Annotated in this window: 52 protein-coding genes and 1 pseudogene (1 of these 53 running past the window's edge); 22 read left to right on the plus strand and 31 right to left on the minus strand. The window is 72.1% G+C overall.

The genetic code is table 11. The features are described from left to right. Positions 1-503: pseudogene (locus ACPXCS_RS11935) on the plus strand (DEAD/DEAH box helicase); the annotation flags it as partial. 102 nt (positions 504-605) lie between these two features. Continuing rightward, positions 606-1,487, plus strand: a complete 882-nt coding sequence (locus tag ACPXCS_RS11940; protein ID WP_425946515.1) for an alpha/beta fold hydrolase — start codon at positions 606-608, stop codon at positions 1,485-1,487. Between the two features lie 55 nt (positions 1,488-1,542). Here ACPXCS_RS11940 and ACPXCS_RS11945 read toward each other — a convergent pair whose 3' ends face one another. Then, positions 1,543-2,226: a TetR/AcrR family transcriptional regulator gene (locus ACPXCS_RS11945; protein WP_425946516.1), complete on the minus strand. Its 684-nt coding sequence runs from the start codon at positions 2,224-2,226 to the stop codon at positions 1,543-1,545. Positions 2,227-2,323: 97 nt separating this feature from the next. Between ACPXCS_RS11945 and ACPXCS_RS11950 the strand changes: the two genes are divergently transcribed. Further along, entirely contained in the window at positions 2,324-3,325 is a 1,002-nt protein-coding gene (locus ACPXCS_RS11950) for an NAD(P)-dependent alcohol dehydrogenase (protein ID WP_425946517.1), read from the plus strand. Between the two features lie 82 nt (positions 3,326-3,407). Here ACPXCS_RS11950 and ACPXCS_RS11955 read toward each other — a convergent pair whose 3' ends face one another. Beyond that, positions 3,408-4,301: an NYN domain-containing protein gene (locus ACPXCS_RS11955; protein WP_425946518.1), complete on the minus strand. Its 894-nt coding sequence runs from the start codon at positions 4,299-4,301 to the stop codon at positions 3,408-3,410. A gap of 227 nt (positions 4,302-4,528) precedes the next feature. Here ACPXCS_RS11955 and ACPXCS_RS11960 point away from each other — a divergent pair, with 227 nt between their 5' ends. Both ACPXCS_RS11960 and ACPXCS_RS11965 read left to right on the plus strand, forming a co-directional pair. Further along, positions 4,529-4,681, plus strand: coding sequence for a hypothetical protein (locus tag ACPXCS_RS11960; RefSeq protein WP_094057445.1), 153 nt, complete (start codon positions 4,529-4,531; stop codon positions 4,679-4,681). A gap of 135 nt (positions 4,682-4,816) precedes the next feature. Further along, a complete protein-coding gene (locus ACPXCS_RS11965) occupies positions 4,817-6,907 on the plus strand; it encodes a trypsin-like serine peptidase (protein ID WP_425946519.1) in 2,091 nt (696 codons plus the stop codon). Between the two features lie 2 nt (positions 6,908-6,909). Here ACPXCS_RS11965 and ACPXCS_RS11970 read toward each other — a convergent pair whose 3' ends face one another. From ACPXCS_RS11970 to ACPXCS_RS11980, 3 genes are all read right to left on the minus strand, one after another. Next, entirely contained in the window at positions 6,910-7,515 is a 606-nt protein-coding gene (locus tag ACPXCS_RS11970; RefSeq protein WP_425946520.1) for a MarC family protein, read from the minus strand. A gap of 144 nt (positions 7,516-7,659) precedes the next feature. Next, a complete protein-coding gene (locus ACPXCS_RS11975; protein ID WP_425946521.1) occupies positions 7,660-8,520 on the minus strand; it encodes a PHP domain-containing protein in 861 nt (286 codons plus the stop codon). A 111-nt stretch (positions 8,521-8,631) separates the two neighbouring features. Beyond that, on the minus strand, positions 8,632-9,273 hold the full coding sequence (locus ACPXCS_RS11980; RefSeq protein WP_425946522.1) for a DUF6758 family protein: 642 nt from the start codon (positions 9,271-9,273) through the stop codon (positions 8,632-8,634). Positions 9,274-9,433: 160 nt separating this feature from the next. Here ACPXCS_RS11980 and ACPXCS_RS11985 point away from each other — a divergent pair, with 160 nt between their 5' ends. Further along, positions 9,434-10,696, plus strand: coding sequence for an MFS transporter (locus tag ACPXCS_RS11985; RefSeq protein WP_425946523.1), 1,263 nt, complete (start codon positions 9,434-9,436; stop codon positions 10,694-10,696). A 30-nt stretch (positions 10,697-10,726) separates the two neighbouring features. Here the strand turns inward: ACPXCS_RS11985 and ACPXCS_RS11990 are convergent, their stop codons facing one another. Further along, positions 10,727-11,311, minus strand: coding sequence for a suppressor of fused domain protein (locus ACPXCS_RS11990; protein ID WP_344536398.1), 585 nt, complete (start codon positions 11,309-11,311; stop codon positions 10,727-10,729). A 460-nt stretch (positions 11,312-11,771) separates the two neighbouring features. Here ACPXCS_RS11990 and ACPXCS_RS11995 point away from each other — a divergent pair, with 460 nt between their 5' ends. Together ACPXCS_RS11995 and ACPXCS_RS12000 are read left to right on the plus strand one after the other, a co-directional pair. Then, a complete protein-coding gene (locus ACPXCS_RS11995) occupies positions 11,772-12,887 on the plus strand; it encodes a magnesium and cobalt transport protein CorA (RefSeq protein WP_425946524.1) in 1,116 nt (371 codons plus the stop codon). Positions 12,888-12,910: 23 nt separating this feature from the next. Continuing rightward, positions 12,911-13,423: a hypothetical protein gene (locus tag ACPXCS_RS12000; protein ID WP_425946525.1), complete on the plus strand. Its 513-nt coding sequence runs from the start codon at positions 12,911-12,913 to the stop codon at positions 13,421-13,423. Between the two features lie 4 nt (positions 13,424-13,427). On the opposite strand, the gene ACPXCS_RS12005 is transcribed toward ACPXCS_RS12000, so the two are convergent. Beyond that, complete coding sequence (locus tag ACPXCS_RS12005) at positions 13,428-14,180, minus strand: hypothetical protein (protein WP_425946526.1); 753 nt, start codon at positions 14,178-14,180, stop codon at positions 13,428-13,430. A gap of 237 nt (positions 14,181-14,417) precedes the next feature. On the opposite strand from ACPXCS_RS12005, the gene ACPXCS_RS12010 reads away from it, so the two are divergent. The 3 genes from ACPXCS_RS12010 to ACPXCS_RS12020 are packed head-to-tail and all read left to right on the plus strand — an operon-like array spanning position 14,418 to position 17,470. Next, on the plus strand, positions 14,418-15,704 hold the full coding sequence (locus ACPXCS_RS12010; RefSeq protein WP_425946527.1) for a magnesium transporter MgtE N-terminal domain-containing protein: 1,287 nt from the start codon (positions 14,418-14,420) through the stop codon (positions 15,702-15,704). Next, positions 15,694-16,293, plus strand: coding sequence for a DUF1003 domain-containing protein (locus tag ACPXCS_RS12015; RefSeq protein ID WP_425946528.1), 600 nt, complete (start codon positions 15,694-15,696; stop codon positions 16,291-16,293). Before ACPXCS_RS12010 ends, ACPXCS_RS12015 begins: the two co-directional genes overlap by 11 nt. 43 nt (positions 16,294-16,336) lie before the next feature. Further along, on the plus strand, positions 16,337-17,470 hold the full coding sequence (locus ACPXCS_RS12020) for an Mrp/NBP35 family ATP-binding protein (RefSeq protein ID WP_425946529.1): 1,134 nt from the start codon (positions 16,337-16,339) through the stop codon (positions 17,468-17,470). 177 nt (positions 17,471-17,647) lie between these two features. On the opposite strand, the gene ACPXCS_RS12025 is transcribed toward ACPXCS_RS12020, so the two are convergent. The 5 genes from ACPXCS_RS12025 to sigE form a co-directional block, all read right to left on the minus strand. Continuing rightward, positions 17,648-18,319 (minus strand): hypothetical protein, encoded by a 672-nt coding sequence (locus ACPXCS_RS12025; RefSeq protein WP_425946530.1) that lies wholly within the window; start codon positions 18,317-18,319, stop codon positions 17,648-17,650. 224 nt (positions 18,320-18,543) lie between these two features. Further along, complete coding sequence (locus ACPXCS_RS12030) at positions 18,544-18,987, minus strand: sec-independent translocase (protein ID WP_425946531.1); 444 nt, start codon at positions 18,985-18,987, stop codon at positions 18,544-18,546. Positions 18,988-19,209: 222 nt separating this feature from the next. Then, a complete protein-coding gene (locus tag ACPXCS_RS12035) occupies positions 19,210-20,907 on the minus strand; it encodes a trypsin-like peptidase domain-containing protein (RefSeq protein WP_425970956.1) in 1,698 nt (565 codons plus the stop codon). A 997-nt stretch (positions 20,908-21,904) separates the two neighbouring features. Then, positions 21,905-22,951, minus strand: a complete 1,047-nt coding sequence (locus ACPXCS_RS12040) for a zf-HC2 domain-containing protein (RefSeq protein ID WP_425946533.1) — start codon at positions 22,949-22,951, stop codon at positions 21,905-21,907. Further along, a complete protein-coding gene (sigE, locus tag ACPXCS_RS12045; protein ID WP_425946711.1) occupies positions 22,948-23,646 on the minus strand; it encodes an RNA polymerase sigma factor SigE in 699 nt (232 codons plus the stop codon). The genes ACPXCS_RS12040 and sigE overlap by 4 nt, the downstream gene beginning before the upstream one ends. A gap of 234 nt (positions 23,647-23,880) precedes the next feature. On the opposite strand from sigE, the gene ACPXCS_RS12050 reads away from it, so the two are divergent. After that, a complete protein-coding gene (locus ACPXCS_RS12050) occupies positions 23,881-24,579 on the plus strand; it encodes an O-methyltransferase (RefSeq protein WP_425946712.1) in 699 nt (232 codons plus the stop codon). Between the two features lie 117 nt (positions 24,580-24,696). Here ACPXCS_RS12050 and ACPXCS_RS12055 read toward each other — a convergent pair whose 3' ends face one another. Continuing rightward, entirely contained in the window at positions 24,697-24,864 is a 168-nt protein-coding gene (locus ACPXCS_RS12055; protein WP_003966491.1) for a DUF3117 domain-containing protein, read from the minus strand. Between the two features lie 383 nt (positions 24,865-25,247). On the opposite strand from ACPXCS_RS12055, the gene ACPXCS_RS12060 reads away from it, so the two are divergent. Next, on the plus strand, positions 25,248-26,051 hold the full coding sequence (locus ACPXCS_RS12060) for an enoyl-CoA hydratase/isomerase family protein (RefSeq protein ID WP_425946534.1): 804 nt from the start codon (positions 25,248-25,250) through the stop codon (positions 26,049-26,051). Positions 26,052-26,078: 27 nt separating this feature from the next. On the opposite strand, the gene ACPXCS_RS12065 is transcribed toward ACPXCS_RS12060, so the two are convergent. Together ACPXCS_RS12065 and ACPXCS_RS12070 are read right to left on the minus strand one after the other, a co-directional pair. Further along, positions 26,079-26,666, minus strand: a complete 588-nt coding sequence (locus tag ACPXCS_RS12065; RefSeq protein WP_425946535.1) for a DNA-3-methyladenine glycosylase I — start codon at positions 26,664-26,666, stop codon at positions 26,079-26,081. Then, complete coding sequence (locus ACPXCS_RS12070; RefSeq protein WP_425946713.1) at positions 26,663-27,046, minus strand: DivIVA domain-containing protein; 384 nt, start codon at positions 27,044-27,046, stop codon at positions 26,663-26,665. Before ACPXCS_RS12070 ends, ACPXCS_RS12065 begins: the two co-directional genes overlap by 4 nt. A gap of 148 nt (positions 27,047-27,194) precedes the next feature. On the opposite strand from ACPXCS_RS12070, the gene folP reads away from it, so the two are divergent. Then, positions 27,195-28,055, plus strand: a complete 861-nt coding sequence (gene folP, locus ACPXCS_RS12075) for a dihydropteroate synthase (protein ID WP_425946536.1) — start codon at positions 27,195-27,197, stop codon at positions 28,053-28,055. Positions 28,056-28,115: 60 nt separating this feature from the next. On the opposite strand, the gene ACPXCS_RS12080 is transcribed toward folP, so the two are convergent. After that, positions 28,116-28,874 carry a TIGR00730 family Rossman fold protein gene (locus ACPXCS_RS12080; RefSeq protein WP_425946537.1) on the minus strand — a complete coding sequence of 253 codons (759 nt, stop codon included), beginning with the start codon at positions 28,872-28,874 and terminating at the stop codon, positions 28,116-28,118. A gap of 119 nt (positions 28,875-28,993) precedes the next feature. Continuing rightward, positions 28,994-30,073: a succinyl-diaminopimelate desuccinylase gene (gene dapE / locus ACPXCS_RS12085; protein WP_425946538.1), complete on the minus strand. Its 1,080-nt coding sequence runs from the start codon at positions 30,071-30,073 to the stop codon at positions 28,994-28,996. A gap of 85 nt (positions 30,074-30,158) precedes the next feature. Between dapE and ACPXCS_RS12090 the strand changes: the two genes are divergently transcribed. Then, a complete protein-coding gene (locus ACPXCS_RS12090) occupies positions 30,159-31,139 on the plus strand; it encodes a heavy metal transporter (protein ID WP_425946539.1) in 981 nt (326 codons plus the stop codon). Positions 31,140-31,485: 346 nt separating this feature from the next. Then, positions 31,486-31,932: an ATP-binding protein gene (locus ACPXCS_RS12095; protein ID WP_425946540.1), complete on the plus strand. Its 447-nt coding sequence runs from the start codon at positions 31,486-31,488 to the stop codon at positions 31,930-31,932. Positions 31,933-32,004: 72 nt separating this feature from the next. On the opposite strand, the gene ACPXCS_RS12100 is transcribed toward ACPXCS_RS12095, so the two are convergent. Further along, positions 32,005-33,096 (minus strand): bifunctional succinyldiaminopimelate transaminase/glutamate-prephenate aminotransferase, encoded by a 1,092-nt coding sequence (locus tag ACPXCS_RS12100; protein ID WP_425946541.1) that lies wholly within the window; start codon positions 33,094-33,096, stop codon positions 32,005-32,007. A 121-nt stretch (positions 33,097-33,217) separates the two neighbouring features. Then, on the minus strand, positions 33,218-33,538 hold the full coding sequence (gene fdxA / locus ACPXCS_RS12105; RefSeq protein ID WP_003973842.1) for a ferredoxin: 321 nt from the start codon (positions 33,536-33,538) through the stop codon (positions 33,218-33,220). 140 nt (positions 33,539-33,678) lie between these two features. Here fdxA and ACPXCS_RS12110 point away from each other — a divergent pair, with 140 nt between their 5' ends. Next, a complete protein-coding gene (locus ACPXCS_RS12110; RefSeq protein ID WP_425946542.1) occupies positions 33,679-34,704 on the plus strand; it encodes a GNAT family N-acetyltransferase in 1,026 nt (341 codons plus the stop codon). 17 nt (positions 34,705-34,721) lie between these two features. Further along, positions 34,722-35,573: a tetratricopeptide repeat protein gene (locus ACPXCS_RS12115; protein WP_425946543.1), complete on the plus strand. Its 852-nt coding sequence runs from the start codon at positions 34,722-34,724 to the stop codon at positions 35,571-35,573. A 128-nt stretch (positions 35,574-35,701) separates the two neighbouring features. Here the strand turns inward: ACPXCS_RS12115 and ACPXCS_RS12120 are convergent, their stop codons facing one another. The 4 genes from ACPXCS_RS12120 to ACPXCS_RS12135 form a co-directional block, all read right to left on the minus strand. Then, complete coding sequence (locus ACPXCS_RS12120) at positions 35,702-38,200, minus strand: hypothetical protein (RefSeq protein ID WP_425946544.1); 2,499 nt, start codon at positions 38,198-38,200, stop codon at positions 35,702-35,704. A 156-nt stretch (positions 38,201-38,356) separates the two neighbouring features. Then, on the minus strand, positions 38,357-38,767 hold the full coding sequence (locus tag ACPXCS_RS12125; protein ID WP_425946545.1) for a DUF6113 family protein: 411 nt from the start codon (positions 38,765-38,767) through the stop codon (positions 38,357-38,359). After that, positions 38,764-39,624 carry an N-acetyl-1-D-myo-inositol-2-amino-2-deoxy-alpha-D-glucopyranoside deacetylase gene (gene mshB, locus ACPXCS_RS12130; protein WP_425946546.1) on the minus strand — a complete coding sequence of 287 codons (861 nt, stop codon included), beginning with the start codon at positions 39,622-39,624 and terminating at the stop codon, positions 38,764-38,766. The genes ACPXCS_RS12125 and mshB overlap by 4 nt, the downstream gene beginning before the upstream one ends. Positions 39,625-39,653: 29 nt before the next feature. Next, a complete protein-coding gene (locus ACPXCS_RS12135; RefSeq protein WP_425946547.1) occupies positions 39,654-39,848 on the minus strand; it encodes a hypothetical protein in 195 nt (64 codons plus the stop codon). A gap of 178 nt (positions 39,849-40,026) precedes the next feature. On the opposite strand from ACPXCS_RS12135, the gene ACPXCS_RS12140 reads away from it, so the two are divergent. Then, the gene (locus ACPXCS_RS12140; RefSeq protein WP_425946548.1) at positions 40,027-42,150 is read left to right on the plus strand and encodes a prolyl oligopeptidase family serine peptidase; all 2,124 of its coding nucleotides are present in this window, start codon (positions 40,027-40,029) and stop codon (positions 42,148-42,150) included. A 151-nt stretch (positions 42,151-42,301) separates the two neighbouring features. Here the strand turns inward: ACPXCS_RS12140 and ACPXCS_RS12145 are convergent, their stop codons facing one another. The 8 genes from ACPXCS_RS12145 to ACPXCS_RS12180 all read right to left on the minus strand — a co-directional run bounded on the left by ACPXCS_RS12145 (position 42,302) and on the right by ACPXCS_RS12180 (position 53,504). Beyond that, positions 42,302-42,691, minus strand: coding sequence for a VOC family protein (locus ACPXCS_RS12145; protein WP_425946549.1), 390 nt, complete (start codon positions 42,689-42,691; stop codon positions 42,302-42,304). Between the two features lie 73 nt (positions 42,692-42,764). Next, the gene (locus tag ACPXCS_RS12150; RefSeq protein ID WP_425946550.1) at positions 42,765-43,913 is read right to left on the minus strand and encodes an ABC transporter ATP-binding protein; all 1,149 of its coding nucleotides are present in this window, start codon (positions 43,911-43,913) and stop codon (positions 42,765-42,767) included. Continuing rightward, a complete protein-coding gene (locus tag ACPXCS_RS12155; protein WP_425946551.1) occupies positions 43,906-44,964 on the minus strand; it encodes an ABC transporter ATP-binding protein in 1,059 nt (352 codons plus the stop codon). The genes ACPXCS_RS12150 and ACPXCS_RS12155 overlap by 8 nt, the downstream gene beginning before the upstream one ends. Positions 44,965-44,975: 11 nt before the next feature. After that, positions 44,976-45,938 (minus strand): ABC transporter permease, encoded by a 963-nt coding sequence (locus ACPXCS_RS12160; RefSeq protein ID WP_425946552.1) that lies wholly within the window; start codon positions 45,936-45,938, stop codon positions 44,976-44,978. After that, complete coding sequence (locus ACPXCS_RS12165) at positions 45,931-46,860, minus strand: ABC transporter permease (RefSeq protein WP_425946553.1); 930 nt, start codon at positions 46,858-46,860, stop codon at positions 45,931-45,933. The genes ACPXCS_RS12160 and ACPXCS_RS12165 overlap by 8 nt, the downstream gene beginning before the upstream one ends. 132 nt (positions 46,861-46,992) lie before the next feature. Continuing rightward, on the minus strand, positions 46,993-48,606 hold the full coding sequence (locus ACPXCS_RS12170; protein ID WP_425946554.1) for a peptide ABC transporter substrate-binding protein: 1,614 nt from the start codon (positions 48,604-48,606) through the stop codon (positions 46,993-46,995). 619 nt (positions 48,607-49,225) lie between these two features. Next, positions 49,226-51,133, minus strand: a complete 1,908-nt coding sequence (typA, locus tag ACPXCS_RS12175) for a translational GTPase TypA (protein WP_425946555.1) — start codon at positions 51,131-51,133, stop codon at positions 49,226-49,228. A 205-nt stretch (positions 51,134-51,338) separates the two neighbouring features. Next, positions 51,339-53,504: an ABC transporter family substrate-binding protein gene (locus tag ACPXCS_RS12180; protein WP_425946556.1), complete on the minus strand. Its 2,166-nt coding sequence runs from the start codon at positions 53,502-53,504 to the stop codon at positions 51,339-51,341. A gap of 288 nt (positions 53,505-53,792) precedes the next feature. Here ACPXCS_RS12180 and ACPXCS_RS12185 point away from each other — a divergent pair, with 288 nt between their 5' ends. The 3 genes in view from ACPXCS_RS12185 to ACPXCS_RS12195 are tightly spaced (at most 54 nt apart) and all read left to right on the plus strand, a layout consistent with a single transcriptional unit that may run on beyond the window. Continuing rightward, on the plus strand, positions 53,793-54,083 hold the full coding sequence (locus ACPXCS_RS12185; protein WP_365094614.1) for a hypothetical protein: 291 nt from the start codon (positions 53,793-53,795) through the stop codon (positions 54,081-54,083). Between the two features lie 54 nt (positions 54,084-54,137). Further along, positions 54,138-54,974, plus strand: coding sequence for a hypothetical protein (locus ACPXCS_RS12190; RefSeq protein ID WP_425946557.1), 837 nt, complete (start codon positions 54,138-54,140; stop codon positions 54,972-54,974). Positions 54,975-54,990: 16 nt separating this feature from the next. Then, on the plus strand, positions 54,991-56,162 hold the 5' portion of the coding sequence (locus ACPXCS_RS12195) for a fumarate reductase/succinate dehydrogenase flavoprotein subunit (RefSeq protein WP_425946558.1). 769 nt of this gene lie beyond the right edge of the window; only the first 1,172 of its 1,941 coding nucleotides appear in the window; it begins with the start codon at positions 54,991-54,993; its stop codon lies off the right edge, out of view.

A 56,162-nucleotide genomic window follows, 5' to 3' on the forward strand; every position in this document is an offset into this window, starting at 1 on the left:
AGATCCCGGCCCAGACGGCTCAGGAGCCCGACGCCACGGCGACCAAGCCGCGCCGCACCCGCAAGACCGCGGCGTCCACGGCGGAGACCGCCGTCGACACGGCCGAAGCCACCGAGGCCAAGCCGCGCCGCACGCGCAAGACGGCCGCCGCCACCACGGACACGGACACCGGCACGGAGACCGCCGAGGCCAAGCCGCGACGGACGCGCAAGACCGCCGCCGCCGCAGCCGAGGCCGTCGACACCGCCGAAGGCACGGAGGCCAAGCCCAAGGCCCGCCGTACCCGCAAGGCCGCCGAGCCCACCGAGCCCGCCCGGGCCGCCGAGATCCCGGCCCAGACGGCTCAGGAGCCCGACGCCACGGCGACCAAGCCGCGCCGCACCCGCAAGACCGCGGCGTCCGCCAAGGCCGAGGCCACCGCCTCGGAGGACGTGGCGGAGGCCAAGCCCAGGGTCCGCCGTACCCGCAAGGCCACGGCCGCCGCGGAGTCCACGGAGGGCTGACGCAGCCTGTTCGACGGCCCGGTTCCCGCGCGGGAACCGGGCCGTCGGCGTTCTCCCGGGCGCCCGGCCGGTGCCCGCTCCCCCACCCGCTACCCTCACCCCGTGACCAGCCATCCCGCCTTCCCCCCGCCCCCGGGCGCCCGCGCGTACCGGCTGCGCACGGCCCGGGGCGAGTTCGCCGTCGTCGACTCGTCGCCGGAGGCGGGTGCGGAGGTCAGGGGGGTCGTCCTGATGCTGCCCGGCTTCACCGGGAGCAAGGAGGACTTCCGGCTGCTGCACGAGCCGCTCGCGGCGCGGGGGTACCGGGTCGTCGCCGTGGACGGGCGGGGCCAGCACGAGTCGGGCGGCCCGTCGGACGACGAATCCGCCTACGCCCGACCCGAACTGGCGCGGGACGTGCTCGCGCAGGCCGCCGCGCTGGGCGGGTCCGTGCACCTCGTGGGGCACTCGCTCGGCGGGCAGATCGCCCGGGCCGCCGTGCTGCTCGATTCCTCGCCCTTCCGCTCCTTCACCCTGGTCTCGTCCGGTCCGGCGGAGATCTCGATCTCCCAGCAGCAGCGGGTGAAGCTGCTCAGGGACGCGCTCGCCGTCATGTCGATGGCGGAGGTGTGGGAGGCCATCCAGGCGATGGGACCGCCGGAGGAGGTCGGCGGGCCGGCCCGCGGGCTCGGCGACCAGGACCAGCTGCGCCGCCGCTGGCTGGGTCACAGCCCCGCCCAACTGCTGGCGACCGGGCGTCAGTTGTGCACCGAGCCGGACCTCGTCGCGGAACTCGCCGCGTTGCCGCTGCCGTTCCACGTCCTGTCGGGTGAGCGCGACGACACCTGGCCGGTGCCGGTCCTCGACGACATGGCCGTCCGGCTGAACGCCCACCGCACGGTCGTCGCGGGGGCCGAGCACTCCCCCAACGCCGACCGTCCTGCGGAGACGGCCCGGGCCCTCGCCGACTTCTGGGACCGCCTCGGCGCGGCCTGCGGCTCCTGAGGGCCTGTTGCCGGACCGGTCCGCGCCCCGCGGCAGATACCGGGTACCGGTCCCCTCAGGCCCTGGAGGGCCGCTGTCTCCGGGGGTGGTCCGTCGCGATCGGCAGGCTGCGCAGGGTCAGCGCAGCCGGCGGAGGCAGCGGCCGGTGGGCCGTGTCGGCGCGGAACGACTGGAGCAGATAGGCCACCAGGCGCCGGGACGCCGCACCGTCGTCCGGCAGGGCTGTCACCAGAGCGCAGTGTGTCAGCAGGACCACGACGAGGTCGGACGGGTGGAAGTCGGCCCGCAGCGCGCCCGACGCCTGGGCCCTGCGCACCAGGGTGGTGAAGTCCCGCTCGGCTCGCTGCCGCGCCCGCGTGTGCTGGGACGCGCTGTCCGGGAAGGCCGCGAGGAACGCGGCCGGGAACCCGCGCTCCTGTCGTTGCAGGGCACAGACCGTCTCGACCAGCTGCTGGAAGCCCTGCCACGGATCGGATGCGGCCAGGGCCTCGGTGAGCGCCCGCGTGCAGGCCTCCATCTGCTGGGCGAACGCGCCTCTCACCAGGGCTTCCCGGGTCGGGAAATGCCGGTACAGCGTCGCCACGCCCACCCCGGCCCGCCGGGCCACGGTCGCCATCGGGGCGTCGATCCCGTGCTCGGCGAAGACCGCGCGGGCGGCGGCGAGGACGCGCTCCCGGTTGCGCCGGGCATCGGCCCGCACCCCGTCGCGGCCCGTGATCCGAGAGGATTCCGCTCTCACTGTCTCTCGCTTCCGTTCGAAACGGACGATCGCGTCCGCTTGGAGCTTACGGTCGACGCCAGATCCCCGTGGGCCCCCCGCAGGCAAAGGCGCGACGATGGACGACCGCATGATGAAGGCAGTGCTCCACGACCGCTACGGCGGTCCCGACGTGCTCTACACGGGCCGCGTGCCTCGCCCCGAGCCGGCCCGCGGCGAGGTCCTGGTGAAGGTGTACGCGTTCAGCGTCAACGGCGGCGAACTGGCGGCTCGCGCCGGCCGTGTCCGCCTCCTGGGCGGCCGGGGTTTCCCCAAGCGCGTCGGCTTGGACTTCACCGGCGAGGTCGCCGCACCGGGGGCCGGGGTCACGCGGTTCGCGGCCGGTGACCGTGTCTGGGGGGTCCTGGGCCGCACCTCCGGGTTCGGCAGCGCCGCCGAGTACGTGACCGTGCCCGCCGAGCGGGTCGGCCGGCTCCCCGACGGCCTTGATCCGGTGGCCGCCGCCGCGCTGCCGGTGGCCACCACGGCCATCACCGCGCTGCGGGACAAGGCCGGGCTGCGCCCCGGCGAACGACTCCTCGTCCGGGGCGCGGCGGGCGGTGTCGGCAACGCCGCCGTCCAGCTCGGACGGGCGTACGGCGCGCAGGTCACGGGCCTGGCCCGGGCGGCCAACCTCGACTTCGTCCGCGGGCTCGGCGCACACGAGGCCGTCGACCACCGGGCCGTGCGGCCGGCGGAGCTGGGCCGCTTCGACGTGGTTCTGGACACCGCGGGGACCGGCCTGCGGGCGTTCCGGCGCCTGCTGAGGCCCGGCGGGCGCATGGTCACCATCGCCTTCGACCTGGAGCGGCCCGTCGCGTCGCTCGGCTACCTCGCGGCCAGCACGGTCCACGGATCCGGCCGGGTGCGCTTCTTCAGCGGCAACCCCACGCGGGCGGACTTCGACGACCTCGCCCGCCATGTGGTCGAGGGCAGGCTGAGGCCCGCGGTGGACAGGGTCTACTCCCTGGAGGAGACGGCAGCGGCACACCGGGCGCTGGAGGCGGGCGGCGTCCGGGGCAAGTACGTGGTCAGAGTCGCACCGGGCCTGCGCGGAGACGCTGATCACGGCCACGCGTGAGGGCGGCGACGGGGATCGCGCGTCGGCCGGGGCTGGAGCCGGGCGCGTTCCCGGTGAGGTCCCGGCGTCTTCGCCGCACGGCCTAGTACTGCGTCTGCAGGTGCTCCCAGAAGCCGTCGCGCAGGGCCCGTCGCAGATCCGCCTGTCCGCGCAGCGAGTACTGCAGCAGCCCCTCCGCCTCCACGAGCAGGTCCTGGTCGACCGAGCCCGGCAGATAGGGGTGTCCGGGCAGCAGTTCCACCAGTGCGTCCCGGCCCCGCGCCGCCAGCCACTTCGCCGAGATCTGCGCGCCGACGAACCGCACGTCGTCGCGGGTGGGCCGGCCCGCGGTCGTCTCGTGGGCCGGGGCGGTGCGGCGGGAGACGTACGGCTTGAAGAAGTCGAGGTCGAGGGTGCGCTGGCTGTCGACCTCCCACAGCAGCGGCTCGGCCTGGTTGCGGCCCTCCGGTGCCTCGATGCCCCAGAGGTGGACGCGGGCGCCGTAGCCCTGGGCCGCCTCGACGGCCGACACCAGGTCCTCGTCGCCGCCGAGCAGGGCCGCGTCGCTGATGGCGCGGTGGCGGGCGAGGGACTCCAGGTCGGAGCGGATGAGGGAGTCGACGCCCTTCTGCTGGTTGTTGGCGTTGAGGTTGCCCAGCCGTACCTTCACGTCCGGCAGCTCCGCGATGGACTGCTGCTCCGCCGTGTGGATGCGGCGCCGGGCGCCGTCGTACCAGTAGACCCGCAGCAGCCGGCTGTCCGCGAAGATCGTGCGGGCCCGGTCGATGAGCGCGTCGATCAGGCCCTCGGCGTCCAGATCGAAGGCGCGCCGGTCCTCCGTCCCGGCCACCAGGCGCCCCGCGGCCGCGTACAGGTACCCCGCGTCGACGAAGATCGCGTGGGTCGAGGGCGTCTTCGCCACCTCGGCGAGCATGCGCAGGAGCAGCTCGTTGGTGCGGTCGATGCGGGCGCCGAGCGCCGCCAGGTCGTCGTTCATCGCCTCCATTGTCCCGGCGGTCACGCAACGAACACAACCGGTCCCGGTCGGTCTCGTAACGACACTCTTACGGCTCGGTAATTAGCCGTTCGAAAAATTTCCTTAGCGTAGGGAATGTTTGACCCAGGCATCTCTGTTGACCCATACGGAACACCGAGCACCGCAGCCGGTGGGCCGCCACACAAGTAGTTCTCCTCAGGAGGATGACCAGACGAAGGGAGAAGCCCTTGCGCTTCGAAATCATGCGACTCGACGACGTGGACGGCACGCCTGTGGACACCACCGTCGTGGACGCCGCCTCCGTCAACCGCATCGTGCAGCAGGCCGCCGCCATCGGGCAGCGCCTGTGGATCCGCCCGGCCGAGACCACGGCCTCATAACGCGCGCGGCTCTCCCACACCTCGCAGCCCCCGCTCGGCATCGGCCGGGCGGGGGCTCCGCTGTTGCGGGCCGCCCCGGCCGGGGGCGTACTGGCCGGAGGGGACGCCGAGAGCGAGAACGGGACGGTGGGCCGCATGGCGGTGACGGGCCGGTCGAACGAGCGACTGCACGACCAGGTGCTCGCCGAGGCCGCGCAACGGTACGAGGAGTCGTCCCCGGAGCGCGAGCGTGTGGAGAGCAGGATGGCGGCAGGGGTGCGTTTCCCGGACGCCCCGGACGCGCTCGCCGTCCGCGCGGACCGGATCCTGGGCCGGGGCGGTCTGTCGCCCACGGCGGTGGTGGCGGACATCCACGGGGAGGCGATGGACCTGCCCGGCGCCAACGAGCGCATCATCGACCTGTCCAACGAGCTGCAGGCCTGGAGCTTCCTGCCGCGCGGGGTCAGGGCCGGGGCCTCGGTCGCCCGGATCACCCTGCGCCGTGACGGCCGTGAGCTGCCGCACGGCACGGGCTTCCTGGTGTCGCCGCGGCTGATGATGACCAACCACCACGTGCTGCCGGACGAGGACTTCCCGCGCCACTGTTTCGCGGAGTTCAACGCGCAGGTCACGATCGACAACCAGCCCGACACCGTCGTCCGCATGGAGTTCGATCCCGGCACGTTCTTCGCGGCGGACCAGCGGCTCGACTTCGCCCTCGTGGCGGTCGCGCCCGCCCAGGACGGCCGCACGGCGGGTGAGATCTTCGGCTGGAACCGGCTGAGCGTGCAGATCGGCAAGCTGGTCCTCGGCGAGAAGGTCAACATCATCGGTCACCCGGACGGACGCCTGAAGGAGATCGTGCTGCGCGACAACGCCGTGCTCGTGCGGCTCGACGACTTCGTCCACTACCGGACCGACACCCGCCCCGGGAACTCGGGCTCCCCGGTCTTCAACGACCAGTGGGAGGTCGTGGCCCTGCACCACAGCGGGGTGCCGAAGAAGGACGACCAGGGACGTATCCTGCGCCGGGACGGCCGGCCCTGGGAGCACGGCGACGGCGACGACGCGATCGACTGGGTCGCCAACGAGGGCGTGCGGATCAGTTCGGTCCTGAAGCACCTGGCGGGGCTGGACCTCGATGCCGGGCGGCGCGCCCTGCTGGCCGAGATGGGCCCGGACTCCGGACTGGACCAGAGCACGGCCGTCGCACCCGGGGCATCGCTCGGTCCGGCGGTGGACGCGCGGCCGACGAGCCGCGCGGCGTCGGACGGCGGCGCCCACGCGGCCACGGCCTCGCGGGAGAGCGGGACGTCCCGCCCGGCGGACCGGACCGGACTGCGTGCCCGGAGCACCGCCTTCGGCGGCCGGAAGCACCTGGTCTTCCTGCACGGCAGGGACCAGCACGGCAAGAAACCCGTGGACCTCCGTCTGAACTGGACGGCCGGCCTCAACAGCGGTCTCACCCTCGCCTCACTGCCCGCGCTCGATCCGCAGGACGTGTGGTTCCCGTACTACGGCACCCGCCTGCACGACCTGGTGAGCGGCCGGGAGAGCACGAGCGAGTCCCTCGACCTCGACCGGCTCGGCGCCGCCGCTGCCGCCGAGGTCTTCGCGGCGCAGTCCCCCACCGGCTCCTACGAGCGGCTGATCCACGAGGCGGCCACCCGGGCCGGCATGCCCCAGAACGGGCCGGCCACCACGGAGGGCTTCGGATCGGGCCTGGTCGGGCCGCTGCGCCCGCTGAGCTGGCTCGCCGCCCGCTCCGACCTGGACGAGTGGACGATCGCCACGTTCCTGCGCGACGTCGACCTGTACCTCGGCGACAGCGCCGTGCGGCAGGCCGTGCTGGACAGCGTCCTGGAGACCATGCCCACGACCGGCGAACTCGTGCTGGTGACGCACAGCCTGGGCACGGTCGTCGGCATGGACCTGCTGACCCGCCTGCCCGAGGGCCTCGACCCCGTCCTGATGGTCACGGCGGGCAGCCCGCTGGGCCTGGACGGCGTCAACGAGCGGCTGCTGGCCCGCGGCCCGCACCGGCCGCCCCGGGTCCGCGACTGGGTCAACGTCTGGTGTCCCACCGACGGGGTGGCCATCGGCTGCCCCCTGGAGGACGAGCGCTGGGGCAAGGTCACGCAGCCGGCCGTCCCCAACGGCCGGGACCGGGCGCACCAGATGGAGGCGTACCTCTCCCACCCGGGAGCGGCCGGCCCGATCGGCTCGGCCCTCACGCGCCGGGACTGACGTCAGCTTCCCTGGATGACCTGCGTGACGCCGTTGATGATCTGCTGCACGGCGATCGCGGAGAGCATCATGCCCGCGAGCCGGGTCACCAGGACCACGCCGCCGTCCTTGATGATCCGGATGATCACCAGCGAGTAGCGCATCACCAGCCACAGCACGACGTGGATGGCGAGGATCGCCGTCCACACGGAGACCTGCGCGGTGACGGTGTGGGCCTTCTGCACGGCGAGGATGACGGACACGATGGCCCCCGGCCCGGCCAGCAGCGGCATGCCCAGCGGCACCAGCGCGACGTTGACGTCCTTGGTCTGCTGCGGCTCGTCGGTCTTCCCGGTGAGCAGGTCGAGCGCGATCAGCAGGAGCAGCAGTCCGCCCGCGATCATCAGCGCGGGCACCGAGACGTGCAGATAGTTCAGGATCTGGTGCCCGAGCAGCCCGAACACGGTGATGACGCCACCGGCGACGCAGACGGCCTGGAACGCCATCCGCTTCTGCACCTTCCCGGGCCGCCCGGCGGTCAGCGCGAGGAAGATCGGGGTGATCCCCGGGGGATCCATGATGACGAAGAGGGTGAGGAAGAGGGAGCCGAAGACGGCGAGGTCGAACATGACGGTGATGGCCTTGCGAGTGAGAGCGGAACGCGCGCGGGGCAGCGGTCGTCACCGCTGCGGGCGGGCGTTGCGCGGGGCGGAACGGGTGGGCACGCCCGGCGGCGCCGGGTGCCTGGGAAACGGATCTTCGGGAGAGGAACCTCAGACGGCTCCGCCGGCCCCCGGCACGGGGAAGGCCCCGAACGCCCGGCGCGTGATCTCCCCGTACACCTCGGGATCGGTCGTGTACTCCCCGAGCACGCAGCTCTTCCGGCTGCCGTGGTAGTCCGAGGACCCGGTCACGAGCAGTCCGAGCTCGGCGGCCAGCCCCCGCAGCCGCGCGCGCGTGTCGGTGTCGTGGTCCATGTGGTCGACCTCGATGCCGTCCAGCCCTGCGGCCGCCATCTCGGCGATCGCGGCCTCCGGCACGGTCCGCCCCCGCTTGCTGGCCGCGGGGTGCGCGAACACGGCGACCCCGCCCGCGCCCTTGACCAGCCGGATCGCCTCGAACGGATCGGTCTCGTGCTTCTCCACGAAGACCCGGCCGCCGTCGGCCAGCCAGTCCTGCGTGAAGGCGTCGTTCACGGTCGGCACGACACCCAGCTCCACGAGCGCGCTCGCCACGTGCGGCCGCCCGACGGACCCGTCACCGGCGATCCGCGCCACCTGCTCCCAGGTCACGGGCACGCCCAGCTCCTGGAGCTTGGCGATCATGCCCCGGGCCCGCGGCACGCGGTCGTCGCGCACCAGCTCCCGCTCGGCGAGCAGCGCGGGCTCCCGCGGGTCGAAGAGGTAGGCCAGCAGGTGCATGCTGATGCCGTCGAGGCGGCAGGAGAGCTCGGCCCCGGTGACCAGGGTCAGCCCGGGCGGCAACGCGGCGACCGCCTCGGCGTGCCCGCGCGTGGTGTCGTGATCGGTGAGCGCGACGACGTCCAGCCCGGCCGCGGCGGCCTTGCGCACCAGCTCGGCCGGCGTGTCCGTACCGTCGGACGCGGTGGAGTGGGTGTGCAGGTCGATGCGCACGACGCGGACTCCAGACACGGGACGGGGCGGACGGGGCTGCTCAAGGATAACCGCATGTACGGCACCCGCTGTCACACCTGAAAGGCCCCGGCGCCCCCTACAAGCCGGGCGCTAGGGTCCCAGCAGCCGCGGCGACAGGGCGCCGCAGGGCACCAGCTCGACCTCGGCCCCGGCCTCCCGCAGATCCGCCAGCACCAGCTCGTCGTACATCAGCAGCCCCGACTGCTCGGGCCACACCACGGCCCACAGCCACAGCCCCAGCGCCTCGCCGGCGAACACGGCCCGGTCCTCGGGCGCCCCGGCGACGTGCCAGAGCGGTGTCGGCCGCCCCGCGGCGAGCACCTTCGCCTGGGCCGGCTTCCCGACGTCCATGAAGGGTCCGGGATCGGGCCCGTCGATCCCGGCGTACCGCGCCCCGAGTCCGACACCCAGCTCCTCGGCGACGAGGATGAGCTCGCCCATGCCGCCGAGCGGTCCGGGACCCGTGCAGGCGACGGCCGTCGCGCGACCGCCCGTGCGGTCGTCCCCCGCGCAGGCCACGCCCGTGAACAACCAGCCCACCGGCAGCGGCCACGGCATCCACACCGGCACCTTGGTCCGGTGCACCACGACGTTGAGGGCGTCGACGCTGGGCGGTATCACGGGCTGCACCGGATGAACGGTGCCGTGCACATCGCACTGCCACGAGTCGGAGAAGAGGCCGGGAGCCCTGACCCGGCCACCGCACTTCGGGCAACTGGGTTCGCCCCTCATAGGGCCCCACGGTCCTACCCCGGCCCCGCCGCGTCAAGGACGATCACCCATCCGGACGGAACCCGTCACCGCCCATATTGCATGCACCTTGCATTAATTAGCCTTGCTAACTTAATGTGTGTATATACCAACTACTGCTGTCTCGGGAAAGGGAGCACGCATGGACCCCCTCGACGCCGGAGCGGGCGGCCTCCTGAAGCAGCCCACGTCCGTGTGGGCGACCGCCGGGGCGGCGGTCGTCGCCTTCATGGGCATCGGGCTGGTCGACCCCATCCTGCCGTCCATCGCCCGGGGCCTGGACGCCACGGCCGGGCAGGTCTCCCTGCTCTTCACCTCGTACTTCCTGATCACCGCCGTGGCGATGCTGGTGACCGGGTTCGTCTCCAGCCGCATCGGCGGCCGCAGGACCCTGCTGCTCGGCCTCGCGTTCGTGGTCGTCTTCGCCGGGCTCTCCGGCACGTCGGGATCGGTCGGCGAACTGGTCGGGTTCCGGGCGGGCTGGGGCCTCGGCAACGCGCTCTTCGTCTCCACCGCCCTCGCCGTCATCGTCGGCGCGGCGGCCGGCGGCAGCGCCGCCGCGATCCTGCTGTACGAGTCGGCCCTCGGCCTGGGCATGGCGTGCGGCCCGCTGCTGGGCGCCCTGCTCGGCGACGCCAGCTGGCGCTACCCGTTCTTCGGCACCGCGTTCCTGATGGCCGTCGGCTTCCTGTGCATCGCGGTGTTCCTGAAGGAGCAGCCCAAACCCGCCCGCAGGACCTCGCTGCTGGACCCGATCAGGGCCCTCGGCCACGGCGGCCTCGCCTCCGCGGCGATCTCGGCCTTCTTCTACAACTACACGTTCTTCACCGTGCTGGCCTTCACGCCGTTCGTGCTGGACATGAGCCCGTACCGGTCGGGGGCGGTGTTCTTCGCCTGGGGCGTGCTGCTCGCCGTCTTCTCGGTGATCGTGGCGCCGCGCCTGCAGCAGCGGTTCGGCTCGCTGCGGGTGCTCGGCGGGTCGCTGGTGCTGCTCGCGGCCGACGTCCTCGTGCTCGGCTACGGCTCCCACACCACGGCCGTCGTCTGCACCGTCCTGTCCGGCGCCTTCATCGGCGTGAACAACACCGTCTACACCGAACTGGCCCTCGGCGTCTCGGACGCGCCCCGCCCGGTGGCGAGCGCCGGCTACAACTTCGTGCGGTGGTTCGCCGCGGCGGCCGCCCCGTACTTCGCGCCCAAGATCGAGGAGTGGACCGACGTGCACATCCCGTTCGTGGTGGCGGCCGTCACCGCGGTCGCGGGCGCGCTCGTGGTCGCCGTACGGCGCAGGGCCCTCACGCTCCCCCAAGCTCTCGACTCCGCTCGAGCAGGGGGGACCCCCACCGCCGAGGAGCCGGAGCCCCGGCACGCGACCGAGGACGGGGCCGGCGTCTTGGCCAACTGACGCCCCCGGCCGCGGGTTTGGTGAGCTTGCTCACTCCAGCGGGACGGACTTCCGGGACGGGTCCCGCAGGTCCGTCCCCTGGTTCAGCCACCGCTCCTGCAGCGCCTGCGCGCCGTGCACCCGCTTCCAGGCGGCCTCGTTCGGCGTCATCGGCAGCAACGGCAGGAACCGCACGGGGTCCAGGGGCTCGTCGAGCTCCAGGTCCTCGACCAGGCCGCCCGGCTCCGCGACCAGCACCGAGGTGAAGGCGGCCCCGGGCCACAGCGGTTCACCGACGTCGAGGGAGGCGCCCGGCGCCACGACCAACCCCTCCACCTGCGGGGACGCGGCGAGCACGGCGAGCGGCCTGAGCACCTTGTCGGTGTCGGCCAGGCCAGCCCGGACCGAGAGGACCAGCTCCGCGCGCGGGCCCTTCACGGGGTCGGCGACCACCGCCGTGGGATCCGTCATGGGGTGCGCGGACATGCCGAGCGTGGCGTAGCGGACGATGTCGCCCTCCTGGAAGCGGAGCACCTCTATGCGGTCCGTGCCCAGGAAGGTGACGGCCGCACGCGCGTCCGGTTCGCCCAGCGCCGTACGCAACCGGGCCTCCACCAGAGGAAGAACATCTGCCATGCGGCGAGCATAGAACTCGTCAGTAGCGGGCAAACAAGCGCCTTGACACGTCGGGCGGCTGGTACTCTTGCCCGGTGGTTCGGGGCAGCACGCAGAAGCGTCGCGATCAAGCCCCGACGCCGAAGGAACTCCCTTACGAGGGACCGGCCGGAGGAGGTGGGACTGCAATGGATCGAAGTCGACCGTGCAGTAGCACCACGCTCTTCCCGCCGCTGACGTAGCTGTTCTGGCTCTGGCTGGTCGCCACCTCTCGCACTCGCTTCACGCGGAAGAGCGCTTCGTTTCGCTTTGCCTGATCTGCCTCAGTAGCTGAATCAGTGACGAGACTCGCCACCGCGACGGTGCGGTGCTCCCCGCTTTGTGGACGTGCCAAACATCATCGGTCCCAACGTCCTCATTCCGGGTAGTTCCACCTGTCGGGTCCGGCGCCTTTTCGTTGCCTGTCGCGAAGGAGCCCGCCATGTCGATGATCCGCGACCTGCGCGCCGCCGTCCGCCCGTCCCGCGTGTCGCTGCGCAAGGACGGCGGTCCCTACGACGCCACCCGCAGCCCCGCGGCGACCTCCGCCGTCGTCGACTGCGCCGTCTACCGCGACGGCCGCCGCATCGAGACCGACGCCCCGCTGACCCCGCACGAGGCGGTGCGCGTGGCGCGCCGTGACGGGGGGTTCGTGTGGATCGGCCTGCACGAGCCGACGGAGGCCGAATTCGCCGGTATCGCCAGCGAGTTCGGTCTGCACCCGCTGGCCGTGGAGGACGCCGTCCAGGCCCACCAGCGGCCCAAGCTGGAGCGCTACGACGACTCGCTCTTCACGGTCTTCAAGACCATCCACTACGTGGAGCACGACCAGCTCGACGCCAACAGCGAGGTCGTCGAGTCCGGCGAGGTCATGTGCTTCACCGGCCGGGACTTCTTCATCACCGTCCGGCACGGCGGCAAGGGCTCGCTGCGGGCCCTGCGGCGCCGGCTGCAGGACGACCCCGAGCTGCTGGCCAAGGGCCCCTCGGCCGTGCTGCACGCCATCGCCGACCACGTCGTCGACGGCTACATCGCGGTCGCCGACGCGGTCCAGGACGACATCGACGAGGTGGAGACCGACGTCTTCTCCCCCGGCCGCAAGGGCGCGCCGCGCGGTTCGGACGCCGGCCGGATCTACCAACTCAAGCGCGAGGTGCTGGAGTTCAAGCGGGCCGTGTCGCCGCTGCTGCGGCCCATGCAGCTGCTGAGCGAGCGGCCGATGCGGCTGATCGACCCGGACATCCAGAAGTACTTCCGGGACGTCGCCGACCACCTGGCCCGGGTCCAGGAGCAGGTCCTCGGCTTCGACGAGCTGCTCAACTCCATCCTCCAGGCCAACCTCGCCCAGGCGTCCGTGGCGCAGAACGAGGACATGCGGAAGATCACCTCCTGGGCCGCGATCATCGCCGTGCCCACCATGGTGTGCGGCGTGTACGGCATGAACTTCGACCACATGCCGGAGCTGCACTGGCGGTACGGCTACCCGGCGATCATGGGCGTCACGGTGGTCATCTGCCTGGGCATCCACCGCACGCTGAAGCGGAACGGCTGGCTGTGAGCGGCGTGGATAGGCTGGCGGCCATGACAAGCGAGCTGCTCGGCCAGGCCCTCGTCGAGGAGGCCACGAAGAAGTCCGGCCTCATCTGGGTCCAGGGCCCCGACGGCCCGGCGCGCGCGCTGTGGCACGTGTGGCACGAGGGCGGGGCCTGCCTGGTCGGCGACGGGCCCGGCGAGCAGCCGCTGCCGGGCCTGACCGACGGGGCCGAGGCCCGGGTGACGGTCCGCAGCAAGGACAAGGGAGGCCGGCTGGTCTCCTGGACGGCCCGGGTCAGGCAGCTCGCACCGGGTTCCGAGGCCTGGGACGCGGCGGTCGGCGAGCTGAAGGGCAAGCGGCTGAACGCGCCCGACGGCGAGGCCATGACCGGGCGCTGGGCCCGCGAGTGCCGGGTGCTGCGTCTGGAGCCCACCGGGGCGCGGGCGCCGCTGCCCGACGGCTCCCTGTCCGAGCCGCCGCTGCCGTCCCCGGCGACCACCCGCCGCCCGGTCCCGGCGGGCCTGCCCCGCCTGCTGCTGAAGAAGCGCAAACGGGCCTGACGGCCTACGACGCCGGCAGTTGCTTGCCGTAGTCCACCGTCTCGTTCTTCTCCGGCTCCCTGAGGGCGAAGTCCTCCCCCCAGGCGGAGAACGTGAGCGTGCCCGCCCCGCCCGCCCGCTCCAGGCGCAGCGGATACGGCTTGCCCTCCAGGGAGACCTCCAGGGTGCCGCCGGAGCCCTTGTCGCCGGTGATGCGGATGGTGCGGACCCCCGCCTGTTCGTCGTGCCCGTCCGTCGCCAGCGAGCCGTGCAGGGTCAGCAGACCGTCGAGGAGGAGAGCCTTGTCCGTGAAGCCGCTGAACTTCCTGTACGAGGGGTCGCCCTGCGGCACCTTGACGAACTTGCCGTCGAGCTTGGAGGCCGCCGCCGCGTCCGTCGCGCCCTCGCCCTGGTCGTCGCCGTGACTCCAGAAGTCCGCGTCCGCCTTGACGAAGAGCTCGTCGCCGACGCGCAGCAGCTTGAAGGTCGTGCCCTTGGTGGTGACCGAGCCGTCGCCGCCGTCGTCCTTCAGCCGCATGTCGAGCGCGTAGGTCCGTCCGCCGCTGACGACGCTGCCGTGCACCCGGACCGCCCCGGCGTTCTGGGCGGCCGCGCGGGTCTTGCTCTGGATCTTGGCGGCGGGCAGTCTGCCCACCCCGTTGGTGCCCTCGTTCGGATCCTCCGCGCAGCCCGTCAGCACCGTTCCCGTCACGAGCAGTGCGCACGTCGCGGTCGCGAGTGCGGCACCGCGGCTACGGCTCTGGCGAATCGGAGTCACAGGTGGGGCTGCCTCTCTGACGGGAGACCTGAACGGCGTACCGCAGGGTACCGGGGACGTGCGGGCAGGTCGGAGCCGGTCCGTCCGGACCGGCCGCCCACGCGGGCCCGATCGGGACGGGCTAGCCTGAAGCCCATCCGAGCGGGCAATTCGGAAGACACAGCTACAAAGACAGGCACGACGTCAGGCAGTCCCACACGCATCAGGAACCACCCCGTACGCAAAGGAGCCGCGGCCATGGCAGCGGGCGCCCCCCGGATCTTCGTCTCGCACCTCTCCGGTGTCGCCGTCTTCGACCCCGCCGGTGACCAGGTGGGCCGTGTCCGCGACCTCGTCGTCATGCTGCGGATGGGACAGCGACCACCGCGGCTGCTCGGCCTCGTCGTCGAACTCGCCACCCGCCGCCGCATCTTCCTGCCCATGACCCGGGTCACGGCCATCCAGTCCGGCCAGGTCATCACCACCGGCGTGCTCAACGTCCGGCGTTTCGAGCAGCGGCCCACCGAGCGGCTGGTCTTCGGGGAGCTGCTCGACCGGCGCGTGACGCTCACCGAGAGCGGCGAGGAGGTCACCGTCCTCGACCTGTCGGTGCATCAGCTGCCGGCCCGCCGGGAGTGGGAGATCGACCGGGTCTTCGTCCGCAAGGGCAGGAAGGGCGGAGCGTTCCGGCGTGCCAAGGGCGAGGCCCTGACCGTCGAGTGGACCGCCGTCACCGGCTTCACCCTGGAGGAGCAGGGACAGGGCGCCGAGAACCTGCTGGCCACCTTCGAGCAGCTGCGCGCGGCCGACCTCGCCAACGTCCTGCACCACCTCTCCCCCAAGCGCCGCGCCGAGGTCGCCGCCGCCCTGGACGACGACCGGCTGGCCGACGTCCTGGAGGAGCTGCCGGAGGACGACCAGATCGAGATCCTCGGCAAGCTGAAGGAGGAGCGCGCCGCCGACGTCCTGGAGGCGATGGACCCCGACGACGCGGCCGACCTGCTGGGCGAGCTGCCCACGGACGAGCAGGAGCGGCTGCTGAGCCTGATGCAGCCGGGCGACGCGGCCGACATGCGGCGCCTGATGTCGTACGAGGAGCGCACGGCGGGCGGTCTGATGACCACCGAGCCGATCGTGCTGCGTCCCGACGCCACCGTCGCCGACGCCCTCGCCCGCGTCCGCAACCCCGACCTCTCCCCCGCCCTCGCCGCCCAGATCTACGTCTGCCGGCCGCCCGACGAGACCCCGACCGGCAAGTACCTCGGGACGGTCCACTTCCAGCGCCTGCTGCGGGAGCCACCGCCCTCCCTGGTCAGCTCGATCGTGGACAGCGACCTGCAGCCGCTCGACCCGGAGGCCGACCTGCCGGCCATCGCGGGCTTCTTCGCCACGTACGACATGGTGGCGGCGCCGGTCGTCGACGAGGCCGGGTCGCTGCTGGGCGCGGTGACCGTGGACGACGTCCTCGACCACATGCTCCCGGACGACTGGCGGGAGACGGAGTTCCACCTGGCCGAGGAGGAGGTGGCGACCGATGGTTCCTGAGCGCGAGAGCCCCCGCGAGCGCACGCCGGCCGGCGCCACCGCCGCCTCCCGGCCGCGCGCCACCCGCCTCGACCAGCCGGGCGTGCCCAGGCGCCGCATCCTGCCCGAGTACGACCCGGACGCCTTCGGGCGGCTGTCGGAACGCATCGCGCGCTTCCTCGGCACCGGACGCTTCCTGGTCTGGATGACGGCCGCCATCATCCTGTGGGTGGCGTGGAACACCCTCGCCCCGCGCGACCTGCGCTTCGACGAGTACCCGTTCATCTTCCTCACCCTGATGCTGTCGCTGCAGGCCTCCTACGCCGCCCCGCTGATCCTGCTCGCGCAGAACCGGCAGGACGACCGCGACCGGGTCAACCTGGAGCAGGACCGCAAGCAGAACGAGCGGTCGATCGCCGACACGGAGTACCTGACCCGCGAGGTCGCCTCCCTGCGGATCGGCCTGGGCGAGGTCGCCACCCGCGACTGGATCCGCTCCGAGCTGCAGGACATGCTCAAGGAGCTGGAGGAACGGCAGAACGGCCATCGCCACGACACCGTCGTATTCCCGGCGGAACGGTCGGGGGGACGTGACGCAGACGACCGCTGACGGCCTTTCCTACGCCCCGGTACGGCGCCGTACCATCGACCCTATGGCTACGGAAGACGCGGTGCGCGAGGCACTGGCGACGGTGAACGACCCCGAGATCCACAAGCCCATCACCGAGCTCGGGATGGTCAAATCCGTGGAGATCGGCGCGGACGGGGCGGTCGCGGTCACCGTGTACCTGACGGTCTCGGGCTGCCCCATGCGGGACACGATCACGCAGCGCGTGACCGAGGCGGTCTCCCGCGTCGAGGGCGTCACCCGCGTCGACGTCACGCTGGACGTGATGAGCGACGAGCAGCGCCGCGAGCTGGCCTCCGCCCTGCGCGGCGGCCAGACCGAGCGCGAGGTGCCGTTCGCCAAGCCGGGCAACCTGACCCGGGTCTACGCGGTCGCCTCCGGCAAGGGCGGCGTCGGCAAGTCCTCGGTGACGGTCAACCTGGCGGCGGCGATGGCGGCCGACGGCCTCAGGGTCGGTGTCGTGGACGCCGACATCTACGGCCACTCCGTGCCGCGCATGCTGGGCGCCGACGGCCGTCCCACCCAGGTCGAGAACATGATCATGCCGCCGTCGGCGAACGGCGTGAAGGTCATCTCCATCGGCATGTTCACGCCGGGCAACGCCCCGGTCGTCTGGCGCGGCCCGATGCTCCACCGCGCCCTGCAGCAGTTCCTGGCGGACGTGTACTGGGGCGACCTGGACGTGCTGCTCCTGGATCTGCCGCCCGGCACCGGCGATATCGCGATCTCCGTCGCCCAGCTCGTCCCGAACGCGGAGATCCTGGTCGTCACCACTCCGCAGCAGGCGGCGGCCGAGGTCGCCGAGCGCGCGGGCTCCATCGCCGTCCAGACCCACCAGAAGATCGTCGGCGTGGTCGAGAACATGTCCGGCCTGCCCTGCCCGCACTGCGGCGAGATGGTCGACGTCTTCGGCACCGGCGGCGGCCAGCTGGTCGCCGACGGCCTGACCCGCACGACCGGCACCACCGTCCCGGTGCTGGGCAACATCCCGATCGACGTCCGCCTGCGCGAGGGCGGCGACGAGGGCAAGCCGGTCGTCCTGACGGACCCGGACTCCCCGGCGGGCTCGGCCCTGCGCGCGATCGCGGGCAAGCTGGGCGGCCGCCAGCGGGGCCTGTCGGGCCTGTCCCTGGGGATCACCCCGCGGAACAAGTTCTGAAGCACCCTCGGGGGCAGAGCGCCCTGAGGGGCACGGGGAACCGCGCGAGCCACCACATCGCACCCGCAGCCGCCCGCGCGGCGTAGCCCCACGGCGAAGGGGCCCCACGGCGAAGGGGCCCCACGGCGAAGGGGCCCCACGGCGAAGGGGCGCCGAAAACCCGGCGCCCCAAAGAACTCACGCGTACGCGGCGATGTCCTTCACCACGGCGAAGCCGAGCCCGTACGCGCTCATGCCCCTGCCGTACGCCCCGACGTGCACGCCCGCCGAGGTGGAACCGGCGAGCACCCAGCCGAACTCCGACTCCCGGTAGTGGAACGCCGTCGGCACCCCGTCCACGGGCAGCGACAGCGTCGACCAGTCGGGCCCGTCGAGGTCGTCGGCCAGCACCCAGGCCGTCTCGGTCTGCTGCTCCAGCCAGTCGTCCCGCAGCGCGTGGTCCATCTGACCGGGCCAGGTGAAGGACAGCAGCCCCACCCCCGCGAGCCAGGCCGCCGACGACACCGACGTGGCCTCCAGCAGGCCCGTGCCGTCGGCGCTGCGCCGCGAAGGGCTGGCCGCCACGGTCACCACGACCGCGAACTTCTCCTTGGACTCCTGGTCGCCCCCGGCCGCGTGCTCGTTGCGCACCGTGGGTTCGTCGCCGTGCCCGATCGACCCGTGTTCGACGGCTCCGTCGGCCGTCGTGCCGACCTGCATCAGCCAGCGCGGCCCCGTGAAGGCCTCGTCGAGGCCGTACCACGGGAAGGGCGCGCGCAGGTAGCCGTCGACCGTGCGCCGCGCGGAGGGGAGCTGCTGTCCGCCCTCCGCGGCCGGCGCCTGCGCGACTGCCCCACTCGTCGTCTCCATGTGCCCGAGCCCTCCTCGCTCTCGTCGAACCGGGCGGCCCGCCCCCCTTCGGGCGTACTCGACCGGTTCGCACAACAACTCGGCAGCATAGCCACACCGCCGCGAGCAGCAGGGAAACCGCCCGGCGCGTGGGCCGCACGGGCGCCTCGTTCAGGCCGTAGACAGCCCGACCGGAGTATGAAACGCGTCACGCGCGCCGGGGCGCCGCTCCCCGGCGCGTCCGCTCAGGTGGCGTCCGCGTCGAAGGGTGGACGGTCGTCCCGGTCGGGGGTCTCGGGCTTCTTGGTCATGTCGATACGGCCACCGGACGAACCGGCGCCGGCGGACGAGGAGGTCCCGTCGGAGTCACGGCCGTGCACGGCGTCGGTGACCTCGGCCATCTCCTTCTTCAGGTCGAAGCCGTTGCGGATCTCCTTGAGCCCCAGGTCCTCGTTGTCCAGCTGCTTGCGGATGAACGTCTTGGGGTTCAGGTCCTCGAACTCGAAGTCCTTGAACTCGGGGCCCAGTTCCTCGCGGATGTCGTTCTTCGCGCTCTCCGAGAACTCACGGATCTTCCGGATCGTGCGCGTCACGTCCTGGATGACCTTGGGGAGCTTGTCCGGACCGAAGACGAGCACGGCGAGGACGATGAGCGTCACCAGCTCGAGCGGTCCTATGTCATTGAACACCTGAAGCTCCTTGCGATGTCCTCGGTCCTCGGCCCTCGGTGTGGTCGGTGCGGGTCTTGCCGTGGTCCGGGCCGGCTCCACGGTACCCGGCGATCCTGTCCGACCGGTACCGTCCCGAGACCTCTGCGTACGGGGAGTGGGAGCGCTTTCCCGGTTGTTTGCCTGATCGGCCCCTGGTGGGACTCGATGCGTCGTCTTCGCACGGGCCGGACCGCATGGGGGTCAGCCGCCCGAGGATCCGAGGACGAGCGAGACCGTCCGCGCCTTGCCGCCGCGCTCCACGGTCAGCTCCAGCCGGTCGCCCGGGCGGTGCGCACGCGTCTTGACGATCAGCTCCTCGCCGGAGTGGATCCGCCGGCCGTCGACCTCGGTGATGACGTCGCCCGCCTTGATGCCGGCCCTGGCGCCCGGGCCGCCCGCGGTGACCGGCGGCCCGCCCTCGCTGCCCTCCGTGTCGACACGGGCGCCGTCACCCGTGTAGTCCATGTCCAGCGTGATGCCGATCACCGGGTGGGTCGCCCTGCCCGTGTTGATCAGCTCCTCGGCGACGCGCTTGCCCTGGTTGATGGGTATGGCGAACCCGAGACCTATCGAGCCCGACTGGCCGCTGTCCGGGTCGGAGCCGCCCCCGGCCGAGCGGATGGCCGAGTTGATACCGACGACCCGGCCCTTGGAGTCGAGCAGGGGGCCGCCGGAGTTGCCGGGGTTGATGGGCGCGTCGGTCTGCAGCGCGTCGACGTACGACATGTCGCTGCCGTCGCCCTTGTCGCCGCCGGCCGTGATGGGCCGCTGCTTGGCGCTGATGATGCCGGAGGTGACGGTTCCGGCCAGGTCGAAGGGCGCGCCGATGGCCACGACCGGGTCGCCGACCTGCACGCTGTCCGAGTTGCCGAGGGGCAGCGGGGTGAGGCCGCTGACGCCCTTCACCTTCACGACCGCGAGGTCGTAGCCGCTGTCCCGGCCGACCAGCTCGGCCTCGGCGGTCTCCCCGCCGTTGAAGGTGACGGTGATCTCGCCGGTGGTCCCGGCGGGCCGCACGACGTGGTTGTTGGTGAGGATGTGGCCGCGGGTGTCGAGCACGAAGCCGGTGCCGGTGCCCTGCTCGCCTGAGCCGCTCACATGCAGCGTGACCACGCTGGGCAGGGCCCGTCCGGCGATCCCGGCCACACTGTCCGCGTCCCGCGCGACGGCCTCCTTCCCGGCCTGCGGCAACTCGACCGTCCCGACGCCGCCGTTGCGCTCCAGGTACGTCCCCACGAGCCCGCCGATGCCTCCGGAGACCAGGGCCAGCGCGACGGCCCCGAGCACCAGCGCCTTCCTGCCACGCCTGCGCCGCTGCTCGGTGCCCGGGACCGGCGCCCCGGTCTGCTGCAGGGGGCCGGGAGCCGCCCAGGGGTCGTAGCGGCGCCAGGGATCGGGGGTGGGGGCGTCGGCGAAACCGGCGGGGGCGGGTGCCGGGATGCCCGGGGGCGTCGCCTGGCCCGGAACCGGTGCCGGGATGCTCGGGGACGGCGCCTGGCCCGGAACCGATGCCGGGATGCTCGGGGACGGCGCCTGGCCCGGAACCGGCGCCGGGCCGCCGGGAGCCGGCACGTACGGGGCGGGCGCCGGAACGCCCGGGGCCGGGTGCGGGACACCCGGGGCGGGCGCCGGAACGCCCGGAGCCGGGGCCGGGGCTCCTGGCGCCGGAGCGCCTGACGGCGACGGCACCGGCGTGCCGTGCGCGACAGGGGCTCCCTGCGCGTCCGGCACGGCCGCCATGCCCTGCGCCGGAGTCGCCATGCCCTGAGCCTGAGCCGCCGCCGGGTGCTGGACGGGCGGCGCGGGCGCCCAGGGGCCCGGTTCGCCGTAGGGCGGGGTGCTGTAGGGGTCGGGGTCGTGCAGAGGCCTGGGGGCGTCCTGAGCGGGCACGGCGGGCACGGTGGCAGGGCTCCCGGCGGTACCGACAGCGCCACTGTCACCGCCCCGGGCGGAAACCGCCTCGGGAGCCCGGCCCGCAAAGCCTTCGGCATCCGCCTCGGGGGATCCGGCCGCGTTCCCGGAGAAGTCCGTCCCGGGGACCCGGGCCGCGCTCGCGTCGGAGGCCACCTCGGGAGCCCGGTCGGCATAGCCTGCGGCATCCACCTCGGGCACCCGGCCCGCATTGCCTGCGGCATCCACCTCGGAAACTCGGCCCGCATAGCCCTCGGCATCCACCTCGGGGGACCCTGCCGCGTTCCCGGCGGACACAGTCCCGGGAGCCCGGCCCGCGCTGTCGGCGGACACGGACTCGGGAGCCCGGCCCGCGTCGACCGCGGCATCCGCCTCCGAGGACCCTGCTGCCCGTCCTGCGGACACCGACTCGGGGCGCCCTGCCCCGATCCCGGCGGAAACCGCCTCGGAGGACCCCACCGCGCTCCCGGCGGACGCCACCTCGGGCGCCCCCGTCGCGTCCTCGGCAGGCACCGTCCTGGCGGCCTCTGCCGCGCCCTCGGCAGGCGTCACCCCGGGCGTCCCTGCCACGCTCCCGGCAGGAGCCACCTCGGGCGCCCATTCCGCAAGGGCCCCCACCTCACGGGACTCCGCCGCACCCCCGGGCGGCATCGACGCGGCGTCCGGGTGGCGCAGTTCGTAGTCGCCCGTGTCCTCGTCCTGCCGGGCCTCGGGGCGGGCCAGTTCGAAGTCTCCCCCGGTGTCCCTGGCCGGGGCGGGCGTCTCGTCGGCCGGCGGCTCCGCTCCCGCGGGGTCCTGCGGCCGTGGACGACCCCACCACTTCGCTTTCGTGGGCTTCCCCTCGTTCATGCTCTCCCCACAGCACAGCCGCGGCACGGCTCGTCAGCGGTGGCCGCAGTTCGTCGAATCGGCGCCCGGACACAGCTCGGCCGCGGGCACCACCCCCGGATTCAATCAGGTTCGCGGGCCGGTGCGCAGAGGCCGGTCAGCGGGCCGTGCGCGAGGAAGCGGGGGCCGAGGGGGACGGGGCCGCCTCCGGCAGCGGCACGGCCAGCAGGGGCGCGGTGATCTCGGGGAGCGCCGACCAGGAGGTCAGGACGGCCGGCGGGGCCGCCTCCAGCGGACGTATCAGCGGGGACATGGCGGCGGCACCGGCCACCACCGGTGCGGTCAGCGCGTGCACGGCGCCGTGCCGGGCGGAGGAGGGCGGCGGCACTCCGGGGAGCAGCGGCGCGGCCACCTCGGTCGGGGCGACCGCGGTCTGGCCGAGCGGGTGCTGGCCGTGCACCTGTCCGAGCAGCGGTCCCGCGCCGCGGCGGCGCTGGGAGTCGGGAGCCGTCGCGGCACCCGTGCCCTGCGTGCGCATCGGCGTCACGTTGCTTCCCGAGCCCGAGCCGCTCCGGGCCTCCGTGTCGGTCGGGGTGCCCGCGGTGACACCGCCGAGCGCGATCGCGGCCAGGGACACCGCCCCGGCGGCGACGAAGGCGAACCGCAGCCGCGAGGACGAGCGGTCCGGGTCGGACCGGCCGACGTCGTGGATGCGGAAGCCGCGGCTGCCCGGGGGGAGACCGCCCTGGTCGGCGGGAAGGCCGCGCTCACCCGCCGCGAGACCCCTCCCCGCGGAGGACGGCAGGGGGGAGAGATGCGGTCGGGACGGGGCGTAGCCGAAGTCGAACCGCTCACCGCGCTTGGCGGGGAACGCCCCGGACGAGCCGAACCGCCCCGACAGCCCGCCGGGCAGCCCCGGGCCGCCCGGCGGCAGCTCACCGTCCGGGCCGCCGCCCGCGGGTAGTCCCTGCAGGCGGGCCAGGAAGCTCTCGGAGGGGGGCGGCGGGGCCGCCTCCGCGAAGACGTTCTTCAGCCGGCGCTGGGCGTCCACCTCCGCCTTGCACTTCGGGCAGGTGGCCACGTGCGCCAGCACGCGCTCGCGCGCGTCATGACCGAGCTCTCCGTCCACCAGGGCGGACAGTCGGTCTCCAAGGTGCTGCTCTGCGAGGTGTCCCTCGGAAGCTTTGGGCTGTGATCCGCTCACGCGCTCGCGCCCCCTCCTCCCAGGGCGGGGATGCGGGGCACGAAGGAGCGGCGCTCGGCGCGCGCCTCCGGGGAGCGGTGCGCGAGGGCCTTGCGCAGCTGGGAACGGCCGCGGTGGATACGCGAGCGGACCGTGCCGAGCTTGACGCCCAGGGTCGCGGCGATCTCCTCGTAGGACAGTCCCTCGATGTCGCACAGGACGACCGCGGCGCGGAACTCGGGGGCGAGGGTGTCGAGGGCCTGCTGGACGTCCGCGTCGAAGTGGGCGTCGTTGAACACCTGCTGGGGGGTGGGCTCCTTGCTGGGCAGCCGCTCGGCCGCGTCGTCGCCGAGGGCGTCGAAACGGATGCGCTGCTTGCGGCGGACCATGTCCAGGAACAGGTTCGTGGTGATGCGGTGCAGCCAGCCCTCGAAGGTGCCCGGCGTGTAGGTCGACAAGGAGCGGAAGACGCGGACGAAGACCTCCTGCGTGAGGTCCTCCGCGTCGTGCTGGTTGCCGGTGAGGCGGTAGGCGAGCCGGTAGACCCGCCCGCTGTGCGTGCTGACGATCTCCTCCCACGTGGGCGGAGTCCACGCCTGCCCGTCCGCGTCGGTGGCGAAGGTCGCGGTCTGGGCGGAGCCTGCGGCGTGGCTGTGGTCAGCAGTGTCGTTCACGGATGTCGGCCTGCCCGCCGATCCGAGGAAGCGCCGGAGCACTCCTCCCCGATCCACAGGCGCGGCCGCACCTCCCCTGTCAGCTCTGGTGGTGTCCAGTGGAGCCCCTACCATAGCCACCTCGCCCGTTAGGACCGGATAAGCGGTTTTACGAGAATTTGATCTGGGCTGATACGCCTCGTACTGCTGCGTCGGCACTTGCTCGGCGTCCATATCCACTGCCTGCCCCCCGTCCCGGCCCGCGCCGCTCGCTCATCCCTTTAAACGACCGGTCCCATCTGCGGGTTCCCGAGCCCAACGGATACAGTCACGCCCAGGCATCCACGGGGACAGGAGAGGGTCATTACCGGCAACCGGCAGACGAGCTGGGCGTTCGCCGACGCCTATGTCGCCGAGGACGAAGCGCTGCACTGGGCCCGGGACCGGGCCCGTGAGGCAGGGCTGCGCTCGGTGTCGCCCGGCACGGGCGCCGCGCTGCGGTTGCTGGCCGCCTCCGTCGACGCCAAGGCCGTCGCCGAGATCGGCACCGGCTGCGGTGTCTCCGGGATCCACCTGCTGCACGGCATGCGGCCCGACGGTGTCCTGACGACCGTGGACCCCGAGCCGGAGCACCAGCAGTTCGCCCGGCAGGCCTTCCGCGCCTCCGGCTTCGCCAGCAACCGGGCGCGCTTCATCCCGGGCCGCGCCCTGGACGTGCTGCCCCGCCTCGCGGACGCCGGCTACGACCTGGTCTTCTGCGACGGCGACCGGCAGGAGGTCATGGACTACCTCGCTGAATCGTTGCGTCTGCTGCGGACCGGCGGGCTCGTCGTGTTCGAGGGCGCCTTCGCGAACGGCCGGACGGTGGACTCCGGTCCGCAGCCCACCGAGGTGCTGCGGCTGCGGGAACTGCTGCGCGCGGTGCGCGAGAGCCAGGAACTGGTGACGTCCCTGCTGCCGGTGGGCGACGGTCTGCTGTGCGCCGTGAAGCGCTAGCCCCCGGGCACGTTAGCGCCGCCGAAGCCTGGGCAGGCGCAGTCATGGGTGAGAAAACAGCCGCCCCGGCACCTCATGTGATGCCGGGGCAGCTGAAAGGGTATGGTCGCTTGCGCGTCAGCCGACGACCTTCTTGAGGGCGTCGCCCAGGGCGTCGGCCTCGTCCGGGGTCAGCTCGACGACGAGCCGACCGCCGCCTTCGAGCGGAACGCGCATGACGATGCCCCGCCCCTCCTTGGTCACCTCGAGCGGGCCATCACCCGTCCGCGGCTTCATGGCCGCCATGCTCGTACCCCTTCCTGAAACCCAGCTCAGTCAAAGCCGACGGCCCTGAAGAAGGGCACACGTGCGGTTCCTTGTGGCAGGACACGCGACACCGGCATCGAACACATTGCTTCCAAGCCATTATCCCGCATCTCAGGACCCGATGACCAACATCGGTCGGCATCGCTTGGGCAACGCACGCGAGCAAAACCACTCAATTCGGCGATGAGACTGCGATACTCCGCCCCCGCACACACGTCTGCCGAAGGAATCCGGACGAGAATTCTTTGACGCAGGTCACACGGGCGCTCCGGTTCCGCGCCGGCGATCTCCGTCATGCTGTCCTGCAGACCGGGACGTACCAGTGGGTACGTCCCCGAGCCGCGACGCGGAGGGGATACGCCATGGCCGACACCGTGCTCTACGAGGTGAGCGACGGGCTCGCGACGATCACGCTGAACCGCCCGGAGGCGATGAACGCGCTGAACGTGGCGACCAAGGTCGCGCTGCGGGAGGCGGTCGAGTCCGCGGCGGGCGACGCCGCGGTACGGGCGGTGCTGCTGACCGCGGCGGGCGAGCGGGCGTTCTGCGTCGGGCAGGACCTCAAGGAGCACATCGGGCTGCTGGCCGCCGACCGGGAGTCCGGTTCGGGGCAGACGATGAGCACGGTGCGGGAGCACTACAACCCCATCGTGCGGGCCCTGGCCGGGGCGGCGAAGCCGGTGGTCGCCGCCGTGAACGGGGTGGCGGCGGGGGCCGGCTTCGGGTTCGCGCTCGCGGCGGACTACCGGGTCGTGGCGGACACGGCGGCGTTCAACACGTCGTTCGCGGGCGTCGCGCTGACCGCGGACTCCGGGATCTCCTGGACGCTGCCGCGGGTCGTCGGACCGGGGCGCGCCGCCGACCTGCTGCTCTTCCCGCGGAACATCGGCGCGCAGGAGGCGTACGAGCTGGGGATCGCGAACCGGCTGGTACCGGCCGCGGAGCTGCGGGCGGAGGCCGAGAAGGTGGCGCGGGCGCTGGCCGGGGGGCCGACCGTGGCGTACGCGGCGCTGAAGGAGTCGGTGGCCTTCGGGCTGACGCACTCGCTGGAGGAGACGCTGGAGAAGGAGGACGAGCTGCAGACGCGGGCCGGGTCCTCCGAGGACCACGCGATCGCGGTGCAGGCCTTCGTCAACAAGGAGAAGCCCAAGTACCTGGGCCGGTGAGGGCCCGGGGCCGGCCCGGCGCGCCCCTCACGGGGCGCTCCGGGCCGTGCACGTCTGAAGGTGATCGTTCACCAGGCCGCACGCCTGCATCAGGGCGTACGCCGTCGTCGGGCCCACGAAGCGGAGCCCGCGCTTCTTGAGCGCCTTGGACAGGGCCGTCGACTCCGGGGTGACGGGCGGGACGTCCGCGAGGGTCTTCGGGGCCGGGCGGCCCGCCGGGTCCGGGGCGTGCGACCAGATGAGGGCGTCCAGCTCGCCCGGGGACCAGGTCGCCAGCTCCCGGGCGTTGGCGAGGGTCGCGTCGATCTTGGCGCGGTTGCGGATGATGCCGGCGTCGGCCAGCAGCCGCTCGCGGTCCTCGTCCGTGAAGGCGGCCACCGAGGCGATCCTGAAGTCGGCGAACGCGGCGCGGAAGCCCGGGCGGCGGCGCAGGATCGTGATCCAGGACAGGCCGGACTGGAAGGCCTCCAGACTGAGCCGCTCGAACAGCGCGTCGTCGCCGTGGACCGTGCGGCCCCACTCCTCGTCGTGGTAGGCCACGTACTCGGGGGCGGACAGGGCCCAGGGGCAGCGGGGTTCGCCGTCCGGGCCCAGGAGGGCGGCGCCGTCGCTCACGGCCGGTCCTCCTGCCCCGGGGCGGGCTTGTCCATGGACACCCGGTGCTCGCCGGGCGCGTGCAGCGGGGCGTGCGAGGAGGACGCGCGGGCGCCCGCCAGGGCCGACTCCAGGTCGGCGATCCGGGCGTCGCGCTCGGCGAGTTCCGCGCCCAGGCGGCTGAGGGCGTCGTCGACGTCGGCCATGCGGTAGCCGCGGGCGGCCAGCGGGAAGCGCAGGTCCTCCACGTCGGCGCGGCTGACCGGGCGGTCCGGCGGCAGCGGGTCCCGCAGCCGCTCGGGGGCCGCCTCGGGGAGCGGGCCGTTGTCGCCGCCGCCCACCACCGCGAGGGTCACCGCGCCGACCACGACGGCGAGCGCGACGACCAGGAACAGGAACATAACCATCGCGGGGCCCCCACGGTCGGACGGATCGGAGTCGCCCAGCACTCCGAGTCGGATGTTGTCAGGCTCCGATCGTGCCATGTGCCCGCGCCCGTTAGGGTCGCAGGCGGCGGAAGACGGGACGTACCAGGGAAGGTCACAGGGGATGCTCAGGCTGGGCAAGCGGGAATTCGGGCCGCACGAGCCGGTGATCATGGCGATCGTGAACCGGACCCCTGACTCCTTCTACGACCGGGGTGCCACCTTCCACGACGAGCCGGCCCTGGCCCGCGTGGAGCGGGCGGTGGCCGAAGGGGCCGCGATCATCGACATCGGCGGGGTCAAGGCCGGGCCGGGCGAGGAGGTCACGGCCGAGGAGGAGGCCCGGCGGACGGTCGGGTTCGTCGCGGAGGTGCGGCGCCGGTTCCCGGACGTGGTCATCAGTGTGGACACCTGGCGGGCCGAGGTCGGCGAGGCCGTGTGCGAGGCGGGTGCCGACCTGCTGAACGACGCGTGGGGCGGGGTGGACCCGGGCCTCGCGGAGGTCGCCGCGCGCCACGGGGTGGGGCTGGTGTGCACGCACGCCGGGGGCGCCCGCCCGCGGACCCGGCCGCACCGGATCGAGTACGACGACGTCATGGCCGACATCCTGCGGGTGACGGTCGGGCTGGCCGAACGGGCGCTGGCCCTGGGGGTACCGCGGGAGTCGATCATGATCGACCCGGGGCACGACTTCGGCAAGAACACCCGGCACAGTCTGGAGGCGACGCGGCGGCTGGAGGAGATGGTCGCCACGGGGTGGCCGGTGCTGGTGTCGCTGTCCAACAAGGACTTCGTCGGCGAGACGCTGGACCGGCCCGTCACGGAGCGGCTGGTCGGCACGCTGGCGACGACGGCCGTCTCGGCGTGGCTGGGGGCGCAGGTGTACCGGGTGCACGAGGTCGCCGAGACGCGGCAGGTGCTGGACATGGTCGCGGCGATCGCGGGGCATCGGGTGCCGTCCGTCGCGCGACGCGGGCTCGCCTAGCAGGGGGCCAGGGGGCGGTGCGCGCCCCCCGGACTCCACACGGCCCAGGTCGGACTCGGCCTAGCGGCCGGCCTCCTTCGACACCAGGGCCACCGCCTCGTCCACGTCGTCCGTGACGTGGAACAGCAGCAGGTCCTTCTCGGCCGCCTTGCCCTGGGCGATCACCGTCTCACGCAGCCAGCTGACCAGGCCGCCCCAGTACGCGGTGCCGAACAGGACGATCGGGAAGCGGGTCACCTTCTGGGTCTGGACGAGGGTGAGGGCCTCGAAGAGCTCGTCGAGGGTGCCGAGCCCACCGGGCAGGACCACGAAACCCTGCGCGTACTTGACGAACATCATCTTCCGCACGAAGAAGTAGCGGAAGTTCAGGCCGATGTCGACGTACGGGTTCAGGCCCTGCTCGAACGGCAGCTCGATGCCGAGGCCGACCGAGATGCCCCGGGCCTCCAGGGCGCCCTTGTTGGCCGCCTCCATCGCGCCGGGGCCGCCGCCCGTGATGACCGCGAAGCCCGCCTCCACCAGGCCCCGGCCCAGCCGTACGCCCGCGTCGTACTCGGGCGAGTCCGCCGGGGTCCGGGCCGAGCCGAACACGCTGATCGCGGGAGGGAGTTCGGCGAGCGCGCCGAAGCCCTCGATGAACTCCGACTGGATGCGCAGCACCCGCCAGGGGTCGGTGTGGACCCAGTCGGAGGGGGCCCGCTCGTCCAGCAGCCGCTGATCGGAGGTGCTGCCCTGCGCCTGGTCCCGCCGCCGGAGGACCGGCCCCTGGCGCTTCTCCTCCGGCGGCTGCTTCTTCCCCTCGGGGTTGCCGGTCGCCATGTGCGCTCCCTCCGTCGTGCCTGTCTTTCCACCTCAGCGTAGATCCACGCGGGTTACGAACGAGGGACGTGAGCATGTCCGCGATCCAGCGCCGTAAACACGAAGCGCTCCGGGCGGTCTCAGGCGGTCAGCCAGTTCCGCAGGCGCTCCTCGCCGGCGAGGATCTTCGCGACCTCCACGCGCTCGTCCCGCTTGTGCGCCAGGTGGGGGTTGCCCGGGCCGTAGTTGACCGCCGGGACGCCCAGGGCCGAGAAGCGGGAGACGTCGGTCCAGCCGTACTTCGGCATCGGGGTGCCGCCGACGGCCTCGATGAACGCCTTCGCCGCCGGGTGGGACAGGCCCGGCATCGCCGCGGCGCTGTGGTCGACGACCTCGAAGCCGGTGACGCCGCAGTCCGCGAAGACCTCCCGGACGTGCGCCACGGCCTCCTCGGGGGTGCGGTCGGGCGCGTAGCGGAAGTTGACGGTGACCACGCACTCGTCGGGGATGACGTTGCCGGCCACTCCCCCGGTGATGCCGACGGCGTTGAGGCCCTCGCGGTACTCCAGGCCGTCGATGACCGGCCACCGCGGTTCGTAGGAGGCCAGCCGGGCGAGGATCGGGGCGGCGGCGTGGATCGCGTTGGAGCCCATCCAGCCGCGCGCCGAGTGGGCCCGCTCGCCCTCGGTGCGCAGCAGCACCCGCAGGGTGCCCTGGCAGCCGCCCTCGACCTGGCCGTCGGAGGGTTCCAGCAGGACGGCGAAGTCGCCCGCCAGCCACTCGGGGTGCGCCTCGGAGACGTGCTTGAGGCCGTTGAGCTCGGCCGCGACCTCCTCGTTGTCGTAGAAGACGAAGGTCAGGTCGCGGTTGGGAGCCGGGACGGTGGCCGCGATGCGCAGCTGCACCGCGACGCCCGACTTCATGTCGCAGGTGCCGCAGCCCCACAGGACGCCGTCCTCGTCGAGCCGGGAGGGGACGTTGTCCGCGATCGGGACGGTGTCGATGTGGCCGGCCAGGACGACCCGCTCGGCGCGGCCCAGGTGCGTGCGGGCGACGACGTTGTTCCCGTACCGGTCGACCGTCAGGTGGGGCAGCGCGCGCAGCGCGGTCTCGATCGCGTCCGCGAGCGGCTTCTCGGTGCCGCTCTCGGAGCGGAAGTCGACGAGCCGGGCGGTGAGCTCCGCGGCGTCCAGCGTGAGGTCAAGGGAGGTGTCGGCCATGCCGTCGACCCTAACGCGCGTTGCCCTGCGCACAGTCTTCCCACCGGGCTCATGCGACTCCGTACTCTCCAGTACCTTGTACGGCGTGCCAGAGCCGTCCTCTCCCAAGCGTCGTGGCCGCCTCTTCCGATGCGGGGCCGCCTTCGTGGCCCTGCTCGCGGTGGCCGGTTACCTCGTCGTGCAGTACGTCACCGGGGGTTCCGGCGGGCCGGGCTGCACCGTCGTCTCCGGCAAGGGCGACGGGGCGTCGTACGAGTTCACGCCCGAGCAGGCGGTGAACGCGGCGACGATCACCGCCGTCGGGACCGCGCGCGGCCTGCCCGAACGGGCCGTGACCATCGCGCTGGCGACCGCGCTGCAGGAGTCGGCGCTGCGCAACATCGACCACGGCGACCGTGACTCGCTCGGCCTGTTCCAGCAGCGGCCCTCACAGGGCTGGGGCACGCCGAAGGAGATCATGGACCCGACGTACTCGGCGGGCGAGTTCTACGACCACCTGGTCAAGGTGCCCGGGTACACGCGGCTGCCGCTGACCGTCGCCGCCCAGCGTGTGCAGCGCAGCGGCTTCCCGCAGGCGTACGCCAAGCACGAGCCGGACGCCGCGCTGCTCGCCGCGGCCCTGACCGGCCAGTCCGCGGCCACGCTGACCTGCGAGGGCCGGCCGGCCGCGACCCGGGCGTCGGGCCCGGACGGGGTGCGTGCCGCGCTGGCGCGCGACTTCGGGCGCGATGTGCTGGAGCCGGCCGGCGCGCAGGTGGACGGCTCGTCCGCGGCCGCGCCCACGCCCTCCCCGAGCGCCACGGGCGGGTCCGGCGGCCGGACGGTGACGCTGCCGGTGGACGCCGGGACGAGCCCCGCGGGCGGGCGGGACCCGGAGCGGCGCGGCTGGCAGCTGGCGCACTGGGCCGTGGCCAACGCCTCCGAGCTGCACATCGCGCGGGTGACGTACGCGGGGCGGGAGTGGGTCGCCGGGAACACCGCGCGCGAGTGGCGGGCCGCCCCGGCCGAGGGCACGGCGGGGGCGGAGCGGACCGCGGAGGCGGTCCGGATCGTCACGATGCGCTAGATCGCGCAGGGGTGCGGGCACTCACCCCCGGGGGTTACCCGTGCGCGGCGCGGCGACGGTCGGCGCGGGCCTGCACACCCTCATCCCCCGCGCGCGGGAATCCCTTGGGAACAAAGGGCGGGAAGCATTCCGCACACATTCCCGAGGGGGCCTCTTTGCCCGTTTTTATCCGCAGCCGATAATGCGACGCATTACCAACTCTTTACGTTGCGGTGCCGCAACCTTCGCGGGCTTCGAGCGGTAGTCACTGCGTCCGAGCCGGGGCGATCAACAGCCAGTCGATCAACTCCCCGACCGGGTCGGACACTTCACGAAGCTCACTGTTTCCTCCCGTCGAAGGAGCACCATGTCCCTCCCCCTGACCCGCCGGATCGCCCGTGCCGCGCTGATCGTCGCTGCGGGAGCGGCTGCCGGGGTCGGTGCGGCCGGCTCCGCCAGCGCGGCGCCCGAGCTGCCCGCCACCCCGAACCTCGGTGGGCTGACCGCCCTGGACGGGGCGAACGTCGGCAACACCGTCGACGGCGCCGCGCAGAACGTCACCCAGGCCGCGGGTGACACCGGCAGCAAGGCCGTGAAGAAGGCGGTGCCGGCCGCGGGCAAGACCGGCGGCAAGGCGGTCAAGAAGACCACCCCCGTGGCCCAGAAGACGGCCGGTGACGCGGCCGGCTCCGCCGGGCAGCTCGTCGGCGAGGCCGCCGGTTCGGCCAAGGGCGGTCTGCCGACGGACTCCCTCACCAAGGGCGGCGTGCCCACCGCGGACTCGCTGCCGGTCAAGGGCCTGCCGGTCGGCTGACACCGCGCCACGGCGCCGAAGGGGTCCGGGGAAGCTTCCCCGGACCCCTTCGGCGTGCACCGGGGCGGGCGGTCACAGGCGCCGTACGGCCGCCGCCACCCGCTCGTCCGTCGCCGTCAGGGCCACGCGGACGAACTGCGCGCCCGCGGGGCCGTAGAAGTCGCCCGGCGCGACGAGGATGCCCCGCTCCGCCAGGTGGGCCACGGTGTCCCAGCAGGACTCGCCCCGCGTCGCCCACAGGTAGAGGCTCGCCTCGCTGTGCTCGATGCGGAAGCCGTGGGCGAGGAGTGCCTCGCGCAGCAGCGTGCGGCGGGCGGCGTAGCGCTCGCGCTGGACCCGCACGTGCTCGTCGTCGCCGAGGGCCGCAACGACCGCGGCCTGCGTCGGCGCGGACGTCATCATGCCGCCGTGCTTGCGGATCTCCAGGAGCGGGCCGAGCACCGCCGGGTCACCGGCCAGGAAGGCGGCGCGGTAGCCGGCGAGGTTGGAGCGCTTGGACAGGCTGTGGACGGCGACGATGCCGTCGTAGGAGCCGCCGTTGACGTCCGGGTGCAGCACCGAGACCGGGTCGGCCTCCCAGCCCAGCTCCAGGTAGCACTCGTCGGAGAAGACCAGGACGCCGTGCGAGCGGGCCCACGCGACGATCCGGGTCAGCTCCTGCCGGGACAGGACCTTGCCCGTCGGGTTGGACGGCGAGTTCAGCCAGAGGAGCTTCAGGCCCTCGGGGTCCAGCTCGGTCGGGTCGTCGTAGACCTCGTACGCGGCGCGGGCCAGGCGGGCGCCCACCTCGTACGTCGGGTAGGCCAGCCGCGGGAAGGCCACCCGGTCGCCGGGGCCGAGGCCCAGCTGCGTGGGGAGCCAGGCGACGAGTTCCTTGGAGCCGACGATCGGCAGGACGTGGTGGTGGGTGACGTCCCGGGCGCCGAGGCGCCTGGCGACCCAGCCGGTGATCGCGTCGCGCAGCTCGGGCGTGCCCCAGACGGTCGGATAGCCCGGCGAGTCCGCCGCCGCGACCAGCGCTTTCTGGATCAGCTCGGGGACCGGGTCGACCGGGGTGCCGACGGACAGGTCCACGATGCCGTCCGGGTGGGCGGCGGCCGTGGTCTTGTACGGCGCCAGCTTGTCCCAGGGGAAGGTGGGGAGGCGGTCGGAGACTGCGGACACGGGTTCTGGCTCACTTTCTGGCCGGTACGCGCCGGGCCACGGCAAACGCCTCGGCCCCCTACGGCGATCAGCGGGCTGATCGGGCCGTACGGGACCGAGGCGGCGCTGGTGCGGGCCGCTCTTACTGGTTCTGCGGCGGCAGCGCGGCGACGAAGGGATGGTCGCGCTCGATCAGCCCCAGCTTGCTGGCGCCGCCGGGCGAACCGAGCTCGTCGAAGAACTCGACGTTCGCCTTGTAGTAGTCCTTCCACTCCTCGGGAGTGTCGTCCTCGTAGAAGATGGCCTCGACCGGGCAGACCGGCTCACAGGCCCCGCAGTCGACGCATTCGTCCGGGTGGATGTACAAGGACCGCTGGCCCTCGTAGATGCAGTCGACCGGGCACTCCTCGATGCACGCCTTGTCCTTGACGTCGACACAAGGCTGCGCGATGACGTAGGTCACGCTGTCGTTCCTCCTCGATAGGGCGCTGGCGGGCCTCCTCAGGCTCCGCCGCCTGGCGCGCGGGAGCGCGGCGTCGTCGATGCCCGCCCCTAGTATCTCCGTTCCTGGGCATGATCCGAACAGGAGGGGTGAACTGACCTGTGGAAATCTCTGCCGCCGGGCGACTGGAGGTCCGTATCACCGCTGCTGACGTGGGCAAACGGGTCTCCGTCCGGAGCTTGATCGAACATGGTGCCCCGGGTGAGAAGTTCACCGATACGGTCGGTGTTCTCACATCATGGGACAACGGTGTGCTGCTGATCACACGGAGGAGCGGCGAAAGCGTCCGCATCGCGGAATCCACGCTGGTCGCGGGCAAGATCGTGCCCGCCGCCCCGGCGCGTCGCCGCGGTCCGGCCGCCTCCTGCGAGGAACTGGGCCGGGTCGCCGCGCGGGCCTGGCGGCCCGTGGAGAGCGAGCGGCTCGGCGACTGGGAGCTGCGGGCCGCCTCCGGGTTCACACGGCGGGCCAATTCGGTGCTGCCGCTCGGCGACCCGGGGGTGCCGCTGGACGAGGCGCTCGCCGCCGTACGGCGCTGGTACGCGGCGCGCGGGCTGCCGGCCTACGTCCAGACCGCGACCGGCGCCGAGGGCGCGCAGGAGCTGCTCTGCGCCGAGCTGGAGCGGCGGGGCTGGGTGCGCGAGGTGACCGCCGAGCTGTGGGTGGGGCCGCTGGCGCCGATCGCCGACCTCGGTGACCCGGCGGGCGTCGCCCTGTCCCGGGAGGCCGACGAGGCCTGGCTGGCCCGCTATCAGCGCAAGGGGGTGAGCGAGGTGGCGTTGCGGGTGCTCGGCGCCGGACCGTCGGTGTGGTTCGCGACCGTGCCCGGCCCCGCGGAGCCGGCCGCCATCGGGCGGTGCGTGGTCGACGGGCGGTGGGCCGGGTTCGCCGCCGTCGAGGTCGACCCCGCGCAGCGGCGCCGGGGCCTCGGTACGGCCGTCATGGCCGCGCTGGCCCGGCGGGCGCTCGACGAGGGCGCGTCGGCCGCCTGGCTCCAGGTGGAGGCCGACAACGCGGCGGCGCGGGCCCTGTACGCCGGGATGGGCTTCGCCGCGCACCACGCGTACCACCACTACCGGGCCCCGGATGACGCCGGTGGCCCGCAGGCCGGTAACCGATCGTCGTGAGAGGGCACGAGCCAGCCATGCGTCCCCCGTACCCCCCGTCCCCGGAGCGCTCCGCCGAGCTGCGGCGGCGCTTCGCCGAAGAGGCCCGGTCCGAACGGCCCGATCTGTCGACGCTGTGCCTGCTGGTGGGTGCGGAGGCGGACCGTGAGCTGGACGAGGCGGGCCTGGACGCCGCGCAGGTCGAACTGGACCGCCTCGCCGGGCTGCTGCCGTTCCGGCCCGGGGGGCCGCGGGCGTGGGCGGTGGCCCTGCGGGAGCTGCTCGGCGAGCGGCTGGGGTTCCACGGCACTCCGGCGGACTACCAGCGGCTGGAGTCCTCGCTGCTGCACGAGGTGCTGGTGCGGCGCAGGGGGCTGCCGATCCTGCTGTCCGTGGTGTGGATGGAGGTGGCGCGGCGGGCGGGGGCTCCGGTGTACGGCGTGGCCCTGCCGGGGCACTTCGTGGTCGGGTTCGGGCCCGAGGAGGGGCAGGTGCTGGCGGACCCGTTCGACGGCGGGCGGGTGCTGAGCGGGGCGGACGCGGAACTGCTGGTGGCCGGGGCGACGGGAACGCGGCTGGACGCGGCGATGCTGGGCCCGGCCGATCCGCTGGACGTGGTGATGCGGATCCTGAACAACGTACGGGCGTGGGCCGCGGCCCGGCCGGAACGGTCCGATGTGGCGCTGTGGGCGGTGGAGTTGTCCCTGCTGCTGCCCTCGCACCCGGCCCGGCTGCGCTACGAACGGGCGCAGTTGCTGGTGCGGCGGGGCGACTTCCTCGGCGGCGCCACGGAGTTGGAGTCCTACGCGGAGGTCGTGGAGGCCGTGGACGAGCGGGCGGCCGAGCGGGTGCGGGGGGAGGCCTCGGCGGCCCGGGCGATGCTGAACTGACGCCGGTCGCCGTCGCGGTCCCGTCGCCGGGCGGGGGCGGCCGGTCGCCCCGGGGCCGGCCCGGCGATCGTGCGCGACGAAGCCCCCTGCCCGGTCGCGGGCAGGGGGCTTCGTCGCGCGTGCGGCGGTCAGTTCGGGGTGGTGTCGATGACCGCGGTGCGCTCCGCCGTCGTCTTGCCGCGCAACGCCTTGCGCAGCGCGGAGACGACGTCCTGCGGCAGGACCTCACGCTTGCCGGTGGCGGTCTCGATCTGCACGCCGTCGAAGGTCGTGCCGTACGCCTCCTTGAGCGCCTTCAGGTCGTACGTCTCGACGAGCTTGCCGTCGACGGCCTTGAACCCGAGGATCTTCGGCAGCGACAGCGAACCGAACGGGATGCTGTGCGCCGCGTCGGTCTGCACGATGGCCTTGGCCGACATCGCGGGCTGCGCGAAGTCCTTCAGCACCCGGTCGACCTCGGCGTTCGAGACGGTCGGCTGCTGGGTGGTGGTCGGGACGGCGACCGTGCCGGCCGACCCGGTCTCCACCTGGGTGCGGTACGCCTGCTCCACCGCCGCGGTGGACTTGGCGAGGTCGATGCCCTGGCCCGCCTTGCCGTAGACGGGGACGGCCTTGCCGTTCTGGAACTTGATGGTGCCCTCGGTGACCGAGCCGGACCTGCCGGCCGCGCTCTCCAGGGCGGCGTGCAGCTTCTCCTCGTCGACGGGCATCTCCGGGGCGACGACCCGGTGGTTGCCGAACAGCGAGCCGATCACGGAGACCGGGTTGTAGTCGCTCTTGGCAGCGGCGTCGGCGGTGGCGTCCATGTCGAACTGCAGGCCCGCGTTGTCCGGGTCCAGGGCGACCGTCCTGCCGCCCACCGACAGCTTCAGCTCCTTGCCGACGCGGTCGTCGAAGGCCTCGTCGAGCTTCTGGACCGCGCCGTCGCGGGTGGTGCCGCCGATGTCGACGCCGAGCACGGTGGTGCCCTTGGGCACGTCGGTGCGGTTCATCAGCAGGCCGGCGCCGTACAGGCCGCCGCCGGCGACGATCACGGCGGCCGCGAGCAGCACGAGCTTGTTGCGGCCCTTCTTCTTGGGCGCCTTGGCGGAGCTCGCCGGGGGCGGCGAGACGGGCTCGGGCAGCTTCGGGGCCGTGTGCGGCACCGGGCCGTCTCCGGGCGCGCCCGGGCCGAACGGCGAGGCCGCGCCGGGCTGTACGACCGGGATGCCGCTGGTGACGGTGTCCCCGGAGACGTTGTCGTGCCGGGGGCCGTAGCCCTGGCCGTCCGGGGGCTCGGGGGCCGGCTTCTGGGGAGTGAGGACAGCGGTGTCGTCGCTCAGGCCACCCCCCGGGCCTGCGGGGGCGGAACTGCCGCCGGGGGCTCCGGGTGCGCCGGGGCCGCCGCCTATGGCACCGGGGCCGCCGGGCCTGCCGGGGTCGTCGAACGCCTCGGGGCCGCCGGGCGTGCCCGGGGCGCCGAAGGGGGCGCCCTGACCGCCGGGGGCGTTGAAACCGCCGGGGCCGCCGGGGGTACCGGGACCGCCGGGTGCGTCGAAGGCGCCGGGGGCGCCAGGGCCACCGGGGACGCCGGGCTCGTGGAACGCGCCGGGTACGCCCGGCCCGCCCGGTCCTCCGGGACGCCCGCCCTGCTCGCCACCGAAGGCACCGGGGCCGCCGGGCTCGTTGTAGGCCGCGGGCCCGCCGGGGCCGCCCGTCGGCGGCGTCATCGGTCCGTCTCCGGTCACCGGCCCGCCCGTCGGGCCGGCCGGGCCCTGGGCCCCGGGACCGCCGGGAGCGCCCGGCTCGCGGAAGCCGTTGGCCGGGTTCGGGCCGCCGCTGCCGTTCTCCGAGAAGTACGGCAGGTCGTCACGGCGCGGTTCGCCGCCGCCCGGGGTGGAGCGCGAGCCGTTGCCCAGGGAGCCCGCCGCCAGAGCCTCGGTGACGTCGAAGGAGCCCGTGCCGCCGCCGTGCCCGGGGGCGACGGGGCCGCCGGTCGCACCGCCCGGGAGCCCGGCGCCGTTCGTGCCGCCGGGCCGGGAGCCGCCCGGCGCGCCCATGGAGCCGACCACACCGCCGGGCCGTGCGGCACCCGGACGTGCTCCACCGGTCGTGCCGGGCCCGGACGCGCCGGGTCCGCCCGAACCGGGGCCGCCCGCACCGGTACCGCCGGCCGCCGGGGCGGAACCGCCCGGCAGACCGGCCCCGTTGGTGGAGCCGCCGCCCTGACCGCCCGGGCCCGTGCCGGACTTGCGGGGCGCGAACCAGTCGCTGGTCGGCTTGTCCTCGGCAGCAGACTCACCCGCGCCCGCGCCCGTGCCCGCACCCGGAGCCGCGCTCCGGGGGGCTGCGGTGTGCGGCGCCGCGGGTGCCTCACCCTGCGTGTCGGTGCCGGCGGGGCTCTCCGCCTCCGTGACGGGCTTGCGCACGACGACCGGCGGAATGGGCCGCGATCCGGGGATGTTGATCCGGATCCGGGTCGTCAGCGTGGTCTCGGTCTTGCGTTCCTCCGGCCGCGTGGCCGAGCGGCCCGCGTCCGTGCCGTCACTGGAGACCGTCGGGGTGCCGTAGGGCGGCGTGCCCGACGGGTAGGCGGCTCCGCCGCGCCCGTTGGGCCCGGAGGACGGAGTGTCAGTTTCACGACTCAAGGCAGGTTCTCCCGGTTGGCTCCGCCGCCCGTCACGACCTCACGCGGGCAGCTCGGCGGCGCGCACCACCATACTGGCCACTTCTCGCCCGTATCTCAGGACCGCCGGGGAAACTCACACCGGACCCCCACGGGCGCGTCCCGGCGAAGTGGTACGTCACTTGCCAAGTCGGACGGGGGGCCCGTCCGGTTGCCGCCCCGGTCCGATGGTGGCGCAGATCACAGCCACGAGGATGCCTCCGAGGAGGAAGAGATAGGAGCCGCTCCCCGCGGCGAAGAGGAAGTCGCCCTCGGGGCGGCTGGCGGTCAGCAGGACGACGGAGAGCATCCAGCCCGCGGCGGCCGCGACGCCCCCGGAGCGGCTGCGGGTGAGGCGCGCGGCCCCCAGGACCAGCCCGGCCTCACCGGCGAGGGCGAGGATCAGACCGCCCGGGAACCAGCCGGGCTGCACCAGCGCCCCGGCCGTCCCGACGACGGCTCCGAGCACGAAGATGCCCAGGAGCGCGGCGGCCCGGCCGGCGGAGGGGGGCCGCACCGGCTGGGCGAGCATCGGGCCGCGGTCGCTCATGACGCCTCCCCGATCCCGGCGAACAGGTCCGTCTCCCGCTCGCCGGCGCCCCGCTCGCCGTGCACCAGCTCGTAGTACTCGGTCGTCAGGATCGGCTGGGCGAGTTCGTTGGACAGCACGAAGTAGGGCTCCGCCACGGTGATCTGGGTGGCGTGGGCGCGCATCGCGGCGGCCTTGGCGGCGGCGTGGGCGGTGCCGTCGATCACGGTGGTGATCCGCTCCTCGGGCACCACGCCCGGGACGTCGTCGACGGCGGCCGCCTTGGTGAAGGGGGTGCCGGGCAGGTCCTCGCGGAGCCGGGCGAAGGCCTCCTCCACCACGGGCCGGGGCACCCGGTTCCAGTAGACCTTGGGGATGCGCCAGCCGGTCCCGGCGGCCAGTTCGGCGGCGCGCATGGCGACGCGGTGGGCCTGGATGTGGTCGGGGTGGCCGTAGCCGCCGTTGTCGTCGTAGGTGACGAGGACCTGGGGGCGTACCTCGTGGATCACCTCGACGAGGTGGGCGGCGGCCTCGTCGACGTCGGCCTGCCAGAAGCAGGCGGGGTCGTCGTTGTCCGGCAGGCCCATCATCCCGGAGTCGCTGTAGCGGCCGGCGCCGCCGAGCAGGCGGACGTCGCGGACGCCGAGCCGGGACATGGCGGCGGCCAGCTCGCTGCGGCGGTGCTGGCCCAGGGCGGCGCCGGTCAGGTGCGCCAGCTCGGGCGGGATGACCTCGCCGCGTTCGCCGAGGGTGCAGGTGACCAGGGTGACGTGGGCACCCTCGGCCGCGTACCTGGCCATCGTCGCGCCGTTGTTGATCGACTCGTCGTCCGGGTGCGCGTGCACCAGCAGCAGACGACGGCCGGGCTGTTCCGTCATGGACCCCAGCCTACGAGGTCCGGTGACGGTCAGAACTTGATGCTGCCGATCATGCCCGCGATGTTCGTCGTCAGCTCGCTGATCGTGGGAGCGATGGTCGACGAGGCGAGATAGAAGCCCAGCAGCATGCAGACGATCGCATGCCCCGCCTTCAACCCCGACTTCTTGATCAGCAAGAAGACGATGATCGCCAGCAGCACCACCGCCGAAATCGAGAGTGCCACGGCGGTTCACCTCCAAAGATCCACGAGGGCGCGGGGGGTTCGGACTATGGGGGCATCAAATCCGTACAGCAGCCAGCAGGTTCATACCCACTATGCGACATTGATCATAACTATCCGTCCGTGCGCATCGCTCGGCGCACGGCCGCACAAGGGGGCGCATGGCCAATATGGTCAGGGCATGACGACCGAGCCTGACTCCTTCCCCCGACGGCACGCCCGCACCCAGCGCTTCACGCTCGGCGCGCCGCGTTCGTTCACCGTGGCGCCCGACGGTTCCCGTGTCGTGTTCCTGCGCTCCGGTTCCGGTACGGACCGGGCGAGTTCGCTGTGGGTCCTCGACACCGAGGGGGGCGGGGAGCGCGTGGCCGCCGACCCGCGCGCGCTGCTGGGCGGCGCCTCGGAGGACCTGTCCGCCGAGGAGCGGGCGCGGCGCGAGCGCAGCCGCGAGGGCGGCGCCGGCATCGTCGGCTACGCCACCGACTCGGCCGTGGAACTGGCCTCTTTCGCCTTGTCAGGGCGGCTGTTCACGGCGGAACTGCGGGCCGGGACGGCGCGCGAGGCGGCCGTGCCCGGGCCGGTGATCGACCCGCGTCCGTCGCCCGACGGGCGGCACGTCGCCTACGTGGCGCGGGGCGCCCTGCGCGTGGTGGGCGCCGAGGGCGAGGACGACCGGGCGCTCGCCGAGCCGGAATCGGAGAATGTCTCGTTCGGTCTGGCCGAGTTCATCGCGGCCGAGGAGATGGGGCGGGCGCGGGGCTTCTGGTGGGCTCCGGAGTCGGACCGGCTGCTCGTGGCGCGGGTGGACGACACGCCGGTACGGCGGTGGTGGATCTCCGACCCGGCGCATCCGGACCGGGAGCCGCAGCGGGTGCCGTACCCGGCGGCGGGCACCGGCAACGCGGAGGTCCGGCTGTTCGTGATCGGTCTGGACGGGGTGCGCACGGAGGTCTCCTGGGACCGGGCGCGCTACCCGTACCTGGCGCATGTGCACTGGTCAGCGGCGGGTGCGCCGCTGCTGCTCGTCCAGGCGCGCGACCAGCGCAGCCAGCTGATCCTGGCCGTGGACCCGGAGTCGGGCGCGACCCGGATGGTGCACGCCGACGAAGATCGAACATGGCTTGATCTTTTCCCCGGGGTGCCGTGCTGGAGCCCCTCCGGGCAGCTGGTCCGGATCGCGGACGAGGGCGGTGTGCGGGTGCTGGCGGTCGGGGAACGGCCGCTGACCGGAGCGCAGTTGCACGTCAGGGCGGTGCTGGACGTCTCCGACGACGACGTGCTGGTCTCGGCGTCGGCCGGCGAGGAGGCGGCGGAGCCGGAGACGGGCCAGGTGCACGTCTACCGGGTGAACGAGCTCGGCGTGGAGCGGATCTCCCAGGAGGCGGGCGTGCACGCGGCGGTGCGCGCCGGGGGCGTGACCGTGCTGGTGTCGGCGGTGCTCGACCGGGCGGGGTCGCAGGCGCGGATTCTGCGCGACGGAAAACCGACCCTGACTGTCCCCTCTTACGCCGAGAATCCTGGTATGTCCCCCCGCGTGACCCTCACCGAGGGGGGCGCACGCCGCATCCCGTGCGCCGTGCTTATGCCTCGGGACTACGCCGGTGACACCCCCCTGCCGGTGCTCATGGACCCGTACGGTGGCCCGCACGGTCAGCGGGTGGTCGCCGCCCACAACGCGCACCTCACCTCGCAGTGGTTCGCGGACCAGGGCTTCGCGGTGGTGGTCGCGGACGGGCGCGGCACCCCGGGCCGCTCCCCCGCCTGGGAGAAGGCGGTCCACCAGGACTTCACGGTCTCGCTGGACGACCAGGTGGAGGCGCTGCGGGACCTCGCCGAGCGGTATCCGCTGGACCTGTCCCGGGTGGCGATCCGCGGCTGGTCCTACGGCGGCTGGCTGGCGGGCCTCGCGGTGCTGCGCCGCCCGGACGTCTTCCACGCGGGGATCGCGGGCGCGCCGGTGACGGACTGGCGCCTGTACGACACCCACTACACCGAGCGCTACCTCGGCACCCCCGAGGAGCACCCGGAGGCCTACGCCAGGAGCTCCCTGGTCACCGAGGACGGCCTGGCCTCCCCCGCCGCGCCCCACCGGCCCCTGATGATCGTGCACGGCCTCGCCGACGACAACGTGGTGGTCGCCCACGCCCTGCGGCTGTCCTCGGCCCTGCTCGCCGCCGGCCGCCCCCACGAGGTGCTGCCGCTGTCCGGCGTCACGCACATGACGCCGCAGGAACAGGTCGCGGAGAACCTGCTGCTGCTCCAGGTGGACTTCCTCAAGCGCTCCCTCGGCCTCACGGCCCCCTGAGCGCACGGCGACGGGCCGGGGCGACATGGCGCGCCCCGGCCCGTCTACGGCACCCGCACGGCCGTACGCTGAACAGCCTGACGCGTCCGTATATCGGGACCGGGTCGACGAAGTTGCCTGCGTGTTAACGCAGTTGCGGGGGTTTGCGGGGCTATGCGCCCTCCGACGCCACGAGTTCCACCTCGAAGCCGTCCGTGTTGGCGAGGTAGGCGGCATGGTGCCCGGGGCCGCCCGCGTACGGGTAGCGGTCGGCGAAGAGGGGCGCCCAGCCGTGACCGGGCGCCTGCGCGGCCAGGGCGTCGACCCGCGCGGGAGGCCCCGCATGGAAGGCCAGATGGTTGAGCCCGGGCCGCATCCGGTCGTGCGCGGTGGGGCTCATCGCCGGTGATCGCTCGACGACGAGGTAGGCGGGGCCGAACCGCCAACTGCGGCCGTGCTCCCAGTTCTGGTGGGGCGTCCACCCGAGGCGGCCCAGGAGCCAGCCCCACTCGCGGACGGCCCGGGACAGGTCGGGAACCCACAGTTCGATGTGATGCAGCATGCCGGGATCCTCGAAGACGCCGGTTCCCGGCACCCCTGGGGGATGCCGGGAACCGGAACGGCGGCGGGGACGATCAGGCCGCGTGGACCACGTCCTTCTCCTCCGCGAAGTGGCAGGCCGACTCGTGGGCCGCCGGGGTGTCCGCACCCTTGAAGCGCTCCGGGACCGCCAGCAGCGGAACCTCCTCGGCGCACTTGTCCTGGGCCTTCCAGCAGCGGGTGCGGAAGCGGCAGCCCGAGGGCGGGTTGGCCGGGGACGGGACGTCGCCGGTGAGGATGATGCGCTCGCGGTTCGCGCGGGCCTCGGGGTCGGGGACCGGAACCGCCGACAGCAGCGCCTGGGTGTAGGGGTGCGTCGGGTGGTCGTAGATCTGCTCGTCGGTGCCGATCTCGGCCATCTTGCCGAGGTACATCACACCGACGCGGTCCGAGATGTGCCGCACGATCGACAGGTCGTGCGCGATGAAGATGTAGGACAGGTTGAACTCGTCCTGCAGGCGCTCCATCAGGTTGATGACCTGTGCCTGGACGGACACGTCCAGGGCCGAGACCGGCTCGTCGCAGATGATGATCTCGGGGTTCAGGGCCAGGCCGCGGGCGATGCCGATGCGCTGGCGCTGACCGCCGGAGAACTGGTGCGGATAGCGGTTGATGTACTCGGGGTTGAGGCCGACCACGTCGAGGAGTTCCTGCACCTTGCGGCGCCGGTCGCCCTTCGGGGCCACCTCGGGGTGGATGTCGAACGGCTCCCCGATGATGTCGCCCACCGTCATACGGGGGTTGAGCGAGGTGTACGGGTCCTGGAACACCATCTGGATGTTCCGGCGCACCGCCTTCAGCGCACGCCCGGACAGCTTGGTGACGTCCTGGCCCTTGTAGAAGACCTCGCCCGCCGTCGCCTTCTCCAGCATCATCAGCAGCTTGGCGACCGTGGACTTGCCACAGCCGGACTCGCCCACGATGCCCAGCGTCTCGCCCTGGTAGAGGTCGAAGGAGACACCGTCGACGGCCTTGACCGCGCCGACCTGCTTCTTGAACAGGATGCCCTGGGTGAGCGGGAAGTGCTTGACCAGGTTGCGCACCTGCAGGATCGGCTCGCCCCGCTCGACCGGCGCCTCGATGGCGGCGACCGCCTCCGTCTCGGAGGAGGCGTCGACGACCTCGACCTCGGAGACGTTCGGCGTGGCGTCCTGCGACTCGTCGGTCTTGCCGAGCTCAGCCATGGATCGTCTCCTTCCAGAAGTGGCACGCGCTGCCGCGGCCGACCAGCTCGCCGCCGTCCAGGTCGGTAACGGGGTGCAGCGGCGGGACGTCCGTACGGCAGATGTCCTGCGCCATGGGGCAGCGCGGGTTGAAGGCGCAACCGGACGGGATACGCGTCAGGTTGGGCGGCAGGCCCTTGATCGCGTACAGGTCCTGGCCCTTCTGGTCCAGGCGCGGGATGGAGTCCAGCAGACCCCTCGTGTACGGGTGCGCGGGGCGCTTGTACAGCTCGTGGACCGGGGCGCGCTCGACGATGCGCCCGGCGTACATCACAGCGATCTTGTCCGCGACGTCGGCGACCACGCCGAGGTCGTGGGTGATCAGGATGAGGCCCATGTTGTACTCGCGCTGCAGCTCCGCCAGCAGGTCCATGACCTGGGCCTGGACCGTCACGTCGAGGGCCGTGGTGGGCTCGTCGGCGATGATCAGGTCGGGCTCCAAGGCGAGCGCCATGGCGATCATGATGCGCTGGCGCATACCGCCCGAGAACTGGTGCGGGTAGTCGTTGACCCGGGCGGCGGCCGCCGGGATCTTCACCCGCTCCATCAGCTCGATGGCCTTGGCCTTGGCGTCCTTCTTGGACATGCCCTGGTGCACCCGGAACATCTCGCCGAGCTGGTAGCCCACGGAGAGCACCGGGTTGAGCGAGGACAGCGCGTCCTGGAAGATCATCGCGATCTTGCTGCCGCGGATCTTCCGGCGCTCCTCGTTGGACATCTTCAGCATGTCCTGGCCGCGGAAGAGGATCTCCCCCTTGGGGATGCTCCCGGGCGGCATGTCGAGGATGCCCATGATCGCCTGCGCGGTGACGGACTTGCCGGAGCCGGACTCGCCGAGCACGGCCAGCGTCTCGCCGGCGGCGACGGAGTAGTTGACTCCGTTGACCGCCCTGGCGACACCGTCGCGGGTGCGGAACTCCACGTGCAGGTCGCGGACTTCGAGCAGCGGGCGGCTCGCGTCCTCCGAGCCGTCGGCCGCGGGGCTGCCGGCCACTTCATCGATGATGGTCACGTACGCCTCCCTCAGCGCAGCTTGGGGTCGAGGGCGTTGCGTACCGCATCGCCGAACATGAGGAACGAGAGCACCGTGATCGAGACCATCACCGACGGGACGATCAGGGTGTGGGGGGCGATCCGCAGCTGCTCACGTCCACGGGCCACGTCGCCGCCCCAGGATACCGCCGTGTCACCCAGGCCCACGCCGAGGAAGGACAGCGTGGCCTCGGCCGCGATGTAGCCGCCGAGCGCGATGGTGGCCACGACGATGATGGGCGCGACCGCGTTGGGCAGGATGTGCCGCAGCAGGATCCGGGACGTCGAGGCACCGAGCGCCTTGGCGGCCACCACGTAGTCCGCCTGCTTGATGGTGATGACGGCACCGCGGGCGACCCGGGCGATCTGGGTCCAGCCCAGGAACGCCAGGGCCATGATGACGACCCACACCGTGCGGTTGTCGAAGGAGTTGAGCACCACCAGGGCACCGAGCAGGAACGGGATGCCGAGGAAGATGTCGGTGAGCCGCGACAGCAGGGTGTCGGTCCAGCCGCCGAAGTAGCCGGCGATCATGCCGATGAGCGTGCCGAGGATGGTGACGGCGACGGTGACGCCGACACCGACGGTGATCGAGGCGCGGGCGCCGTAGACGACCCGGGCGTAGATCGAACGGCCCTGGACGTCGTAGCCGAGCCAGTCCGGGGCGAAGAAGTGCCCCCAGTTCGGCTTGCCCAGGTAGTGCTTGGCCAGGTCGGCGTCGCGCGGCGAGGCGCTGGTGAACAGCCCCGGCCAGATCGCCATCACCAGCAGGAACACGATCAGCACGCCGGAGATCACGAACAGCGGGTTGCGCCGCAGGTCGTGCCAGGCGTCGGACCACAGGCTGCGCGCCTTCTCGGGGGCCGGGCCGGCGTCGGCCACGACGACGCCCGCGGTGCTCACGGTGTCACCGGGAAGGGCTTCGACCTTCTTCTCGACGGTCTTGTCAGGCATACCGGATCCTCGGGTCCAGGACCGCGTAGAGCAGGTCGACGATCAAGCTGGCGGCGAGGTAGATGAGCACCATCAGCGAGGCGATGCCCACGACGGTGGCGCCCTCACGCCGGGTGAGCGCGTCGTAGATCTCGAGGCCGATGCCCCGCACGTTGAAGATGCCCTCGGTCACGATGGCGCCGGTCATCAGGCTGCCGATCTCGATACCGAGGAAGGTGACCACGGGGATCAGCGAGTTGCGCATCAGGTGGACACCGATGATCCGGCGGCGCGGCAGCCCCTTGGCCACGGCGGTGCGCATGTAGTCGGACCGCAGGTTCTCCGCGATCGACGTGCGGGTCAGCCGGGCCACGTAGGCGAGGGAGAGGGACGCCAGCACGATGGCGGGAAGCGCGAGCTGCGAGAAGTCCGACGAGTCCGTCACGGTGGGCGTGGTGACCTGCCACTTGAACGCGAACTGGTACTGCAGCAGGAAGCCCAGCACGAAGGACGGCATCGAGACGAGGAAGAGCGTCAGGGTCAGCAGTCCGCGGTCCCGGAGCGTGTCGGGGCGCAGGCCGGCGACGACACCGAGGCCGATCCCCACGAGCGTGACGAAGGTGAAGGCGAACAGCGTCAGTCTGATCGTCACCGGGAACGCGTCGAGGATGACGTCGCTGATGGGCCGCTGGCTGGCGATCTGCGTACCGAAGTCGCCCTGGAACAGCCCCATCATGTAGTTCGCGTACTGCTGCAGGAGCGGCTGGTCGAGACCGAGCTCCTTCTTGATGCTCGCGACCACCGTCGGGTCGTACGCCTGATCCCCCATCATCGCCCGGACAGGGTCGCCGGGCAGGGCGTACATCATGCAAAAGATGATCAAGGTTGACCCGATGAACACCGGGATCATCTGGAGCAGTCGTCGTGCGACATAGCGCCCCATAGGTGCCTCCGTGAGGGGTTAACGCAGGTACGGGGGCCGTCCCCTGTCGACGAGACGGCCCCCCGTACCTCCCACCGCCACCTAGGCGGCGGCGGGTTTACGGCCGAGTGGGAAGAGCACGAACGGCTCCTCTTACTTGGTGGTGACGGCCCACACTTCGAGGTCACCGTGGAAGTCGACGTTGACGTTGTCGACGTTCTTACCGTGGCCGCCGTTGATGCGGTAGTACCAGAGCGGGATGGCCGGCATGTGCTCGACCAGCTTCTTCTCGACCTCCTGGAAGGCCTTCACCGACTCGTCCAGGGACTTGGCCTTGTCCGCCTTGTTCATCAGCCCGTCGATCTCCTTGTTGGAGAAGCGACCGTTGTTGGCCTCGGCGGTGGTGTGGTACAGCTCCTTCATGAAGTTGGCGTTGACCGGGTAGTCGGCGACCCAGCCACCGCGGTACATGCCCTTCACCTGGTCGTTGTCACGGGCCTCGAGGTCCGTGGCGAAGTCCGGCTTCGGGTCGCCGACGCAGTCGACGCCGGTGGCCTTGCGGATGGACTCGCAGACCGCGGTCACCCACTCCTTGTGCCCACCGTCGGTGTTGTACTGGACGGTGAACTTGTTGCCCGGAACGCCACCGCCCTCCTCGATGAGCTGCTTGGCCTTCGTCGGGTTGTACGTGAAGACGTCGGTGTCCAGGTTCTGGTAGCCCTTGACGCCGGGCGGGGTGAAGCCCTTGGCCGGCGTGCGGGTGTTGTTCAGAACCGTCTTGGTGATCGTGTCGCGGTCGATCGCCATCGACAGACCCTGCAGGACCTTCGGGTCGATGTCCTTGAAGGTCTTGGAGTAGAACGCCGGGGTCAGCGTCTGGATGGCCGCGTACGGCTGCTCGATGGCGCCGTCGCCCAGGTCCTGCTTGTACTTCGGCAGGTCCGTCGGGCCGACCTGGCGGATCATGTCCAGGTTGCCGGAGACGACGTCCTTGTACGCGGCCTCGAGGGTCGTGTACGCCTTGAACTGGACGCCCTTGTTCTTCGCCTTGTTCGGGCCCTGGTACTCGTCCCAGGCCTTGACCTGGATGAGCTTCTTGTGGTCCCACTTCTCGAACTTGTAGGGACCGTTGCCGACCGGCTTCTGGCCGAAGGCCTTCGGGTCGTCGTAGAAGACCTTGGGCAGCGGGGCCCAGGTGGTGTAGCCGAGCTTGTAGTTGAAGTACGGCATCGTGTACTTCAGCTCGATGGTGAAGGTGTGGTCGTCCACGGCCTTCAGACCGGACATGGTCTCGGCCTTCGGGTCACCCTTCTCCGGGTGGACATCGTCGTAGCCCTTGATGTCCTGGAACCAGAAGGAGTTCTGCTGGTTGTTCTTGATGTTGGCGTACCAGTTCCAAGCGTCGATGTACGACTTGGAGGTGACTTCTTCGCCGTTGTGGAACTTCCAGCCCTTCTTGAGCTTGACCGTCCACGTCTTCGAGTCCTCGCTGGTGACCGACTCGGCGTTCGTGTAGACGATGTCGCCCTTGGAGTCGAAGTCCAGCAGCTGGGTGAAGATCGACTGGATGACGTACGAGCCGTTGCTCTCGTTCGTGTCGGCCGGGATCAGCGGCTTCTGCGGCTCGCCGACGTCGATCGAGACGTAACCGGCAGGTCCGGAACCCTTGCTCTTGCTCTCACCATCACCGTCGCCGCCGCAGGCGGTGGCGGCCAGGGCGACCACTATCGCCCCCGCGACCCACTTGGCGCTCCTGGCACCGCGCATGGGTTCCTCCTATGAAGTCATTGGTTCACCGCAAAGGGAGCACAGACAGACCACCGCCACCGCCCGTCGCCGGTGCCGGAAATCGTCAGGTGCCCCCGCGCTCGTGAGTCGCGCCGCTGCCGGCGAGTGACCCTTCTTCCGAGCTCTACGCGCCTAACTATCTGCCAAACGCCAGACCCGAACCACACTCTCGAGGTCTCGGTTCGATCACAGCTCACGTATACATCTTCCAAAATCCGGACAAAGGGTTTGGTGAAAGATCCCTGCGAAACGGACTTGTTACACATCTATCGGTGGCAGCTGTCCGTATTCCGGACGCGAGAGTGGGAAAAACCGCTTGCGGATGCCATGGCGTCCGTGCAGGGTGCCGACAGAAACCGTCTCCCGCTCAAAAGGCAATCGCCACAAGGCTGTTGTCCGGCTTCGAGGCACGGCAGAGCGAGGCGTTCCGCAGCAGGGTAGTGGGAGCGGCCCGCGCCGGACGGCCGCACCGGGCAAATCGAGGGTTTTCCCTACCCTTCTCCTGGCGTTGTCCCCCTGGTGACGAGGAGGACACGAACAGCACCGGGCACCCCGCGGACGCGGGGTGCCCGGTGCTGTCGGCGCCGTATGAGGGGCGTCAGCCGTGCTTGGCGCGGCTGGCGGCGCGGGCCCGCTCACGGGCGTCCAGGTTCACCTTGCGGATGCGCACGGCCTCCGGGGTGACCTCGACGCACTCGTCGTCGCGGCAGAACTCCAGGGACTGCTCCAGCGACAGCTTGCGCGGCGGGACGATCGACTCGGTCACATCGGCCGTCGAGGACCGCATGTTGGTGAGCTTCTTCTCCTTGGTGATGTTGACGTCCATGTCGTCGGCGCGCGAGTTCTCGCCGACGATCATGCCCTCGTACACCTCGGTGCCCGGCTCCACGAAGAGCACGCCGCGCTCCTGGAGGTTGGTCATCGCGAACGCGGTGACCGCGCCGGCGCGGTCGGCGACCAGGGAGCCGTTGTTACGGGTCTGGAGCGTGCCGAACCAGGGCTCGAAGCCCTCGTGGATGGAGTGGGCGATGCCCGTGCCGCGGGTCTGGGTCAGGAACTCGGTGCGGAAGCCGATCAGACCCCGGGAGGGCACGACGAACTCCATGCGGACCCAGCCGGAGCCGTGGTTGGACATGTTGTCCATCCGGCCCTTGCGGACGCCCATGAGCTGCGTGACGGCGCCCATGTGCTCCTCGGGCACGTCGATCGTCATGCGCTCGACCGGCTCGTAGACCTTGCCGTCGACGTCCTTGGTGACGACCTGCGGCTTGCCCACGGTCAGCTCGTAGCCCTCGCGGCGCATGGTCTCGACGAGGATGGCCAGCGCCAGCTCGCCGCGGCCCTGCACCTCCCAGGCGTCCGGGCGCTCGGTCTCCAGGACGCGGAGCGAGACGTTGCCGATCAGCTCGCGGTCCAGGCGGTCCTTGACCTGGCGGGCGGTGACCTTGCGGTCCTTGACGGCCGCCTTGTTGTCGGCGCCCTTGCCGGTGGCGCCGCGGCCGACCAGCGGGGAGGTGTTGGTGCCGATGACCATGGAGATCGCCGGCTCGTCGACGGTGATCAGCGGCAGCGCGATCGGGTTCTCCGGGTCGGCCAGGGTCTCGCCGATCATGATGTCCGGGATACCGGCGACCGCGCAGATGTCACCGGGGCCGGCCTTCTCGGCCGGCTTGCGGGTGAGCGCCTCGGTCATCATCAGCTCGGAGATGCGCACGTTCTGGACGGACCCGTCGCGCTTCATCCACGCGACCGTCTGGCCCTTCTTCAGCTCGCCCTGCTGCACGCGCAGCAGCGCGATACGGCCGAGGAAGTTGTCGGCGTCCAGGTTCGTCACGTGCGCCTGGAGCGGGGCGGCCTCGTCGTAGGTCGGGGCCGGGATGTGCTCCAGGATCGTCGAGAAGAACGGCTCCAGGCTGTCGGAGTCGCCCGGGACGGTGCCGTCCTCCGGCTTGGTGAGGGAGGCGATGCCGTCACGGCCGCAGGCGTAGACGATCGGGAACTCAATCTGGTCCTCGTCGGCGTCCAGGTCGAGGAAGAGGTCGTACGCCTCGTTGACGACCTCGTCGATCCGGGAGTCGGGGCGGTCCGTCTTGTTGATGCACAGGATGACGGGCAGCCGCTGCTGGAGCGCCTTGCGCAGCACGAAGCGGGTCTGGGGAAGCGGGCCCTCGGAGGCGTCCACGAGCAGGACGACGCCGTCCACCATCGACAGACCGCGCTCGACCTCGCCACCGAAGTCGGCGTGGCCGGGAGTGTCGATGATGTTGATGGTGATGGGCTCCCCGCCGTCCTTGGGGTGATACTTCACCGCCGTGTTCTTGGCGAGGATCGTGATGCCCTTCTCACGCTCCAGGTCGTTCGAGTCCATCATGCGGTCGTCGACCGAGTCGAGCTGGTGGGCGGCGAAGGCACCGGCCTGCTTCAGCATGCCGTCGACGATGGTGGTCTTGCCGTGGTCGACGTGGGCGACGATGGCGACGTTGCGGATGTCGTGGCGCGTGGCCATAAAAGGCGTACTCCCGGAGTGGTGAGGAATGCCCTGCGCGTACGTCGGTGGTGCGCGGGCCCTGCCGGGCTCAACATGCCACGGCCTCACCCCATGGTACGGGTCTGCGCCCGCAGGGGTTAGCCGGGCCATGTCGGCCCAGGTCAGGGCCTTGTCGCGAGGCGTTCGGCGGCGGTTCCGGGGCCTGCTGCGAACGCTCCCGGAGCTACCGGGTGGCCGGGTTCTTCGCGGACGGGCCCGAGGCCGGCTTTGTGGCCTTCTTCAGGAAGCCCATGTCCTCGTAGACCGGCGTGCCGAGGCCGAAGGCGCCGGCGTTGGCGAGGTTCTTGCGGGCCGCGAGGAGCTGGGGGCGCTGGAAGAGGGGGATGGAGCCGGCCGCCGCCCAGATGCGGGAGTCGGCCTTGCGGATGAGGGAGCGGGACTTGTCCTCGTCGAGCGTGGCCACGGCCTCGTCGAAGAGCTGGTCGACCTGGTCGGTGCCGACGCGGGTGTAGTTCTGCTCGACGCTCAGGGAGCCGTCGGCGGCCGGGACGGGCTTGGCGTAGACGGGGCGGGCGTCGGTGGCGGGGTAGGCCGAGGCGGGCCAGGAGTAGAGGGCCAGGTCGTACTGGCCGGAGGCGATGTGGTCCTTGAAGTAGGACTCGTCGGAGACCTTGGAGATCTCCGTGCCGACGCCGACGCGCTCCAGCATGCGGGAGATGCGGTCGGCGACCGTGCGCAGCGTCTGGGAGCCGGGCCCGGAGGGGAGCACGAAGCGGAGCGTGAGGGGCTTGCCGTTCTTGGCGAACGGGGCGGCCTCCTGATTCGCCGGGGCGGCCGTGCCGCGCGGGGCGTACGCGCCGGGGGCGCCGCCCGGGTGCGGGTGCTTGTACTGCCTGCCGTCCTGGGCGAGGTGGCCGGCCGGGTCCTGGTCCTGGGCCTTGTCGTCCGCGTCCGCGCCGGAGGAGCCATCGGCCCGCTCGCCCTCGCCGCCGGCCGCCTTCTCCTCCTTCTCCTTCTCCCTCTTCCGCTCCTCGACGGGGCCGCCGCGCACCCAGCCGGCGTCCGCGAGCAGGGCCTGGGCCTCCTCGGTGTCCTGATCCCCGAGGGCGCCGCTGCCGTCGGCGTAGGCGGCCTGGCCGGACAGGGCCAGGTGGCTGCCGACCGGCTCGGCGGGCAGGCCCAGGGGCTTGAGGACGACCTCGGCCAGTTCCTCGCGGTCCAGGGCGCGGGCGACGGCCCTGCGGACCCGCTCGTCGGCGAGGGGACCCTCGGCGCCGTTCAGGGCGAGCTGCGTGAAGGCCGGCTCCAGGGACTTGCGCACCTCGAAGCCGCGCAGGGCCTGCTGCTGCCGGGCGTACTTGGCGGCCGCCTTGCGCAGCTTCTTGCGGGCGACGGTCTCCTCTTCGGCGGCGTCCTCGTCGCTGCCGTTGGCCACCGCCCAGGAGCGCAGGGCGTCCGCGGCGGACCGGTCGGCGCCCGGGCCCATCAGAGGACTGCTGGAGCCGTGCGGACGGGCGGCCAGGGTGATGCGGCGGGCCGCGGCGGGGTCGATCTCGGCCAGGTCGAGGGTGCCGGCGGCCAGCTCGGCGGCCCGCTTGTCGCGCGCGACGGTGCGCAGCTCGATCGAGGAGAGCTTGGCGGGCTCGCCCCACCAGCGCGGGTTGCGGGCCAGGGTGATCTTCTCGTCCTTCGTGTCGACCTTCTGCACGGTGAACGGGCCGGCCGTGACCTTGAGCTTCTTGCGGGCGCCGTCGTTGAAGGAGTCCGGGGTGCCCATGACGTCCTTGGGGTACAGCGGGGAGAACAGGGAGCGCCAGTCGGCGTAGGGGCGGCTGAAGGTGACCCGGACCTCCAGGGCGCTGTCGCCGCGCTCGATCTTCTGGATGCGGTCGTAGCCGGCGTTGCGGGCGGTCCAGTAGGCGGTGTCCTTGCCGGACAGGGCGCGCCACTGGGCGGCGAAGTCGGCCGCGCCGATCTCCCGGCCGTCGCTCCACACGGCCTGCTGGTCGAGCTTGTACAGCACGACCTGCTTCGGTTCGGTCTCGACGACCTTCGCGGACTCCAGGTAGGCGGGGTGGCGCTCGGGGCGGCCGGAGGCGTCCATCCGGAACATCGACGGCAGGACGGCCTGGGCGACGCGGGTGGTGGTGGCGTCGGCGTCCGACTGGAAGGTGTTCAGCGTGTCCGGCACGGAGTCCACGGCCCAGCGCAGGGTGCCGCCGTCGGCGATCTTGTCACGGTCGGCGGGCTGGATGTCCGGGGCGGCGAGCGGCTTGCCGGCCGGGTCCTCGGAACCGCATCCGGCGAGCGCGGGCACCGCGAGTACGCCCGCGGTGAGGAAGGCGACCGAGCGGGTGACCGCACGCGGGCCGACGCCGTGCTGGGACATCTGTGCTACCTCCGGGGAGCCGCGGGCGTTATGATCACTTTTGGCGGTATTTGGAGTTCATCTGATGTATGCGGCCACTGAAGAGGAAAGGGTTCGGCAACGCAGAGCGACACGGCGGCCACGGACCGGAAGTCACCCGTGCGGCCCACAGCACCGCACGGTGCACCCACACGCCCCGGCCAATCGATGCACATCCCTTCACAGCACGAGGTGTGACGCGCAACACTCGCAGGCGCATGAACGTTGCCGCCTTGGGCCGTGAAGGACCCGTGGAAGTGAGGGCAAGTCATGTCCGTTCACGACGAACTGACGTCAGTCCAGCGCTCTCTCGACGACCTGCTGCGGTCGCTGGGGCGCCTGGAGAAGCAGCTCGGCACCGGCGGCCTGGAGATGCGCCGCGTCCGGGCCGACGCCAACCACCTGCGCGAGAGCCTCGCCCTGCTGCGTGAAGCCGCCGCGTCACCCACCGCGCCCCTGCGTCCCGAGCTGGTCACCATCTCGGACGCGCCGTACGACCCGTCGCTGTGGATCGACTCGGACGACGAGGGGCTGGGCGCCCGGGACCGGCGCGCTCCCTGACCGGGAGGGCGTCGAGCGACCGGCACCTCCCCCGAACCCGACCGGAGTCGTCACGTGGCCACTGGTACGGAACCTCCCGCCACCGGACCCCTTCCCAGCAGCGGTGGCGTCAGGGCGGGGACGCGCGCCGCGATCGCCGCCCCGCACCTGCGCACCGACCGCTGGTGGCTGGCCCCGGCCGGCACGGTCGCCGGTCTGCTGGCCTTCATCGTCTACTCCACCTGGCGGGCCTTCGCCGACGCCGACTACTACGCGGCGCCGTACGTCTCGCCGTTCTACTCCCCCTGCCTGGCGGAGCGGTGCGAGCCGATGCGGGGCGGCCCCAACTGGGAGATCTTCGGCAGCTGGTGGGGCATCTCGCCCGCGATCATCATCCTGATCTTCCCGCTGGGGTTCCGGCTGACCTGCTACTACTACCGCAAGGCCTACTACCGGGGCTTCTGGGCGTCCCCGCCCGCCTGCGCCGTGGCCGAGCCGCACAAGAAGTACACCGGCGAGACCCGCTTCCCGCTGATCCTGCAGAACGTCCACCGCTACTTCTTCTACGCGGCGCTGCTCGTCGCCGGGATCCTGACCTACGACACCGTGCTCGCCTTCCGCGACGAGAACTACGCGTGGGGACACATGGGTCTCGGCACGCTCGTGTTCCTGGTCAACATCGTGCTGATCTGGGCGTACACGATCTCCTGCCACTCCTGCCGGCACATCGTCGGCGGCAAGCTCAAGCACTTCTCCAGGCATCCCGTGCGCTACCGGATGTGGCAGTGGGCGGGGAAGCTCAACGCCCGGCACATGCAGCTCGCCTGGGCGTCGCTGGTGAGCGTGGCGCTCGCCGACTTCTACGTCTACCTGGTCGCGTCCGGTGTCTTCGACGATCCGCGATTCTTCTGATGAGTGAGGCGTTCTGATGTCCGTGGTCGACCGGCAGGAGTGGGACGTCGTCGTGGTGGGCGCGGGCGGTGCCGGGCTGCGCGCCGCCATCGAGGCACGTGAGCGGGGCGCCCGTACGGCCGTGATCTGCAAGTCGCTGTTCGGCAAGGCGCACACGGTGATGGCCGAGGGCGGCATCGCCGCGGCGATGGCCAACGCCAACGAGAACGACACCTGGCAGGTGCACTTCCGCGACACCATGCGCGGCGGCAAGTTCCTCAACCAGTGGCGGATGGCCGAGCTGCACGCGCAGGAGGCACCGCAGCGGGTGTGGGAGCTGGAGACCTGGGGCGCACTGTTCGACCGCACCAAGGACGGCCGGATCTCGCAGCGCAACTTCGGCGGCCACGAGTACCCGCGCCTCGCCCACGTCGGCGACCGCACCGGCCTGGAGCTGATCCGCACCCTCCAGCAGAAGATCGTCTCCCTCCAGCAGGAGGACTTCCGGGAAACCGGTGACTACGAGTCCCGCCTGAAGGTCTTCCAGGAGTGCACGGTCACCCGTGTCCTCAAGGAGGACGGCCGCGTGTGCGGCGTGTTCGGCTACGAGCGCGAGTCGGGCCGCTTCTTCGTCCTGGAGGCGCCCGCGGTCGTGATCGCGACGGGCGGCATCGGCAAGTCCTTCAAGGTGACGTCCAACTCCTGGGAGTACACCGGCGACGGGCACGCGCTGGCGCTCCTCGCGGGCGCTCCCCTGCTGAACATGGAGTTCGTGCAGTTCCACCCCACGGGCATGGTCTGGCCGCCGTCGGTGAAGGGCATCCTCGTCACCGAGTCGGTGCGCGGCGACGGCGGTGTGCTGCGCAACTCCGACGGCAAGCGGTTCATGTTCGACTACGTCCCCGACGTCTTCAAGGACAAGTACGCCGAGACCGAGGAGGAGGCCGACCGCTGGTACGACGACCCGGACCACAACCGCCGTCCTCCCGAGCTGCTCCCCCGCGACGAGGTCGCCCGGGCGATCAACGCCGAGGTGAAGGAGGGGCGCGGCTCCCCGCACGGGGGCGTGTTCCTCGACGTGTCGACGCGGATGCCCGCCGAGGTGATCAAACGGCGGCTGCCGTCGATGTACCACCAGTTCAAGGAGCTGGCGGACGTCGACATCACGGCCGAGGCGATGGAGGTCGGGCCCACCTGCCACTACGTGAT

Origin of the sequence: Streptomyces sp. DT190, from assembly GCF_049846985.1 — a bacterium.
Lineage (GTDB): Bacteria > Actinomycetota > Actinomycetes > Streptomycetales > Streptomycetaceae > Streptomyces.

What these genes read in the sequence shown, in the direction of transcription:
- ACPXCS_RS11955 (WP_425946518.1), bottom strand. Translation starts at nt 4,301, where the DNA reads ATGAACGACGACCTGGCGGCGCTCGGCGCCCGCATCGACCGCACCAAC.
- ACPXCS_RS12060 (WP_425946534.1), top strand. Translation starts at nt 25,248, where the DNA reads ATGGCCGACACCGTGCTCTACGAGGTGAGCGACGGGCTCGCGACGATC.
- ACPXCS_RS12020 (WP_425946529.1), top strand. Translation starts at nt 16,337, where the DNA reads ATGGCTACGGAAGACGCGGTGCGCGAGGCACTGGCGACGGTGAACGAC.
- ACPXCS_RS12180 (WP_425946556.1), bottom strand. Translation starts at nt 53,504, where the DNA reads ATGTCCCAGCACGGCGTCGGCCCGCGTGCGGTCACCCGCTCGGTCGCC.
- ACPXCS_RS12115 (WP_425946543.1), top strand. Translation starts at nt 34,722, where the DNA reads ATGCGTCCCCCGTACCCCCCGTCCCCGGAGCGCTCCGCCGAGCTGCGG.
- ACPXCS_RS12125 (WP_425946545.1), bottom strand. Translation starts at nt 38,767, where the DNA reads ATGAGCGACCGCGGCCCGATGCTCGCCCAGCCGGTGCGGCCCCCCTCC.
- ACPXCS_RS11950 (WP_425946517.1), top strand. Translation starts at nt 2,324, where the DNA reads ATGGACGACCGCATGATGAAGGCAGTGCTCCACGACCGCTACGGCGGT.
- ACPXCS_RS12185 (WP_365094614.1), top strand. Translation starts at nt 53,793, where the DNA reads ATGTCCGTTCACGACGAACTGACGTCAGTCCAGCGCTCTCTCGACGAC.
- ACPXCS_RS12140 (WP_425946548.1), top strand. Translation starts at nt 40,027, where the DNA reads ATGACGACCGAGCCTGACTCCTTCCCCCGACGGCACGCCCGCACCCAG.
- ACPXCS_RS11980 (WP_425946522.1), bottom strand. Translation starts at nt 9,273, where the DNA reads ATGAGGGGCGAACCCAGTTGCCCGAAGTGCGGTGGCCGGGTCAGGGCT.
- ACPXCS_RS12145 (WP_425946549.1), bottom strand. Translation starts at nt 42,691, where the DNA reads ATGCTGCATCACATCGAACTGTGGGTTCCCGACCTGTCCCGGGCCGTC.
- ACPXCS_RS12000 (WP_425946525.1), top strand. Translation starts at nt 12,911, where the DNA reads ATGACAAGCGAGCTGCTCGGCCAGGCCCTCGTCGAGGAGGCCACGAAG.
- ACPXCS_RS12165 (WP_425946553.1), bottom strand. Translation starts at nt 46,860, where the DNA reads ATGGGGCGCTATGTCGCACGACGACTGCTCCAGATGATCCCGGTGTTC.
- ACPXCS_RS12080 (WP_425946537.1), bottom strand. Translation starts at nt 28,874, where the DNA reads ATGGCGACCGGCAACCCCGAGGGGAAGAAGCAGCCGCCGGAGGAGAAG.
- ACPXCS_RS12025 (WP_425946530.1), bottom strand. Translation starts at nt 18,319, where the DNA reads ATGGAGACGACGAGTGGGGCAGTCGCGCAGGCGCCGGCCGCGGAGGGC.
- ACPXCS_RS11965 (WP_425946519.1), top strand. Translation starts at nt 4,817, where the DNA reads ATGGCGGTGACGGGCCGGTCGAACGAGCGACTGCACGACCAGGTGCTC.
- ACPXCS_RS11970 (WP_425946520.1), bottom strand. Translation starts at nt 7,515, where the DNA reads ATGTTCGACCTCGCCGTCTTCGGCTCCCTCTTCCTCACCCTCTTCGTC.
- ACPXCS_RS12150 (WP_425946550.1), bottom strand. Translation starts at nt 43,913, where the DNA reads ATGGCTGAGCTCGGCAAGACCGACGAGTCGCAGGACGCCACGCCGAAC.
- ACPXCS_RS12015 (WP_425946528.1), top strand. Translation starts at nt 15,694, where the DNA reads ATGGTTCCTGAGCGCGAGAGCCCCCGCGAGCGCACGCCGGCCGGCGCC.
- ACPXCS_RS12055 (WP_003966491.1), bottom strand. Translation starts at nt 24,864, where the DNA reads ATGGCGGCCATGAAGCCGCGGACGGGTGATGGCCCGCTCGAGGTGACC.
- typA (WP_425946555.1), bottom strand. Translation starts at nt 51,133, where the DNA reads ATGGCCACGCGCCACGACATCCGCAACGTCGCCATCGTCGCCCACGTC.
- ACPXCS_RS12170 (WP_425946554.1), bottom strand. Translation starts at nt 48,606, where the DNA reads ATGCGCGGTGCCAGGAGCGCCAAGTGGGTCGCGGGGGCGATAGTGGTC.
- ACPXCS_RS11995 (WP_425946524.1), top strand. Translation starts at nt 11,772, where the DNA reads ATGTCGATGATCCGCGACCTGCGCGCCGCCGTCCGCCCGTCCCGCGTG.
- ACPXCS_RS11990 (WP_344536398.1), bottom strand. Translation starts at nt 11,311, where the DNA reads ATGGCAGATGTTCTTCCTCTGGTGGAGGCCCGGTTGCGTACGGCGCTG.
- ACPXCS_RS12070 (WP_425946713.1), bottom strand. Translation starts at nt 27,046, where the DNA reads ATGTTCCTGTTCCTGGTCGTCGCGCTCGCCGTCGTGGTCGGCGCGGTG.
- ACPXCS_RS12160 (WP_425946552.1), bottom strand. Translation starts at nt 45,938, where the DNA reads ATGCCTGACAAGACCGTCGAGAAGAAGGTCGAAGCCCTTCCCGGTGAC.
- dapE (WP_425946538.1), bottom strand. Translation starts at nt 30,073, where the DNA reads ATGGCCGACACCTCCCTTGACCTCACGCTGGACGCCGCGGAGCTCACC.
- folP (WP_425946536.1), top strand. Translation starts at nt 27,195, where the DNA reads ATGCTCAGGCTGGGCAAGCGGGAATTCGGGCCGCACGAGCCGGTGATC.
- mshB (WP_425946546.1), bottom strand. Translation starts at nt 39,624, where the DNA reads ATGACGGAACAGCCCGGCCGTCGTCTGCTGCTGGTGCACGCGCACCCG.
- ACPXCS_RS12095 (WP_425946540.1), top strand. Translation starts at nt 31,486, where the DNA reads ATGTCCCTCCCCCTGACCCGCCGGATCGCCCGTGCCGCGCTGATCGTC.
- ACPXCS_RS12010 (WP_425946527.1), top strand. Translation starts at nt 14,418, where the DNA reads ATGGCAGCGGGCGCCCCCCGGATCTTCGTCTCGCACCTCTCCGGTGTC.
- ACPXCS_RS11985 (WP_425946523.1), top strand. Translation starts at nt 9,434, where the DNA reads ATGGACCCCCTCGACGCCGGAGCGGGCGGCCTCCTGAAGCAGCCCACG.